This window comes from Micromonospora sp. NPDC049662 (assembly GCF_040675055.1).
GTDB lineage: Bacteria > Actinomycetota > Actinomycetes > Mycobacteriales > Micromonosporaceae > Micromonospora.
The window spans coordinates 54,832-111,390 of record NZ_JBFAOC010000017.1 but is presented as its reverse complement, the minus strand read 5'-3'; the positions used below and the strand labels follow the sequence as shown (position 1 = coordinate 111,390).

Annotated in this window: 54 protein-coding genes (2 of these 54 cut by a window edge); 32 read left to right on the top strand and 22 right to left on the bottom strand. The window is 72.8% G+C overall.

Features of this window, described 5'->3' with window-relative positions:
- Positions 1-250 carry the 5' end (the start) of a transcriptional repressor LexA gene (lexA, locus tag AB0J36_RS15975; RefSeq protein WP_355053253.1) on the bottom strand. Its footprint begins 536 nt before the window's first position, so the window shows 250 of its 786 coding nt (coding positions 1-250); it begins with the start codon at positions 248-250; the stop codon falls past the left edge of the window.
- Between the two features lie 518 nt (positions 251-768).
- Here lexA and nrdR point away from each other — a divergent pair.
- The 3 genes from nrdR to pyrE all read left to right on the top strand — a co-directional run bounded on the left by nrdR (position 769) and on the right by pyrE (position 4,911).
- Positions 769-1,269, top strand: coding sequence for a transcriptional regulator NrdR (gene nrdR, locus AB0J36_RS15970; RefSeq protein ID WP_355053254.1), 501 nt, complete (start codon positions 769-771; stop codon positions 1,267-1,269).
- A 35-nt stretch (positions 1,270-1,304) separates the two neighbouring features.
- Positions 1,305-4,211 (top strand): vitamin B12-dependent ribonucleotide reductase, encoded by a 2,907-nt coding sequence (locus AB0J36_RS15965; RefSeq protein ID WP_357122652.1) that lies wholly within the window; start codon positions 1,305-1,307, stop codon positions 4,209-4,211.
- A 175-nt stretch (positions 4,212-4,386) separates the two neighbouring features.
- Positions 4,387-4,911, top strand: coding sequence for an orotate phosphoribosyltransferase (gene pyrE / locus AB0J36_RS15960; RefSeq protein ID WP_363660802.1), 525 nt, complete (start codon positions 4,387-4,389; stop codon positions 4,909-4,911).
- A 374-nt stretch (positions 4,912-5,285) separates the two neighbouring features.
- Here pyrE and AB0J36_RS15955 read toward each other — a convergent pair whose 3' ends face one another.
- Positions 5,286-6,398 carry an FAD-dependent monooxygenase gene (locus AB0J36_RS15955; RefSeq protein ID WP_357393619.1) on the bottom strand — a complete coding sequence of 371 codons (1,113 nt, stop codon included), beginning with the start codon at positions 6,396-6,398 and terminating at the stop codon, positions 5,286-5,288.
- Between the two features lie 138 nt (positions 6,399-6,536).
- Between AB0J36_RS15955 and AB0J36_RS15950 the strand changes: the two genes are divergently transcribed.
- On the top strand, positions 6,537-7,472 hold the full coding sequence (locus tag AB0J36_RS15950; RefSeq protein WP_357122664.1) for a DUF2332 domain-containing protein: 936 nt from the start codon (positions 6,537-6,539) through the stop codon (positions 7,470-7,472).
- Here AB0J36_RS15950 and AB0J36_RS15945 read toward each other — a convergent pair.
- The gene (locus AB0J36_RS15945) at positions 7,448-8,407 is read right to left on the bottom strand and encodes a MerR family transcriptional regulator (RefSeq protein ID WP_357393617.1); all 960 of its coding nucleotides are present in this window, start codon (positions 8,405-8,407) and stop codon (positions 7,448-7,450) included. The two genes, AB0J36_RS15950 and AB0J36_RS15945, sit on opposite strands and share 25 nt — an antisense overlap.
- Before the next feature lie 50 nt (positions 8,408-8,457).
- Between AB0J36_RS15945 and AB0J36_RS15940 the strand changes: the two genes are divergently transcribed.
- Together AB0J36_RS15940 and AB0J36_RS15935 are read left to right on the top strand one after the other, a co-directional pair.
- Positions 8,458-8,712: a DUF5522 domain-containing protein gene (locus tag AB0J36_RS15940; RefSeq protein ID WP_363660801.1), complete on the top strand. Its 255-nt coding sequence runs from the start codon at positions 8,458-8,460 to the stop codon at positions 8,710-8,712.
- A gap of 88 nt (positions 8,713-8,800) precedes the next feature.
- Complete coding sequence (locus tag AB0J36_RS15935) at positions 8,801-9,346, top strand: hypothetical protein (RefSeq protein ID WP_357122672.1); 546 nt, start codon at positions 8,801-8,803, stop codon at positions 9,344-9,346.
- 15 nt (positions 9,347-9,361) lie between these two features.
- On the opposite strand, the gene AB0J36_RS15930 is transcribed toward AB0J36_RS15935, so the two are convergent.
- Entirely contained in the window at positions 9,362-10,051 is a 690-nt protein-coding gene (locus AB0J36_RS15930) for a metal-dependent transcriptional regulator (protein ID WP_355053263.1), read from the bottom strand.
- A 100-nt stretch (positions 10,052-10,151) separates the two neighbouring features.
- Here AB0J36_RS15930 and AB0J36_RS15925 point away from each other — a divergent pair, with 100 nt between their 5' ends.
- From AB0J36_RS15925 to AB0J36_RS15915, 3 genes are read left to right on the top strand one after another with little or no spacing between them, the layout of a single operon-like run.
- Positions 10,152-11,012 (top strand): sulfurtransferase, encoded by an 861-nt coding sequence (locus tag AB0J36_RS15925; protein WP_357393609.1) that lies wholly within the window; start codon positions 10,152-10,154, stop codon positions 11,010-11,012.
- A gap of 48 nt (positions 11,013-11,060) precedes the next feature.
- Positions 11,061-12,242: an acetoin utilization protein AcuC gene (locus tag AB0J36_RS15920; protein WP_357393607.1), complete on the top strand. Its 1,182-nt coding sequence runs from the start codon at positions 11,061-11,063 to the stop codon at positions 12,240-12,242.
- A 15-nt stretch (positions 12,243-12,257) separates the two neighbouring features.
- Positions 12,258-14,813: a GNAT family N-acetyltransferase gene (locus tag AB0J36_RS15915; protein WP_363660800.1), complete on the top strand. Its 2,556-nt coding sequence runs from the start codon at positions 12,258-12,260 to the stop codon at positions 14,811-14,813.
- Between the two features lie 13 nt (positions 14,814-14,826).
- Here AB0J36_RS15915 and AB0J36_RS15910 read toward each other — a convergent pair whose 3' ends face one another.
- The 4 genes from AB0J36_RS15910 to AB0J36_RS15895 form a co-directional block, all read right to left on the bottom strand.
- Positions 14,827-15,234 carry a VOC family protein gene (locus AB0J36_RS15910; protein ID WP_357123354.1) on the bottom strand — a complete coding sequence of 136 codons (408 nt, stop codon included), beginning with the start codon at positions 15,232-15,234 and terminating at the stop codon, positions 14,827-14,829.
- A gap of 90 nt (positions 15,235-15,324) precedes the next feature.
- Positions 15,325-16,317, bottom strand: coding sequence for an RNA polymerase sigma factor SigB (gene sigB, locus AB0J36_RS15905; protein WP_357122684.1), 993 nt, complete (start codon positions 16,315-16,317; stop codon positions 15,325-15,327).
- A 419-nt stretch (positions 16,318-16,736) separates the two neighbouring features.
- Positions 16,737-17,159 (bottom strand): D-aminoacyl-tRNA deacylase, encoded by a 423-nt coding sequence (gene dtd / locus AB0J36_RS15900; protein WP_357122687.1) that lies wholly within the window; start codon positions 17,157-17,159, stop codon positions 16,737-16,739.
- Between the two features lie 97 nt (positions 17,160-17,256).
- Complete coding sequence (locus tag AB0J36_RS15895) at positions 17,257-18,741, bottom strand: methyltransferase (RefSeq protein ID WP_357122693.1); 1,485 nt, start codon at positions 18,739-18,741, stop codon at positions 17,257-17,259.
- Positions 18,742-18,836: 95 nt separating this feature from the next.
- Here AB0J36_RS15895 and AB0J36_RS15890 point away from each other — a divergent pair, with 95 nt between their 5' ends.
- Positions 18,837-19,421, top strand: coding sequence for an HhH-GPD-type base excision DNA repair protein (locus tag AB0J36_RS15890; RefSeq protein ID WP_357123357.1), 585 nt, complete (start codon positions 18,837-18,839; stop codon positions 19,419-19,421).
- Between the two features lie 3 nt (positions 19,422-19,424).
- On the opposite strand, the gene AB0J36_RS15885 is transcribed toward AB0J36_RS15890, so the two are convergent.
- Together AB0J36_RS15885 and AB0J36_RS15880 are read right to left on the bottom strand one after the other, a co-directional pair.
- Complete coding sequence (locus AB0J36_RS15885; protein ID WP_363660806.1) at positions 19,425-19,736, bottom strand: hypothetical protein; 312 nt, start codon at positions 19,734-19,736, stop codon at positions 19,425-19,427.
- A 14-nt stretch (positions 19,737-19,750) separates the two neighbouring features.
- Complete coding sequence (locus AB0J36_RS15880) at positions 19,751-20,038, bottom strand: hypothetical protein (RefSeq protein WP_282261710.1); 288 nt, start codon at positions 20,036-20,038, stop codon at positions 19,751-19,753.
- A 104-nt stretch (positions 20,039-20,142) separates the two neighbouring features.
- On the opposite strand from AB0J36_RS15880, the gene AB0J36_RS15875 reads away from it, so the two are divergent.
- Entirely contained in the window at positions 20,143-20,502 is a 360-nt protein-coding gene (locus AB0J36_RS15875; protein WP_357123360.1) for a DUF3099 domain-containing protein, read from the top strand.
- A gap of 29 nt (positions 20,503-20,531) precedes the next feature.
- Here the strand turns inward: AB0J36_RS15875 and AB0J36_RS15870 are convergent, their stop codons facing one another.
- Both AB0J36_RS15870 and AB0J36_RS15865 read right to left on the bottom strand, forming a co-directional pair.
- A complete protein-coding gene (locus AB0J36_RS15870; RefSeq protein WP_357122697.1) occupies positions 20,532-21,434 on the bottom strand; it encodes a PfkB family carbohydrate kinase in 903 nt (300 codons plus the stop codon).
- A complete protein-coding gene (locus tag AB0J36_RS15865) occupies positions 21,431-22,366 on the bottom strand; it encodes a pseudouridine-5'-phosphate glycosidase (RefSeq protein ID WP_357122700.1) in 936 nt (311 codons plus the stop codon). Before AB0J36_RS15865 ends, AB0J36_RS15870 begins: the two co-directional genes overlap by 4 nt.
- A gap of 88 nt (positions 22,367-22,454) precedes the next feature.
- On the opposite strand from AB0J36_RS15865, the gene AB0J36_RS15860 reads away from it, so the two are divergent.
- The 3 genes from AB0J36_RS15860 (at position 22,455) to AB0J36_RS15850 (ending at position 25,268) form a co-directional block, all read left to right on the top strand.
- Positions 22,455-22,673: a DUF3039 domain-containing protein gene (locus AB0J36_RS15860; protein WP_007456912.1), complete on the top strand. Its 219-nt coding sequence runs from the start codon at positions 22,455-22,457 to the stop codon at positions 22,671-22,673.
- Positions 22,674-22,713: 40 nt separating this feature from the next.
- The gene (locus AB0J36_RS15855; RefSeq protein ID WP_357122704.1) at positions 22,714-23,355 is read left to right on the top strand and encodes a trimeric intracellular cation channel family protein; all 642 of its coding nucleotides are present in this window, start codon (positions 22,714-22,716) and stop codon (positions 23,353-23,355) included.
- A gap of 179 nt (positions 23,356-23,534) precedes the next feature.
- Complete coding sequence (locus AB0J36_RS15850) at positions 23,535-25,268, top strand: DEAD/DEAH box helicase (RefSeq protein ID WP_357175252.1); 1,734 nt, start codon at positions 23,535-23,537, stop codon at positions 25,266-25,268.
- 557 nt (positions 25,269-25,825) lie between these two features.
- Here the strand turns inward: AB0J36_RS15850 and AB0J36_RS15845 are convergent.
- Entirely contained in the window at positions 25,826-26,059 is a 234-nt protein-coding gene (locus tag AB0J36_RS15845) for a hypothetical protein (protein ID WP_355053276.1), read from the bottom strand.
- Between the two features lie 245 nt (positions 26,060-26,304).
- Positions 26,305-27,903: an RNA polymerase sigma factor gene (locus AB0J36_RS15840; protein ID WP_357122711.1), complete on the bottom strand. Its 1,599-nt coding sequence runs from the start codon at positions 27,901-27,903 to the stop codon at positions 26,305-26,307.
- Positions 27,904-28,192: 289 nt separating this feature from the next.
- On the opposite strand from AB0J36_RS15840, the gene AB0J36_RS15835 reads away from it, so the two are divergent.
- Positions 28,193-29,014 carry an inositol monophosphatase family protein gene (locus tag AB0J36_RS15835; RefSeq protein WP_357122714.1) on the top strand — a complete coding sequence of 274 codons (822 nt, stop codon included), beginning with the start codon at positions 28,193-28,195 and terminating at the stop codon, positions 29,012-29,014.
- A 21-nt stretch (positions 29,015-29,035) separates the two neighbouring features.
- On the opposite strand, the gene AB0J36_RS15830 is transcribed toward AB0J36_RS15835, so the two are convergent.
- Positions 29,036-29,554, bottom strand: coding sequence for a LytR C-terminal domain-containing protein (locus tag AB0J36_RS15830; protein ID WP_357123363.1), 519 nt, complete (start codon positions 29,552-29,554; stop codon positions 29,036-29,038).
- Positions 29,555-29,988: 434 nt separating this feature from the next.
- Between AB0J36_RS15830 and AB0J36_RS15825 the strand changes: the two genes are divergently transcribed.
- Positions 29,989-30,285 (top strand): DUF4193 domain-containing protein, encoded by a 297-nt coding sequence (locus tag AB0J36_RS15825; protein WP_007075406.1) that lies wholly within the window; start codon positions 29,989-29,991, stop codon positions 30,283-30,285.
- A 120-nt stretch (positions 30,286-30,405) separates the two neighbouring features.
- Positions 30,406-31,203, top strand: coding sequence for a hypothetical protein (locus tag AB0J36_RS15820; RefSeq protein ID WP_355053279.1), 798 nt, complete (start codon positions 30,406-30,408; stop codon positions 31,201-31,203).
- Between the two features lie 18 nt (positions 31,204-31,221).
- Here AB0J36_RS15820 and AB0J36_RS15815 read toward each other — a convergent pair whose 3' ends face one another.
- Positions 31,222-31,779: a DUF3093 domain-containing protein gene (locus AB0J36_RS15815; protein WP_357393590.1), complete on the bottom strand. Its 558-nt coding sequence runs from the start codon at positions 31,777-31,779 to the stop codon at positions 31,222-31,224.
- A gap of 91 nt (positions 31,780-31,870) precedes the next feature.
- Here AB0J36_RS15815 and dut point away from each other — a divergent pair, with 91 nt between their 5' ends.
- The 4 genes from dut to AB0J36_RS15795 all read left to right on the top strand — a co-directional run bounded on the left by dut (position 31,871) and on the right by AB0J36_RS15795 (position 34,250).
- Positions 31,871-32,368: a dUTP diphosphatase gene (gene dut, locus AB0J36_RS15810; protein ID WP_357122724.1), complete on the top strand. Its 498-nt coding sequence runs from the start codon at positions 31,871-31,873 to the stop codon at positions 32,366-32,368.
- A 25-nt stretch (positions 32,369-32,393) separates the two neighbouring features.
- Positions 32,394-33,044 carry a DUF3710 domain-containing protein gene (locus AB0J36_RS15805; protein ID WP_357122727.1) on the top strand — a complete coding sequence of 217 codons (651 nt, stop codon included), beginning with the start codon at positions 32,394-32,396 and terminating at the stop codon, positions 33,042-33,044.
- Positions 33,045-33,160: 116 nt separating this feature from the next.
- The gene (locus tag AB0J36_RS15800; protein ID WP_357122730.1) at positions 33,161-33,541 is read left to right on the top strand and encodes an OB-fold nucleic acid binding domain-containing protein; all 381 of its coding nucleotides are present in this window, start codon (positions 33,161-33,163) and stop codon (positions 33,539-33,541) included.
- A gap of 25 nt (positions 33,542-33,566) precedes the next feature.
- Positions 33,567-34,250, top strand: a complete 684-nt coding sequence (locus AB0J36_RS15795; RefSeq protein WP_357122733.1) for a DUF3159 domain-containing protein — start codon at positions 33,567-33,569, stop codon at positions 34,248-34,250.
- 29 nt (positions 34,251-34,279) lie between these two features.
- On the opposite strand, the gene AB0J36_RS15790 is transcribed toward AB0J36_RS15795, so the two are convergent.
- Positions 34,280-34,969, bottom strand: a complete 690-nt coding sequence (locus AB0J36_RS15790) for a TrkA family potassium uptake protein (protein ID WP_355053285.1) — start codon at positions 34,967-34,969, stop codon at positions 34,280-34,282.
- A 3-nt stretch (positions 34,970-34,972) separates the two neighbouring features.
- Entirely contained in the window at positions 34,973-35,638 is a 666-nt protein-coding gene (locus AB0J36_RS15785; RefSeq protein WP_357122736.1) for a TrkA family potassium uptake protein, read from the bottom strand.
- 163 nt (positions 35,639-35,801) lie between these two features.
- Between AB0J36_RS15785 and AB0J36_RS15780 the strand changes: the two genes are divergently transcribed.
- The 3 genes from AB0J36_RS15780 (at position 35,802) to dxs (ending at position 41,199) form a co-directional block, all read left to right on the top strand.
- Positions 35,802-37,871: an APC family permease gene (locus tag AB0J36_RS15780; RefSeq protein WP_357122739.1), complete on the top strand. Its 2,070-nt coding sequence runs from the start codon at positions 35,802-35,804 to the stop codon at positions 37,869-37,871.
- A gap of 106 nt (positions 37,872-37,977) precedes the next feature.
- Entirely contained in the window at positions 37,978-39,168 is a 1,191-nt protein-coding gene (locus tag AB0J36_RS15775) for a TRAM domain-containing protein (protein ID WP_363660805.1), read from the top strand.
- 81 nt (positions 39,169-39,249) lie between these two features.
- Positions 39,250-41,199 (top strand): 1-deoxy-D-xylulose-5-phosphate synthase, encoded by a 1,950-nt coding sequence (dxs, locus tag AB0J36_RS15770; protein WP_357122743.1) that lies wholly within the window; start codon positions 39,250-39,252, stop codon positions 41,197-41,199.
- 240 nt (positions 41,200-41,439) lie between these two features.
- Here the strand turns inward: dxs and AB0J36_RS15765 are convergent, their stop codons facing one another.
- Positions 41,440-42,609, bottom strand: a complete 1,170-nt coding sequence (locus AB0J36_RS15765) for a hypothetical protein (protein WP_357171578.1) — start codon at positions 42,607-42,609, stop codon at positions 41,440-41,442.
- 555 nt (positions 42,610-43,164) lie between these two features.
- Here AB0J36_RS15765 and AB0J36_RS15760 point away from each other — a divergent pair.
- Positions 43,165-44,880, top strand: a complete 1,716-nt coding sequence (locus AB0J36_RS15760; protein WP_363660804.1) for a hypothetical protein — start codon at positions 43,165-43,167, stop codon at positions 44,878-44,880.
- On the top strand, positions 44,880-46,670 hold the full coding sequence (locus AB0J36_RS15755; protein ID WP_363660799.1) for a hypothetical protein: 1,791 nt from the start codon (positions 44,880-44,882) through the stop codon (positions 46,668-46,670). The genes AB0J36_RS15760 and AB0J36_RS15755 overlap by 1 nt, the downstream gene beginning before the upstream one ends.
- Here the strand turns inward: AB0J36_RS15755 and AB0J36_RS15750 are convergent, their stop codons facing one another.
- Positions 46,671-48,521 carry a hypothetical protein gene (locus AB0J36_RS15750; protein ID WP_363660803.1) on the bottom strand — a complete coding sequence of 617 codons (1,851 nt, stop codon included), beginning with the start codon at positions 48,519-48,521 and terminating at the stop codon, positions 46,671-46,673.
- A gap of 122 nt (positions 48,522-48,643) precedes the next feature.
- On the opposite strand from AB0J36_RS15750, the gene AB0J36_RS15745 reads away from it, so the two are divergent.
- From AB0J36_RS15745 to AB0J36_RS15725, 5 genes are all read left to right on the top strand, one after another.
- A complete protein-coding gene (locus AB0J36_RS15745) occupies positions 48,644-49,921 on the top strand; it encodes a PQQ-binding-like beta-propeller repeat protein (protein WP_357122749.1) in 1,278 nt (425 codons plus the stop codon).
- A complete protein-coding gene (locus tag AB0J36_RS15740) occupies positions 49,918-51,201 on the top strand; it encodes a PQQ-binding-like beta-propeller repeat protein (protein ID WP_357393580.1) in 1,284 nt (427 codons plus the stop codon). The genes AB0J36_RS15745 and AB0J36_RS15740 overlap by 4 nt, the downstream gene beginning before the upstream one ends.
- Before the next feature lie 77 nt (positions 51,202-51,278).
- Complete coding sequence (locus AB0J36_RS15735) at positions 51,279-51,947, top strand: response regulator transcription factor (protein WP_355053305.1); 669 nt, start codon at positions 51,279-51,281, stop codon at positions 51,945-51,947.
- The gene (locus tag AB0J36_RS15730; RefSeq protein ID WP_357171251.1) at positions 51,944-53,125 is read left to right on the top strand and encodes a HAMP domain-containing sensor histidine kinase; all 1,182 of its coding nucleotides are present in this window, start codon (positions 51,944-51,946) and stop codon (positions 53,123-53,125) included. Before AB0J36_RS15735 ends, AB0J36_RS15730 begins: the two co-directional genes overlap by 4 nt.
- A 38-nt stretch (positions 53,126-53,163) precedes the next feature.
- A complete protein-coding gene (locus AB0J36_RS15725) occupies positions 53,164-53,562 on the top strand; it encodes a VOC family protein (protein ID WP_357122758.1) in 399 nt (132 codons plus the stop codon).
- 70 nt (positions 53,563-53,632) lie between these two features.
- On the opposite strand, the gene AB0J36_RS15720 is transcribed toward AB0J36_RS15725, so the two are convergent.
- Positions 53,633-55,615 carry a M36 family metallopeptidase gene (locus AB0J36_RS15720; RefSeq protein ID WP_363660798.1) on the bottom strand — a complete coding sequence of 661 codons (1,983 nt, stop codon included), beginning with the start codon at positions 55,613-55,615 and terminating at the stop codon, positions 53,633-53,635.
- A 154-nt stretch (positions 55,616-55,769) separates the two neighbouring features.
- Between AB0J36_RS15720 and AB0J36_RS15715 the strand changes: the two genes are divergently transcribed.
- Positions 55,770-56,273: a levansucrase gene (locus AB0J36_RS15715; protein ID WP_357122764.1), complete on the top strand. Its 504-nt coding sequence runs from the start codon at positions 55,770-55,772 to the stop codon at positions 56,271-56,273.
- 59 nt (positions 56,274-56,332) lie between these two features.
- On the opposite strand, the gene AB0J36_RS15710 is transcribed toward AB0J36_RS15715, so the two are convergent.
- On the bottom strand, positions 56,333-56,559 hold the 3' end of the coding sequence (locus AB0J36_RS15710; RefSeq protein ID WP_363660797.1) for a hypothetical protein. Its footprint extends 673 nt past the window's final position; 227 of the gene's 900 nt are visible here — the last part of the coding sequence; the start codon falls outside the window, past its right edge; the stop codon is at positions 56,333-56,335.

Below are 56,559 nucleotides of genomic sequence, written 5' to 3'. Positions count from 1 at the left end.
CGATCTCCCGGACGCTCGGCGGGTAGCCGTGCCGCTCCACCCAGGTGCGGATGAACTCCAGGATGCGGCGCTGGCGGGCGGTCAGGTCGACCGTCGCCGGGTCGGGGAAGGCGCTGACCACCGGTGTGACCGGGCGCACGGCGGGCTGACCCGTCCGGCTGCGCGCGGCGGTGCGGCGTCGGGTGGCCGGCGGGCCCGCCTCGGTAATCTGCTGCGGGCTCTTCGGCCGGCTGGCCCGGTCCTCGGTCACGTCCGTCCTCCCTGGTCGGCGCTGGGTGCCTCGTCGGCTCGTGGTGCGTGCGGTTGTTCCTGACCGTATAGGTGAGATCGGTCATTTTCAAACATCTGTACGACCTCTCACCGGCGTGTCGGGGTGAAAAACCACTCTCCTCGTACGGATGTTCTGATAAATGGTACGTCGAGTAGCACGCGTGTTCGATTGTTGCCCGATTCCGGTCGCGCTCGGGGTGGGCGGCCGGTAACCCAGGCGGGGTGTCGGCGTTGGTCTCGCGGGGGGTGGACGACGCCGATGGTCCGTGACGCGCCGGACACGCCGGTCAACTTGACCCGGGTTCGTCGGCGACATACCGTCGACCCCTAGATGTAGTAGTGACACGGGCGTAAGTTGCCCACAGGTTGGGTCTGACTACCGACCGCACTCCCGTAGGGTCGATCACAGCGGGCGCCATGAGCGCATGGCACCGTTGCGGCGGCCTGTGCCCGGGTGTGTCCGGTACGACGCGATTGATCATGATTAGGGGGTCCGCGATGCGGTGTCCGTACTGCCGGCACGCCGACTCCCGGGTGGTCGACTCGCGGGAGGCCGACGACGGTCAGCTCATCCGGCGGCGGCGTTCCTGCCCGGAGTGCGGCAAGCGGTTCACCACGGTCGAGGAGGCGGTCCTCGCGGTCGTCAAACGCAGCGGGGTGACCGAGCCGTTCAGCCGCACGAAGATCATCGGCGGGGTGCGCAAGGCGTGCCAGGGCCGGCCGGTGGACGACGACTCACTCGCGCTGCTCGCGCAGCGGGTGGAGGAGACGGTCCGGGCCAAGGGGGCCGCCGAGATCCCCAGCCACGACGTGGGCCTGGCGATCCTGGGTCCGCTGCGCGACCTGGACGAGATCGCCTACCTGCGGTTCGCCAGCGTCTACCGCTCCTTCGACTCGCTCGCCGACTTCGAGCGCGAGATCGAGACGCTGCGGGCTGCGGCGCGAGCCCGGGAGCAGGGTCGGGCCGACGCGGTCGAGGCCGCCGGCCGTACCAACTGAGACTTCACTGTTTTTCCGAGAGATCAGGACGCGCGGTGGGTGACCGCGCAGACGAGGGGGGCGACGGCGTGACAACGAGCCGTTCACGGAACAAGGCAGGCGCGGGGCTGAAGATCGAGCGCGTGTGGACGACGGAGGGGGTCCACCCGTACGACGAGGTCTCGTGGGAGCGCCGGGACGTCGTGATGACGAACTGGCGGGACGGCTCGATCAACTTCGAGCAGCGGGGCGTGGAGTTCCCGGAGTCGTGGAGCGTCAACGCGGCGAACATCGTCACCACGAAGTACTTCCGGGGCGCGGTGGGGACCCCGGAGCGGGAGTGGTCGCTCAAGCAGCTCATCGACCGGGTGGTGAGCACGTACCGCACCGCCGGCGAGGAGTACGGCTACTTCGCCAGCCCGGCCGACGCCGAGATCTTCGCGCACGAGCTGACCTGGATGCTGCTGCACCAGGTGTTCAGCTTCAACTCGCCGGTCTGGTTCAACGTCGGTACGCCGTCGCCGCAGCAGGTCAGCGCCTGCTTCATCCTGGCCGTCGACGACTCGATGGACTCCATCCTCGACTGGTACAAGGAGGAGGGGCTGATCTTCAAGGGCGGCTCCGGCTCCGGCGTCAACCTGTCGCGCATCCGCTCGTCCCGTGAGCTGCTCTCCTCCGGCGGCAACGCCTCCGGCCCGGTCAGCTTCATGCGTGGCGCGGACGCCTCGGCCGGCACCATCAAGTCCGGCGGTGCCACCCGGCGCGCGGCCAAGATGGTCATCCTCGACGTGGACCACCCGGACATCCAGGAGTTCGTGGTCACCAAGGCGCGCGAGGAGGACAAGATCCGCGCGCTGCGCGACGCCGGGTTCGACATGGACCTCGGCGGCTCCGACATCGTCAGCGTGCAGTACCAGAACGCCAACAACTCGGTCCGGGTCTCCGACGAGTTCATGTCGGCGGTCGAGAACGGCAAGGGTTTCGACCTGCGCGGTCGGCTGGACGGCGCGACGATCGAGACCGTCGATGCCAAGAACCTCTTCCGTGCCATCTCCCAGGCCGCCTGGGAGTGCGCCGACCCGGGCCTGCAGTACGACGACACGATCAACGACTGGCACACCTGCCCGGAGACCGGGCGGATCACCGCGTCGAACCCGTGCTCGGAGTACCTGCACCTGGACAACTCCTCGTGCAACCTGGCCTCGCTCAACCTGATGAAGTTCCTCCGCGCCGACGGTGGCTTCGAGGTGGAGAAGTTCGTCAAGTCCGTCGAGTTCGTCATCACCGCGATGGACATCTCGATCTGCTTCGCCGACTTCCCGACGGAGAAGATCGGAGAGACGTCGCGGGCCTACCGGCAGCTCGGCATCGGCTACGCCAACCTCGGCGCCCTGCTGATGGCCACCGGTCTGCCGTACGACTCGGAGCAGGGCCGCTCGGTCGCCGCCGCGATCACGTCCCTGATGACCGGTACCGCGTACCGGCGCTCGGCCGAGCTGGCCGGGGTCGTCGGCGCGTACGACGGCTACGCCCGCAACGCCGAGCCGCACAAGCGGGTCATGCGCAAGCACGCCGCCGCCAATGACGAGATCAAGCCGACCAGCCCGGTGGCCACCGCGATCGTCCGCGAGGCGACCAAGCAGTGGACCCAGGGCAACAAGATCGGTGACAAGAACGGTTGGCGTAACGCGCAGGCCAGCGTCCTCGCCCCGACCGGCACGATCGGCTTCATGATGGACTGCGACACGACCGGCGTAGAGCCGGACCTGGCGCTGGTCAAGTTCAAGAAGTTGGTCGGCGGCGGCTCGATGCAGATCGTCAACCAGACCGTGCCGCGCGCCCTGCGCAGCCTCGGCTACCCCGAGGAGCAGGTCGAGGCGATCGTCGAGCACATCGCCGATCACGGCCACGTGGTGGACGCCCCGGGCCTGAAGCCGGAGCACTACCCGGTCTTCGACTGCGCGATGGGTGAGCGGACCATCGCCCCGATGGGCCACGTGCGGATGATGGCGGCCATCCAGCCGTTCGTCTCCGGCGCCATCTCCAAGACGGTCAACATGCCGGAGGCGGCCACCGTCGAGGACGTTGAGAAGATTTACTTCGAGGGCTGGAAGCTCGGCCTCAAGGCCCTGGCGATCTACCGGGACAACTGCAAGGTCGGCCAGCCGCTGTCGGTGGCCAAGAAGAACAAGGCCACCGAGCCGGCCGCCGTCGAGACCACGACCGCCGCGCCGGCCGCGGTGGAGAAGGTCATCGAGTACCGGCCGGTGCGCAAGCGCCTGCCGAAGAAGCGCCCGTCCGAGACGGTCAGCTTCTCCGTCGGTGGTGCCGAGGGTTACCTGACCGCGTCGTCCTACCCGGACGACGGCCTCGGCGAGGTCTTCCTCAAGATGTCCAAGCAGGGCTCGACCCTGGCCGGCGTGATGGACGCCTTCTCGGTGGCCATCAGCATCGGCCTGCAGTACGGCGTGCCGCTGGAGACGTTCGTCAGCAAGTTCACCAACATGCGCTTCGAGCCGGCCGGCATGACCGACGACCCGGACGTGCGGATGGCGGCCTCGGTGATGGACTACATCTTCCGTCGCCTGGCACTGGACTTCCTGCCCTACGAGCGCCGCGCCGAGCTGGGCATCTTCACCGCCGGTGAGCGGGCCGCCCAGTTGCGGGCCGAGGCCGACGCGGAGGCCGCCGCCGTCACCGGTGCGGACCTCACCGCCATGGCGTCCTCCGCGCCGGTGGAGGCTCCGGCCAAGACCGAGGCCGTCGCCCAGCCGGCCCAGGAGATGGCCGACGTGGCCGCCGCCAAGCCGGTGACGAGCGTGGGTTCCAGCACCGAGCTGCTGGAGGCCGTGATCGGCAAGGCCGCCGACGCGCCGCTCTGCTTCACCTGCGGTACGAAGATGCGCCCGGCCGGTAGCTGCTACGTCTGCGAGGGCTGCGGCTCCACCAGCGGCTGCAGCTGACGTACGCCCCAGCGCTGCCCCGGCCTCCTTGGTGGAGGTCGGGGCAGCGCTGTTTGCGAGGCTCAGTTCCGGTTCGGGAGATGTCCGCGAAGTTGGGCGTTGTCAGCCGAATTCGATCTCCACCGCAGTGGGCACGGAGGTTGGTTGCCGGCCGGGGAGATGCGAGGCTCGCCGCGTGACTTCTCCCCTCGCGCGTCGCGTCTACGAAACGTGTCACCTGACCGGGTCGTTCCGCCTGCGCTCCGGTCAGACGAGCGACGAGTACTTCGACAAGTACCTGTTCGAGGCGCAGCCCGGCCTGTTGCGGGAGGTGGCCGAGGCGATGGTCGCCCTGCTGCCCGAGTGTGACGTGCTGGCAGCGATGGAGATGGGCGGTATCCCGATCGCCACCGTGATGTCCCAGTTGACCGGGCTGCCGACCGCCTTCGTCCGCAAGCAGGCGAAGGAGTACGGCACCGGCAAGGCCGCCGAGGGCGCTCCCGTGGACGGCCGGCGGGTCGTGGTGATCGAGGACGTGGTCACCACCGGCGGCGCCTTGCTCGCGTCGTGTCGGCAGTTACGGGCCAACGGCGCGACAGTCGAGTCGGTGATCTGTGCGATCGACCGCGAGCAGGGCGGGCGGGAGAATCTGGCCGCCGAAGGGTTGCGGTTGCGCGCCGCCCTGACCCGTCGCGATCTGGAACTCGCCCTGCCGGGCTGAGTGGCCTGACAAGCCGGCTGCGTGAGCCAGTTCCTGCTCAGAACACCGGCACGATCATCTGATGCTGACCAGTCGCAGCAGCTCGGCCACGACTGGTCAGCATCAAGGGATCATGCCGAGGGTGCTGCCCGCGCGCCGTCCATCGCGCCCGCCACGGCAGACGGCACGACGCCGACCACCACACCGGTCGCCACTGCGGCGAACGCCCAGCTCGTCCACTGTCTGCGCACTGGCTCCACTCCCCGGATCCGCTGCTGCCGGCCGTGCCTGGCGACCGTCCACCCAGCCTGGTGAGCCGGGCGCGGTGGCGGCTGAACGGGTCGTGGAATCCGGGCGCATGATCGTGGAATGTGTCCCGACCGACCCGACGGGGGTCAGGGCTGGGCGAACAGCGGACCGTAGTTCGAGCGGAACATCTGCTCACCGAGGCGGCGCATCACCAGGTCGCGCAGCGCGGGCGGGAGGCCGGTGGCCTTGTCCCGGCGGTGGGTCTGGCTGAGCACCCAGTTGGTGCGGGGGCGTCGCCGCGCCTCGTACCCCCGTAGCGCCTCGGGGAGGGAGTCGGCGGCGGCCAGCGACGAGGCGAGCACGACCGCGTCCTCCAGCGCCATCGCCGCGCCCTGGGCCATGTTCGGCGAGGTGGCGTGGGCGGCGTCGCCGATCAGCAGCACCGGCCCGCGGGTCCAGGAGTCGAGGACGACCTCCTGGTTCGGGCCGGCGTGCAGGGTGCTGTCGTCGTGGTCGAGGGCCTTGAGCATGGTCGCCGCCGGCTCGGTGAACGACGCGGCCACGTCGTCGCGCCAGCCCGGCCGGTCGGCCACCGGGCCGTCGTTGTAGTAGCAGTACGTGTGCTCGGCGCTGATCGGGATGGTCAGGAACTGCCGGCCCCGCCCCAGCTGCACCGACCAGAACGGCTCGTCGTCGATCCGGGGAGCGACCCAGCGGTACGCGTACTGGCCCAGGTCGCGGGCCGCCTGACCGGCGAAGGCGAGCCGGCGCACCGTCGAGTGCACCCCGTCCGCGCCGATCACCAGGTCGTACCGTCCGGTGCTGCCGTCGTCGAACTCGACGGCGACCCGGTCGCCCTCCGGGTCGAGCGCGACCGGGTGGCGACCCCAGCGGATCGGGGCGTCTCCGACGCCGGCCGCCAGGGCCCGGTGCAGTCGCGCCCTCGGCAGCGACACGCACGGGCCGACGCCCTGCCACAGCGCGGTCACGTCGATGTCGAAGAGGCGACGTCCCTGCTGGTTGGCGCTGCGCTGCCGGGTGATCTCCACGGCGACGTCGGCGACCGGCTCGCGCAGCCCGAGGACGTCGAGCATGCGGGTCGCGTTGCCGGTGAGGTAGATGCCGGTGCCGGAGTCGGTCGGCCCGGGTGCCCGCTCGACCACGTCGACCGTCGCGCCCCACGGACGCAACGCGGCGACCGTCGCCAGCCCGGCGATGCCCCCGCCGACGATGAGTACCCGGACATTGTCACCCCGCACGACGTGTTCCCTTCCGCTGCGCCGGCCGGCTGAGCTGCTGCTCAGCGGTTTGGCCGCGGCAGCACTCTAGAAGGTGGGTGAGCCAGCGCACGGGTCCGGGGGCTGAATTTCCGGCCAATGGGCTGCGACGATCAGGGCATGACAACCGCCGAGGCGTACGTCGAGTTCGCCCGCCGCGAGGCGTACGGGGTCTCACCCACGTACGAGCGGCTGTCGTACGCCGTCGCCGACGACCACGCCCTGCTCGCCCTGCTCGACGGGCTCCCGCCGGCTAAGCGCCAGCCGAACCTGCTGTACGGCGTGGTCCGCTGGCTGGGCGGCCCGGTCGACGACCCGACCGCGTTCCACGACTACGTGCTGGCCCACTGGCCGGCAATCGACACCGAGCTGAAGCGCAGGGCCACCCAGACGAACGAGGCGGGCCGGTGCGCGGTGCTGCTGCCGGTGCTCGCCGCGCTGCCGCAGCCCCTCGCCCTGCTGGAGGTCGGCGCGTCGGCCGGGCTGTGCCTCTATCCCGACCGGTACGCCTACCGGTACGGCGAGCACGAGGTCGGCGACGGCGGGCCCGTCCTGGAGTGCGCGGCCAGCGGGTTGGTGCCGCCTGGGCGCGTACCCCAGGTGGTGTGGCGGGCCGGCCTCGACCTGAACCCGCTCGACGTGCGCGACCCCGACGACGTGTCCTGGTTGGACGCCCTGATCTGGCCGGAGCACGCGCACCGGCGGGCCCGGCTGCGCGCGGCGGCGGCGGTCGCCGCCGCCGACCCGCCGCTGCTGGTCCGGGGCGACCTGGTGGACGACCTGCCGGCACTGGCGGCCCGCGCGCCGGCCGACGCGACGCTCGTGGTCTTCCACACGTCCGTGCTCTATCAGGTGCCCGCCGCGCGCCGGGACGCGTTCGTGCGGCTGGTCGGTGAGCTGCCAGGGCACTGGATCGCGAACGAGGCCCCGGAGGTGCTGCCCCACGAGGGGCTACCCGACTCGCCGAACGCGGCGTTGCACAACGTCCTCGCGCTGGACGGCAAGCCGTTGGCCTGGACCCGGGGCCATGGTCAGGCGATGACCTGGTTCGGCTGAGACCGAGCCTCCACCGGCATCCGGACGCGCAGCGCTCGGACGAACCAGCCCACGGCCGGCGCGACCGCGCCCCCACCCGACCAGCCGTTGATCACCGACAGCAGGTCGAGGTAGCGGTCCCGGCGGGGGTCGTTGGCCAGGACCAGCCGGTCCAGCATCCGTCGGCGCAGGTCGGCGTCGTCGGCGAGGCCGTGCAGGCGGGCGTACCGGCCGGTGACCGCCGCGACCACCGGATCGGCCTCGGGCCCAGCCGGATCGAGACCGGCGGCCAGGGCAGCCGCCACCCCGTCCCGGACCAGGGCGACGGCGTCCGGGCGGGGGAGTCCGGGCACCTCGTTGTCGGCGGCGTGCTGGCGGGCGAGCCGCCGCATGCTCGTCCGGAAGGTCGGGTCGCGGCACAGCTCGGCCAGCTCCAGCCACGCCTGCACCTGCTCGGCCGTGGGGTCGTCGGGCAGCTCCGGCGTCATCGAGACGAGCACACCCGGGTACATCGGCGGATCGCCGGTGCAGACGCTGTCCAGGAAGTCGTCCACCAGGTGCGCCCGTTCGTGGGCGGTGAGCTGGGCCAACCGGCGCAGGTCGTCGACCTCCGCCGGGCCGGCCCCGCGCCGTGCGGCGACGGTCAGCACCGCCTGGCGCAGTCGTAACACGCGGATCTGCGCCGCCAAGGCCTGCGCGTGGGTGGCCGCCACCTCGCGCAGGGGTGCCTCGCGGTCCACCACCCGACGGATGGCGGCCAGGTCGACGCCCAGGTCACGCAACGTCCGGACGAGTTCCAGCCGGGCGACCGCCGCGGCGTCGAACAGGCGGTAGCCGGCGGAGCTCCGGTCGGTCGGCGGGACGATCCCGCTGTCGGCGTAGTAGCGGATGGTCTTGACGCTCAGGCCGGTGCGCCGGGCCAGGTCGCCGATCGTGTACCGCTCGTCACCGCTCATGCCCCCACCCTCGCGTCTCCCCCCGGTGGAGACTCAAGCAGACTGGCCCGGTGAGCGGAGAGCGACGACCCCTGGCCGGCCGGCCGCTCACCGAGCCGCACCCGTCCCGCCTGCCGCCCGAGCACCCCGACCGGGCCCGGATCCTCGCCGCGCACGACGCCGCGCTGGCCGCCGGAGAGGCCGGTTACCCCGATCCGGCGACGGGTCTGTTCGTGCTCAGCGCCGCCTTCCTGGCCCGTCGTGGCACGTGCTGCGGACGGGGTTGCCGGCACTGCCCGTACGTGGACGATCCACCCTCGGAATGAGGACTTCCGCCGGACCCGGACACCCCGTACGGTTTCCGACGGACATCCGGCGGGCCCCTTCCGCCGTCGGTCGGCGAGAGGGTGGAACGTGCGCGGGCGGATCGTGGTCGCCGGGCTGGCGGGCCTGCTGGTGAGCGGCTGTGCCGCCGAGGCCGGGCCGGTGGCGGTGCCACCACCGGCGCCGGTGGCCCTGGACGTGGCGGCGGCCTCGTCGGGCGGGGCGTGCCGGCTGCTGGACTTCGCGGTGATCGAAGAGATCGTCAAGGTGCGCTTCGACGTGGCGGCGGCCAGCGAGCGGAACGACACCCACACCTGCGTGGTCCGGGCCGAGCGCGCGGCGCTGCCGGAGCTGACGCTCAGCGTGTCCGAGACCAGCATCGACAAGACCACCTTCGGCGCGGACGTGGTGCCCGACAAGGCGACGAAGGTCACCGGCCTGGGTCAGCAGGCGTACCGGCGGACGGCCGCCGCGAGCGGCGGGCACGGGCCGGTCGCCGAGGTCGGTTGGCTGGCCACCGACGGCCGACTCGCCACCCTGACCTGGACCGGCGCCCGGGGCGAGCGCACTGCTGCGGACAAGCTGGCCGCTGAGCTGATCGCCGTGGCCAAGAAGGTCGACACTCGGGCGCTGTGACCGCCCGAGTCCCGGTCAGCTGGCGGCGACGAAGACCCGGGAGGCGACCTCGCGGGGCAGCCGTACCCGGTCACCGGAGCGGTCGATCGACACCCCGTCGCGCTCCTGGGCCACGGTCACCGTGGCGCCCGGGTCGACGCCCGCGGCGTGCAGTTGGCGCAGCACGTCGGAGTCGGTCTGCACGCTCTCGCAGATCCGGCGGACCACGACCGGCCCGGACAGCCCGGGGAACGCCAGGTTGCGCTCGCCCTCGCCGGCCTCGCTGGCCGGGGCCCCGGGGGAGCCCAGCTCCTCCAGACCCGGGATCGGGTTGCCGTACGGCGAGCGGGTCGGCCGGTTGAGCAGGTCGTACACCCGCTTCTCGACGGCGTCGCTCATCACGTGCTCCCAGCGGCAGGCCTCCTCGTGGGCCTCCTCGTAGGGCATCCCGATGACGTTGACGAGCAGCAGCTCGGCGAGGCGGTGCTTGCGCATCACGGCCACGGCGGTGCCCCGGCCGAGCGCGGTGAGCGTCAGGTGCCGGTCGCCCTCGACGGTGAGCAGGCCGTCGCGCTCCATCCGGGCCACGGTCTGGCTGACGGTGGGGCCGCTCTGCTTGAGGCGCTCGGCGATCCGGGCGCGCAGCGGCGGCACTCCCTCCTCCTCCAGCTCGAGGATGGTGCGCAGGTACATCTCGGTCGTGTCGACCAGATCGTGAGACTTCATAAGGTAAGCGGCCCTCCGATGCACGATGCTACCCTGCCGCGCGCCGAGCGACCGCTGCCGAATCGCACCGTGCTGACCCGGATGGTGTTGGATGGTCGCCATGTCCGGTACCGAGGAGCTGCTCGTCGAGGTGGACCGGCTCGCCACCGAACTCGACCACGCCGACCCGCCCACCCTGCTCGACGTCCGCTGGCGGCTCACCGGCCCGCCCGGCCACGACGACTACCTGGCCGGCCACCTGCCCGGCGCGGTCTTCGTCGACCTGGACACCGCGCTGTGCGGGCCGCCCGGCGTCGGCGGCCGGCACCCGCTGCCCGACCCGGGCGCGCTGCGGGGGGTGCTGCGGGCCGCCGGCGTCCGTTCCGGTCACCCCGTGGTGGTGTACGACGGCGGCGACGGCCTGGCCGCCGCCCGCGCCTGGTGGACGTTGCGGTGGGTCGGGCACCGGCCGGTGCGCCTGCTGCACGGGGGCTTCCCGGCCTGGGTCGCCGCCGGCCGACCGGTCTCCACCGAAGCGCCCACCCCGCGCCCTGGCGACGTCGAGGTGCGCCCCGGTGCGCTCCCGGTGCTCGACGCCGGGCAGGCCGCCGCCCTGGCCTGCGCGGACGACGCCGTGCTGCTCGACGTGCGCGCGGCGCCGCGCTTCCGGGGCGAGGTCGAACCGATCGATCCGGTCGCCGGTCACGTGCCGGGCGCGGCGAACCTGCCCGCCGGCGAGTACGTGGGCGCCGACGGGCGCTTCCCGGCCGCCGAGGTGCTGCGGGACCGGTTCGCCGCCGTCGGCGTCCAGGGGGCGCGGGAGGTCGGGGCGTACTGCGGTTCCGGTGTCACCGCCGCGCAGGCGGTCCTCGCGCTGCACCTGGCCGGCCGGCCGGACGCCGCGCTGTACGTCGGGTCGTGGAGCAACTGGGTCGCCGACGCGTCCCGGCCGGTCGCCACCGGGCCGACACCAGAGCGCTGACCAGCGCGTGCGACGGGCCGACGACGGTCCTCGTGCGACGATGGGCTCATGTCCGACGACACGGTGGTGGTGTGGGACCCCGCGCTGCTCGCCTACAACCTGGGTGACCATCCGCTCGACCCGGTCCGGGTGGAGCTGACCGTCGCGCTCGCCCAGGAGTTGGGCGTCCTGACCCGACCCGGTGTGCGCGTGGTCAAGCCGGAGCCCGCCGACGACGCCCTGCTGACCCGCGTGCACGACCCGGCCTACCTGGCCGCCGTACGGGCCGCGCCGCGCGACCCGCTGTTCGCCGGGTACGGGCTGGGCACCTCCGACAACCCGATCTTCGAGGGGATGCACGAGTCCAGCGCGTTGATCGCCGGCGCGACGGTTGCCGCCGCGGAGGCGGTCTGGCGGGGGGACGCCCGTCGGGCCGTCAACGTGGCCGGTGGCCTGCACCACGCGATGCCCGCCCGGGCGTCCGGTTTCTGCGTCTACAACGACCCGGCGGTGGCCATCGCCCGGCTGCTCGACCTGGGCGCGGAGCGGATCGCGTACGTCGACGTGGACGTGCACCACGGCGACGGTGTGCAGGACATCTTCTGGGACGACCCGCGGGTGCTCACGGTCAGCCTGCACGAGACGCCGCTGGCGCTCTTTCCCGGTACCGGCTTTCCCGACGAGACCGGCGGGCCGGGGGCCGGGGGCAGCGCGGTGAACATGCCGCTGCCTCCGGGCGTCGACGACGCCGGCTGGCAGCGGGCGTTCCACGCGATCGTGCCGTCGGTGCTGCGCGCGTTCCGCCCGCAGGTGCTCGTCACCCAGTGCGGCGCGGACGGGCACCGGCTGGACCCGCTGGCCGACCTGAACCTGACGGTGGACGGGCAGCGCGCCACCTACCTTGCGCTGCGGTCGCTCGCCGACGAGCTGTGCGAGGGCCGCTGGGTGGCGACCGGCGGTGGCGGGTACGCGCTGGTCGAGGCGGTGCCCCGGGCGTGGACGCACCTGCTGGCCGTGGCGACCGGCGACCCGATCGACCCGGCGACACTCACCCCGCTCGCCTGGCGGGAGTTGGCGGCGGCCCGTCGACCGGGCCGGGAGATCCCGCTGCGGATGACCGACGACGCCGACCCGTCGTACGAGCCGTGGCAGCCGACGGGCGAGCCGAACGCGGTGGACCGGGCCATCGCGGCGACCCGCAAGACCGTCTTCCCGCTGCTCGGGCTCGATCCGTACGATCCGCGGGACTGAGCCGGGCCGTTTCCGGTGACGAATGTGGACCAACCCGCCGACGTGCTGCTCAGCGATGGCAGCACGGTCCAGTTGCGACAGATCGACCCGACGGACGCGCCGGGCGTGGTGGCGATGCACAGCCGGTTCTCCGAGCGCACCCGCTACCTGCGGTACTTCTCGCCGTACCCGCGCATCCCGGAACGCGACCTGATCCGCTTCGTCACGGTCGACCACCACGACCGGGAGGCGTTCGTGGTGCTGGCCGCCGACCAGATCGTCGCGGTTGGCCGGTACGAGCGCCTGGGCCCGCAGGCGCCCGAGGCGGAGGTGGCCTTCGTGGTGGAGGACGCCTTCCAGGGCCGGGGCATCGGCTCGGTGCTGATGGAGCACCTGGCCGACGCCGCCCGGCGCAACGGCATCATGAGCTTCGTCGCCGAGGTGCTGCCGGCCAACGGGACGATGCTGCGGGTCTTCGCCGACTTCGGCTACCAGGTCCAGCGCGCGTACGCCGACGGCGTGGTGCACCTGAGCTTCCCGATCGCCCCGACCGAGGCCACCCTGGAGGTGCAGCGCGGCCGGGAGCACCGCACCGAGGCGCGTTCGATCGCCCGCCTGCTCGCGCCGCGGGGCATCGCCGTCTACGGCGCGAGCGCCACCGGGCAGGGCGTCGGCGCGGCGGTGCTCGGGCACCTGCGCGACGGCGGGTTCACCGGCGCGGTCGTGCCGGTGCATCCGAGCGCGTCCACGGTGGCCGGGCTGCCCGCGTACCCGAGCGCTGTCGACGCCCAGGTGGCGGTGGACCTGGCGGTGGTGGCGGTCCCGCCGGAGGCGGCGACCGCGGTGGTCGCCGACGCGGCCGCCGCCGGCGTGCACGGCCTCGTCGTGATCTCGGCCGGCTTCGCCGAAGCCGGCGGCGAGGGCGCGGCCACCCAGCGGTCGCTGGTCCGCGCGGCCCACGCCGCCGGCATGCGCGTGGTCGGCCCGAACTGTCTGGGCGTGGCCAACACCGATCCGACGGTACGCCTCAACGCCACGCTCGCGCCCGCGCTGCCGCCGGCCGGTCGGGTGGGGATCTTCAGCCAGTCCGGCGCGTTCGGGGTGGCGCTGCTCGCCGAGGCGGACCGGCGTGGCCTCGGCCTGTCCAGCTTCGTCTCCGCCGGCAACCGGGCCGACGTGTCCGGCAACGACCTGTTGCAGTACTGGCAGGACGACCCCGGCACCGACGTGATCATGCTGTACCTGGAGACGTTCGGTAACCCGCGCAAGTTCGCCCGGCTGGCCCGGCGGATCGGTCGCGCCAAACCGGTGGTGGCGCTCGCCTCGCCGGCCCGCCCGCCCGGGGTCGGTGACGCCGCCGGCCCGGACGAGGTGGCGGTGGCCGCGCTCTTCGCCCAGTCCGGGGTGATCCGGGTGGACACGGTGGCGGAACTGCTCGACGTGGGGGTGCTGCTGGCCAACCAGCCCCTGCCCACCGGCGACCGGGTCGGCGTGGTCGGCAACTCGTCGGCGCTGACCGGGTTGGCGGCGAGGGCGTGCGTCGCGCAGGGCCTGACCGTGGCCGACGGCTACCCCCGTGACGTCGGGCCCAGCGCCGGGGCCGCCGAGTTCGCCACCGCCCTCGCCGAGACGGCCGGCGACGACCGGGTGGACGCCCTCGTGGTGGTCTTCGCCCCACCGCTGCCCGGTCAACGCACCGACGTGGACGCCGACGTCACCGCTGCCCTTCCGGCGGCCCTCGCCCTGGGCAAACCGACCGTGGCGACCTTCCTGGTCGGCCGGCTGCCCGCCGGGGTGCCCGCGTACGGCGGCGTGGAGGAATCTGTCCGCGCCCTCGCCCGGGTGCACCGGTACGCGCGGTGGCTGGGCCGCCCGTCCGGCGTGGCACCCGAGCTGCCCCGCATCGACCGGGACGCCGCGCAGGCCGCGCTGCGCGCCGACCCCGTCGACGCGGGGGCGCTGCTGGCCGCGTACGGCATCGGGACCGTGCCGTCGACGCTCGTGGACACGGTCGACGCGGCGGCCGAAGCGGCGGCGAGGGTGGGTCTCCCGGTGGCGCTCAAGGCTGCCGATCCGGGGCTGCGGCACCGGCTCGACCTGGGAGCGGTCCGTCTCGACCTGCGCGACGAGGCCGGCGTCCGCCGCGCGTACACCGAGATGGCCGCCGGCTTCGGCGCGGACGTGCTGGTGCAGCCGATGGTCCCGCCCGGGGTGGCCTGCGTGGTGGAACTGGTGGAAGATCCGGCGTTCGGCCCGGTGGTCGGCTTCGGCCTCGGGGGAGTCGCCACCGACCTGCTCGGGGACCGGGCCTGGCGGGCGGTGCCGCTCACCGACACCGACGCCGCCGAACTGGTGGACGAGCCCCGCGCGGCGCCGCTGTTGCGGGGACACCGGGGCGCCGCGCCGGTGGACCGCGCGGCCCTGGCCGACCTGCTGCTGCGGGTCGGTCAGCTCGCCGACGAGCAGCCCCGGGTACGTTCGGTCACCCTCAATCCGGTGCTCGCCCGCCCGGACGGCATCTCGGTCCTGCACGCCCAGGTACGCGTCGGCGGCGTGGCCGCCCGGCCGGACACCGGCCCCCGCCGCCTGTGAGGGCGCGCGTCGGTCAGGCGCGGCTGGAGATCTGCTGTACGCCCCAGGTGTTGCCGTCCGGGTCGGCGAAGAAGACGAAGCCGACATTGTCCAGCGGGTCGGGCACCGGTCGGGGGTTGACGCCCACCACCTGGATCTCGCTGACCCGCACGCCCCGCTCGACCAGCTCGGCGTGGGCCCGCTTCAGGTCGGGCACGACCAGTTGCAGGCCCCTGAGCGAGCCGGGCGGCATCTCCGGGACGACGCCCTTGCCGACCACGATCGAACAGCCGGAACCGGGCGGGGTCAGCTGCACGATGCGCGCGTCGTCACCGATCACGGTGTCGTGGTCGACGGCGAAACCAAGCTGGTCGGCGTAGAAGCTCTTCGCCCGGTCCACATCCGACACGGGCACGATCACGACTTCCAGCGTCCAGTTCACGGGTGGCCTCTCGTCGGGTCTCCAGTCAACCATCGCGGCAAGGGGGAAGGCCCCGGCGAACCGCCAGGGCCTTCCACAACTTCGGGCGCGTCAGCAGGCGTACGCCTCCAGGCGCTGGGCCCGCTCCGGCGCGCGCAGCTTCAGCAGCGTCCCCTTCTCGATCTGCCGGATACGCTCGCGGGAAAGGCCGAACTCCCGGCCGACCTCGTCCAGGGTGCGCTGCCGGCCGTCGTCCAGCCCGAACCGGAGCCGGATGACCGCCTGCTCCCGCTGCGACAGCGTGGCCAGCACGACACTCACCTCGTTGCGCAACTCGCCCTGCGCGGCCCCCTCGCCCGGGTCGGTACGCGGGTCCACCGCGGCCACGAAGTCACCGAGCGCGCTCTCCCCGTCGTCGCCGACGGCCTGGTCCAGGCTGACCGGCTCCCGGTCGTACGAGATGAGTTCGATGACCTGGAACTCGGGGATCTCCAGCGCCCGGGCGATCTCCGCGACGCCTGGCTCGCGGCCCAGCGTCACCGCCAGCTCGCGGCGGGCCCGGACCATCCGGTTGACCTGCTCGACCATGTGCACCGGGATACGGATGGTGCGGGCCTGGTCGGCCATGGCGCGGGTGATGGCCTGCCGGATCCACCAGGTGGCGTACGTGGAGAACTTGTAGCCCTTGGCGTAGTCGAACTTCTCCACCGCCCGGATCAGACCGAGGTTGCCCTCCTGGATGAGGTCGAGGAAGGCCATCCCGCGTCCGGTGTAGCGCTTGGCGATGCTGACCACCAGCCGCAGGTTCGCCTCCAGCAGGTGGTCCTTGGCCGCGCGGCCCTCGACGACGATCAGCTCCAGGTCGGCCCGCAGTTCGTCCGAGACCGGAGTGCAGGTGGCGAGCTTCTCCTCGGCGAACAGTCCGGCCTCGACCCGCCGGGCCAGCTCGACCTCCTGCGCGGCCGTCAGCAGCTTCGTCCGGCCGATGCCGTTGAGGTACGCCCGGACCAGGTCGGTGGAGATGCCGCGCTCGTCGGTGGCGTCCAGGTCGGTGAGGGCCTCGGTCTCGGTGCTGGTGGCCGGGCGCGTCCGGTGTTCCGTCATCTTCGTCTCCCCGTATCCCACGTCTGTGCCGTGTCTCCGGCCCAGTGGTGCCGGTGTGAGACACAGCTTGGCGGGCGGGACGTGAAACGGGAGTGAGCTGATCGCGGACCCGACAGCAATCCCGCAGGATCGCCACAAAAAACTGTCACCAGCCCGCTTGCCGCCCACCCCCCGGGCCCCCCGACGCTCCCGGTGCCCCGGTGCCCCGGTGCCCCGGTGCCCCGGTGCCCCGGTGCCCCGGTGCCCCGGTGCCCCGGTGCCCCGGCGCCCCGGCGCTCCCGGCGCCCCCGACGCTCCCGGTGATCAAGAGGTTTGCGTCAAGAATCGTGCGGAATTTGACGCGAACCTCTTGATCGACGCGGGGAGGGGGGAAGGGGAGAGGGAGGAGGGGAGGGGGGAAGGGGAGGGGAGGGGAGGGGTTAGAGGTCTAGGAGGATTGTTTTGGGGCCTGTGTTGGTGCTTTCCACGAGCATGTGGGTGCGGAAGCGGCCGGTCTCGACCTTCGCGCCGCGTTGGCGCAGGGCTTCCACCACCGCCATCACCAGGGGTTCGGCCATCTCGGCGGGGGCCGCTGCTGTCCAACTCGGACGGCGGCCCTTGCGGGCGTCGCCGTAGAGGGTGAACTGGCTGACCACCAGGATCGGCGCCCCGACGTCGGCGGCGGACCGCTCGTCGTCCAGGATGCGCAGCTCGTGCACCTTGCGGGCCATCGTCGCGGCGGTCTCGGCGGTGTCGGTGTGCGTCACGCCGAGCAGCACCAGCAGGCCGTCCTCGATCGCACCGACGACCTCGTCGTCCACCGTCACGCTGGCCCGCCCGACCGTCTGCACCACGGCCCGCATCAGCGCACCACCGCCGCCGTCGGCACCAGCGCCGCCGCCGTGGGCACCGCTGCCGCCGCAGGAGTCGGCGGCAGCGTCGCCGCGCCGGTCCGCGGCATCACTCGGTCACCGGCTGGATGAAGCCGCGCTCGACCAGGTGCGCGACGATCGGGCCGGCGGCCTCGGCCATCTCGGCGGGTTCGACGTCGTGGGCGGCCGCGAGCAGGGCGAGCTGGTCGCGGAGCGGTAGGCGGCCGTCCGCCCCGCCGACCAGCGCCAGCACCAACGGGTCGATCTCCTCGGTCCAGCGCAGGCCGTGCGGCATCGCGAGCACCTGCCGGTCGACCGCCCAGCCCTCGTCACCCATGGTGGCCTCCTGGCGGAGCTGGAGACCGTCGGCGGCCCGGTAGCGTTCGGCGAGCAACGCCTCCGTGTCCCGTACCCGCAGGAAGTCCTGGCGGTCGAACCACGCGCCGATCTGGTCGCCCAGCGGCGGCTGGACCCGCTGGCGCAGGTCCTCCACGCGGACCACCGGATCGGCGTGGCCGCCGCGGCGCAGGGACACGATCCCGAAGCCGATCGCCTCGATCTTGTGCTGGTCGAACCAGTCCAGCCAGACGGCCGCCCGTTGCGGGTCGGCGCCCTCACCGACGTCGGTGAGCCACAGGTCGACGTACGCCATCGGATCGGCGACCTCGCGCTGGATCACCCAGGCGTCCAGGCCGGTTCCCGCGAACCAGCCGGCCACCCGCTCGTCCCACTCCTCACCGGCGACGTGCACCCAGTTCGCGAGGTACTGCATGGTGCCGCCCTCGGTGAGCAGGCCGGGGGCGGCGGCGGCGAGCTCGGCGGCGATGGCGTCACCCACCCGACCCGAGTCGCGGTAGACGTGTGTGGTGGTGCCCGGGCCCACCACGAACGGTGGGTTGCTCACCACCAGGTCGAATCGACGGCCGGCCACCGGCGCGACCATGTCGCCGCGCAGCAGCTCCCAGTCCTGGCCGTTGAGGGCGGCGTTGGTCGCCGCGAAGCGCAGGGCCCGCTCGGAGAGGTCCGTGGCAGTCACCGTGTCGGCGTGGGTCGCGAGGTGCAGGGCCTGCACGCCGGAGCCGGTGCCCAGGTCCAACGCGGCGCCGACCGGCCGGCGTACGGTCGCCCCGATCAGGGTGTGGGTGGCCCCGCCGATACCGAGCACGTGTTCGGCGTGCAGGGGTCGACCGGGCCGGGCCGAGGCCGGCACGTCGGCGAGCACCCACCAGTCGTCGCCGTACGGTTCCAGGTCGACGCCCGCGCGCAGGCCCTCGTCGTACCGCTCGACGATCCCGCCGGCCAGCGCCTCGGCGAGCCCCAACGGTGCCAGCGCGGCGGCGACGGCAGTCTCCGGTTCGGTCTGGTCGCAGATGAACAGCCGGATCAGCGTGGCGAGCGGATCGCGGTCCTCGGTTGCGCGCAGCGCGGCCCGGTAGTCGTTGCGCGCGACCGAGGCGGTGGCCTGCGGGCCGAGCCGTTCGGCGATGCCGTTGCTGGTGAACCCGGCCCGGGTCAGCGCGGTCCGCAGGGCGTCGACGCCGGCGGGGGAGAGCAGCATGTCGTGTTCGTCCACGTCGCCATCCTGCCCCGCGTCGCGTCCCGGGTCGGCGGCACCCGCCGACGGACGTCGGAGCGTCGGTGTCCGACCGGGTCGGTGGGCGGGGCACGATGGTGGCCATGACGCTCGTGCTTCCCATCGGCCCCGAGGCCAACCGACTGCTGGAGCGCAGCCCGCTGGCCCTGCTCATCGGCATGACCCTGGACCAGCAGGTGCCGATGGAGAAGGCCTTCTCCTCGCCGTACGTGCTGGCGCAGCGGCTCGGTCACGACCTGGACGCGGCGGAGCTGGCCGGCTACGACACGGACGCGCTGATCGCGCTCTTCGCCACTCCGCCCGCCCTGCACCGGTTCCCCAAGGCGATGGCGACGCGGGTGCAGGAGGTCTGCCGGGTGCTCGTGGAGCGCTACGACGGCGACGCGGCGCTGCTGTGGTCGGGCGTCGCCGACGGGCCGGAGCTGCTGCGGCGCGTCGCCGACCTGCCCGGCTTCGGCAGGCAGAAGGCGCAGATCTTCGTGGCGCTGCTGGGCAAGCGGTTCGGGGTGACCCCGCAGGACTGGCGGACGGCGGCCGGCGGGTACGGCGACCCCGGCGCGTACCGGTCGGTGGCGGACGTCACCGACGCCGACTCGCTGCGCCGGGTGCGGGAGTACAAGCAGCAGATGAAGGCGGCGGCGAAGGCCGATCAGGGCTGACGTTCAGGCGGCGGTGGGGTGCGCCAGGGAGGCCAGCGCGCGCCGGACGTCGGCCAGCGAGACGGTGGCCGAGTCGTCGAGGTCGGCGAGGCCGGCCTCGATCCACTGCCGCATCAGCGTGGTGACCCCGATGCCCCGGGCGTCGGCGGCGGCGCGGACCCGCTCGTAGGTCTCCAGCGGCAGCCGGACCGACCGGCTGACCATCGGCACGTCGGTGTCGGGTGTGGGCAGGTCCACCGCGGGGCTCTCGTCGATCAGCTCGGCGAGCCGGTCGTCGCCGCTGTGGAACTGCTTCGTCGCGTCGTTGCGGTGCATCGTCACGGCCCCCCTCATCGGCGATCTCTCCGCACGGCCTCGTCGTAGCGCTTGGACTCGGCGTCGCTCAGCTCGCGGGCGGAGAGGATGTCCCAGTCGTTGTCGGTGCCATCGGCCTCGGCGAGCAGCACCGCCAGGCGACGGCCCCGGCGGGCGGCGGCGTAGACCACCATCACGTCGTCGCCCAGGTGGCGGATGACCCGTCGCGCGCTGTGCAGCGCCTCCCAGACTTCCCCGGGCGTGACGTCGTAGACCCTCAGGTTGGCCAACGCCTCGTCGGTGAAGCTGAACCTGCTGCCCACGTCGCGCAGCGTACCACGCGCGTAACACGTACCGGGATGACTCGATATTCGCTGATCACGGCTTCGTGGTGACAGGATGGGGCGTAATCCCCTCGAGGAGGTCCCTGGTGAAGCGTCAGGCGTACGAGCCGATTCTGATCACCGATGCCTCGCGCAGCCAGCACGATCAGCTCACGAGCCGTCAGCGCCGCTATGTCCTCATGATGGGCATCCGGGTGGCCTGCATCGTCGCCGGAGCGATCCTGGTCGGCGCGAACGCTCCCCTGCTCTGGCTCTGGCTGCCGCTGTGCGCCCTCGGCATGGTGCTCATCCCGTGGCTAGCCGTGCTCCTGGCGAACGACCGACCGCCCAAGGAGGAGCACCGGCTGTCCAACCGGTTCCACCCGCGGCGGCGGGTCGAGACCCCACCCATGAGCCTCACCGCCGAGGAGCGCCCTCACAAGATCATCGACGTCGAGCCCTGACCCGCCCCGCGGGCCAGGGCTCCGACGTCTCAGGCCGGTGGTCGGGCGCCGACGCTGGAGACGGCCAGCGCCCCCAGTTCGGTCGCGCGGTCCAGGGCCGCGGTCGCGGTGGCCCCGCCGAGCCAGGCGGTCAGCAGCCCGGCCGCGAAGGCGTCGCCGGCCCCGGTGACGTCCACCACCGCCACCCGCCGGGCCGCTGCCACGCTGACCGCTGCCGGGCGGCCCTCGACCCACACCGCCCCCGCCGCGCCACGTTTGACCACCACCCGCCGGGCCGTCGCCGACAACGCCCGCCCCTGCGCCGCCGGGTCCAGACCGCCGGCCAGCACCGTGGCCTCGTCCGCGTTGACCAGGAGCAGGTCGACATCGCGTACCCAACCCAGGAAGGCCCGCGCGCCGACGCGCCGCAGCGGCCCCGCGGAGGCCGCGTCGACGCTGGTGGTGAGCCCGCGCTCGCGGGCGGCGGCCAACGCCCGCAGCCCCGCTGCGCGCGACGCGGCGTCCAACAGGGTGTACGCGGACAGGTGCAGATGCCCCGCGTCGGGCGCCGCCGCGAGGGCCTTGTCGACGTGCTCGGCGCTCAACCGCAGGTTCGCGCCCCGCGACGTGATCATGGTCCGCTCGCCGTCGCCGGTCAGCACGACCACCGTGCCGGTGGGTACGCCCGGCACCCGATCGAGGACGCAGTCCACGCCCGCGCGGGCCAACTCGGCCGCCCGGTCGCGCCCCGCGTCGTCGTCGCCGACCGCGCCGACCAGCGTGACGGCCAACCCCTGGGCGGCCACCCAGGCGGCGGTGTTGGCCGCCTGGCCGCCGCCGCCGAGGCTGATCCCGGCCTCGGTGTCCGTGCCCGCCGCGAGCGGCCCGGTGAGCACCGCGACCACGTCGGTGATCACGTCTCCGACGACGACCACCCGGGTCCCAGGGGTCATGCCGGGACGGCGGAGGCGCGGGCGACCGTGGCGACCGCGATGCGCGCGGCCAGGTCGGCGTTGCGCAGGATGATCCGGATGTTGACCGCGAGGCTCGCGCCCTCGGTGGCCGAGTGGAAGTGCGCCAGCAGGTACGGCGTGACGGCCTTGCCGGTCACCCCGTCCCGCTCCAGCAGGGCCAGGCCGTCGGCGAGAGTCCGGTCGTGCAGCTCGGGGTCGAGCTGCTCGTCGACCGGCAGCGGGTTGGCGACGAGCAGCGCGCCGGTGTGCACGGCGTGCTCGTCCCTGGCGGCCAGTACGGCGGCGACCTGCTCCGGCGAGTCCACCGACCAGTCCAGGTCGAAGCCGGCGTCGGTGAGGTAGAAGCCGGGGAACCGTCGGGTGCGGTAGCCGAGCACGGCGACCCCGAGGGTCTCCAGGCGCTCCAACGTCGCGCCCACGTCGAGGATCGACTTGACTCCGGCGCAGACCACCGTGATCGGCGTCTGGGCCAGGGTGACGAGGTCCGCCGACTCGTCGAAGGTGTGCTCCGCCTCCCGGTGCACCCCGCCCAACCCACCGGTCGCGAACACCCCGATCCCGGCCGCCGCGGCCACCGCGCTGGTCGCGGCCACGGTGGTGGCGCCGTCCGCGCCGGCGGCCGCCGCCACGGCCAGGTCCCGCACCGAGAGCTTCGTCACACCATCGACGGTGGCCAGTCGGGTCAGCTGCGCGTCGTCCAGGCCGACCACCAGATCGCCACGGATCATGCCGATCGTCGCCGGCACCGCCCCGGCGTCCCGGACCGCCTGCTCGATCTCCCGCGCCACCCGCAGGTTCTGCGGGCGGGGCAGGCCGTGCGAGACGATGGTGCTCTCCAGGGCGACGACGGGTCGGCCGTCGCGCAGGGCTGCGGCGACCTCGGTGCCGTAGCTGATGCGAAAGTCAGTCACCCGGGCACCGTACGGGGTCGGACGTCGGCCGGCCTCAAGTGGACCCGGCCGTGATGACCTGCCAAACTTGTCGGTTGGAGGTGCAGACGTGAGCACAGAGGTTCTCGAGCGTCCGGAGCTGAAGGACGCCGACACCGGTCCGGAAATGTTCCACTACGTCCGCAAGGAGAAGATCGCCGAGAGTGCCGTCATGGGCACCTTCGTCGTCGCGCTCTGCGGAGAGACCTTCCCGGTCACCAAGGCGGCCAAGCCGGGCTCCCCGGTCTGCCCCAAGTGCAAGGAGATCTACGACTCGTACCGCGAGTGAACCCCGGCCGGTCCTTCGGCCGGCGACGTAGCCTGCGGCGGTGACCACCTCCACCGCCCTGCTCCTCGCCGACCTGACCGGGGTCGCGGTGTTCGCCGCCTCCGGGGCCTCGGCCGCGGTGGCCAAACGGCTCGACCTCTTCGGCGTCGCGTTCGTCGGCTTCGTGGCCGCGCTCGGCGGCGGCATCTTCCGCGACCTCGTCATCGACGAGGTGCCACCGCTGGCCTTCGCCGACTGGCGGTACGCCGCGACCGCCGCGATCACCGCGGTCGCCGTGTTCTGGCTGCACCCGCAACTTGCCCGGCTGCGCACCACCGTGCTGGTGCTCGACGCGGCGGGCCTCGCGTTGTTCACCGTGACCGGCACACTCAAGGCGCTCGACGCCCGGGTGCCGGCCGTCGGCGCCTGCCTGATCGGCATGCTGACCGCCATCGGCGGCGGGCTCGGCCGCGACCTGCTCACCGCGGAGATCCCCGTGGTGCTGCGCCGGGAGATCTACGCGGTGGCCGCGCTGGTCGGATCGGTCGCGGTCGCTCTGCTCCACCTGACCGGCCAGACCGGCCCGGTGCCGCTCACCGCCGCCGCCGTCGGCGTGTTCGGGTTGCGCCTGGTCGCGCTGCGCCGACGCTGGTCCGCGCCGGTGGCGACCCTGCGTCCACCGCACACCGGCGACCCCTGGTGAGGCCCGTCGCACCGCCGTTGCCAATGTGACCAGCGTGGCGTCGCCTGGGCCTGCGGGCGCGCGCTGGTTATGCTGAGTCGGCCTTCGCGGCAGCTACTGCGCGGAGGCGTTTTCATGGGCGGCGGTACTCGTGGCCCTCGCCCGGTGTCCGCCCTGGTGCGGTCGGAGAGGAGCTTCGCGTGGCAGCCCGGACGCCGGTGCTCGAGACGTTCCCGGCACTGCGAGCCTGGCAGCGCAAGGCCCTGGTGGAGTACCTGCGCCGGCGTACCGACGACTTCACCGCGGTCGCCACCCCGGGCGCCGGCAAGACCACCTTCGCCCTGCGCATCGCCGCCGAACTGCTCGCCGACGGCACCGTCGAGGCGGTCACCGTGGTGGCCCCGACCGAGCACCTGAAGACCCAGTGGGCCGAGGCCGCGGCCCGGGTGGGCATCCAGCTCGACGCCGCGTTCCGTAACGCCGACGTGCACTCCGCCGCCGACTTCCACGGCGCGGTGATCACCTACGCCCAGGTCGGCATGGCCCCGCAGGTGCACCGGCGACGCACGATGACCCGTCGCACCCTGGTCATCCTCGACGAGATCCACCACGCCGGTGACTCCCGCACCTGGGGCGACGGTGTCAAGGCCGCCTTCGAGCCGGCCGTACGCCGGCTCATGCTCACCGGCACGCCGTTCCGCTCCGACGACAACCCCATCCCGTTCGTCGAGTACGAGCGGGGCGGTGACGGGCTGCTGCGCTCCCGCGCCGACTCGGTGTACGGCTACGCCGACGCGCTGCGCGACGGGGTCGTCCGGCCGGTGCTCTTCCTCGCGTACTCGGGGGAGACCCGCTGGCGTACCAACGCCGGGGACGAGCTGGCGGCCCGCCTCGGCGAGCCGATGACCCAGGATCTGGTGGCGCAGGCGTGGCGTACCGCCCTGGACCCGGCGGGGGACTGGATGCCGCAGGTGCTGCGTGCCGCCGACGCCCGGCTCACCGTGCTGCGTAACGCGGGGATGCCCGACGCCGGTGGCCTGATCATCGCCACCGACCAGCAGACCGCACGCTCGTACGCCAAGCTGATCGAGCAGGTGACCGGTGAGAAGGCCGCCGTGGTCCTCTCCGACGACCAGGGCGCGTCCGCGCGGATCGCGACGTTCGCGGCGTCCGACCAGCGGTGGCTGGTCGCGGTGCGGATGGTGTCCGAGGGCGTCGACATCCCCCGGCTCGCCGTCGGCGTCTACGCCACCAGCGCCAGCACCCCGCTGTACTTCGCCCAGGCGATCGGCCGGTTCGTGCGGGCCCGCCGCCCCGGTGAGACCGCCTCGGTGTTCCTGCCCAGCGTGCCGCACCTGCTCGGGCTGGCCAGCGAGATGGAGAACGAGCGGGACCACGTCCTGGGCAAGCCCAAGGAGTCCGACGGCCTCGACGACGACCTGCTGGAACGCGCGCAGCGCGACGACCAGGCCAGCGGGGAGCTGGAGAAGCGGTTCGCCGCGCTCTCGGCCACCGCCGAACTGGACCAGGTGATCTTCGACGGCGCGTCGTTCGGGACCGCCGCGCAGGCCGGCACGCCCGAGGAGGAGGAGTACCTGGGCCTGCCCGGTCTGCTCACCGCCGACCAGGTCTCCCTGTTGCTGACCAAGCGGCAGGCGGACCAACTGGCCGCCCAGCGTCGCCGTACCGCCGAGCGGGCCGCTCAGCCGGCCGCTGCGCCCTCGGCGGCGCCTCCGGTACCCCTGAGTGCCGCCCAGCGTCGTGTGGCGCTCCGGCGCCAACTCAACGCTCTGGTGGCCGCCCGGCACCACCGCACCGGCCAGCCGCACGGCAAGATCCACGCCGAGCTGCGCCGGCTCTGCGGTGGGCCGCCGAGCGCCCAGGCCACCATCGAACAGCTCGAGGAACGCATCGCCACCGTGCAGACCCTCTGACCCCACGCACCCCACGACCCCGGCACGGACGCACGGCGGGCATCCGGCGCCTCCGCAACCCGGGCACCCCCGGGTTGCGGAGGCACCCCGCGCATTCGAGGCACCCCGCGTATTCGACGCACCCCGCCCCCAGGCCCCCGCGCCCTCAGGTGTCGCGTGCCCTCAGGTGTCGCGTGCCCTCAGGTGTCGCGTGCCCCCAGGTGTCGCGTGCCCACCAAGATCGTGCTCGATCACTGATGTAGTGGTGTCACGGTCTGTGAGGCCACTACATCCTGGTTCGAGCACGATCTTGGTCGGCGCGGCGCGGCGCGGCGCGGCGCGGGGCGGGGCGCGCGGCGCGGCGGGGCGCGGGGCGCGCGGCGGCGCGGGGCGCGGGGAGGGCCCGGTGCCCAAGATCTGCGCAACTTCGGGGATGTTGCTGCCTCTCGCGCGTCGGAATCAGCAATATCCCCGAAGTTGCGTGGATATTGGCGGGCGCTGGGCAGGGCTGGGCAGGGAAAAGCCGACCGGAGGCACCCCGTGTGGGGTACCTCCGGTCGGCTATGTCGGTCGCGGACTTAGTTCGCCATCAGATCGGCGCCACGCCAGGTGAACTCGGGGTCCGTCGCGAACCGAACGGTGATCTTCACGAGATCCTCCGCGTACTTGTTCGCGTGGTGCCCACAGAACACCAACTCGCTCCCACCCGAGAGAGAGATACGGAGCTTGCCGGCAGCATTGCAGCGGTCGCACCGTTCATCGGCGGCTGGGGGAGCCACCGTCTCGGGCGGCGGCGTGAGGGTCGGGGTCATCGCCTTCCTCCTCTGGTCGTCACCGATGAACAATCTCTTCGGTCGTTGCTCACCTATCGTGCAACACCCGTGCTGGGCCTTGCCTTCCCTGTGTGCCCGCGGGGGACCGAGGTCACACATGGCAGGGACAGTGTGCCGTGAACCCAGGGTGCCACGTCAACGATCACATTCGTGTATCCGGACGATCACCACCTGGCGTTGCACGCCAGGTGGTCAAAACGACACGTTCGGTTGACGAAACAGGCTCAGTCCAGGTAATCCCGGAGAACCTGTGACCGGGACGGGTGTCGCAGCTTGGACATCGTCTTGGACTCGATTTGGCGGATCCGCTCCCGGGTCACCCCGTAGACCTGCCCGATCTCGTCCAGCGTCCGCGGCTGACCGTCGGTCAGGCCGAAGCGCAGCCGTACGACGCCCGCCTCACGCTCGGAGAGCGTCTGCAGCACCTGCTGGAGCTGGTCCTGCAGGAGCGAGAACGAGACGGCGTCGACGGCGACCACGGCCTCGGAGTCCTCGATGAAGTCACCGAGCTGACTGTCGCCCTCGTCGCCGATGGTCTGGTCCAGCGAGATGGGCTCCCGAGCGTACTGCTGGATCTCCAGCACCTTCTCGGGTGTGATGTCCATCTCCTTGGCCAGTTCCTCCGGAGTGGGCTCGCGGCCCAGGTCCTGGAGCAGCTCACGCTGTATGCGGCCGAGCTTGTTGATGACCTCGACCATGTGCACCGGGATACGGATGGTGCGGGCCTGGTCGGCCATGGCGCGGGTGATGGCCTGCCGGATCCACCAGGTGGCGTACGTGGAGAACTTGTAGCCCTTGGTGTAGTCGAACTTCTCGACCGCCCGGATGAGACCGAGGTTGCCCTCCTGGATGAGGTCGAGGAAGGCCATGCCGCGTCCCGTGTACCGCTTGGCCAGGGACACGACCAGACGGAGGTTCGCCTCGAGCAGGTGGTTCTTGGCGCGCTCGCCGTCGCGGGAGATCCAGCCCAGGTCGCGGACCATCTCCCGGGCGAGCTTCTCCTCGCCCTCGTCGGCCGCGCGCAGCTGCTCGGCGGCGTAGAGCCCGGCCTCGATCCGCTTGGCCAGCTCCACCTCCTGCTCGGCGTTGAGCAGCGGGACCTTGCCGATCTGCTTCAGGTACGCCCGCACGGAGTCGGCGGAGGCGGTCAGCTCGGCGTCGCGCCGAGCCTGCTTGAGCGCCTCGGACTCCTCGTCGTCCCACTCGAAGTCGTTGTCGGTGGCCGACGCGGCGGCGTCGGTCTCGGCGGCCTGGGCCAGCTCGGCCGGCTCCTCGACCACCACGTCCTCGATGGTGGCGGCGAGCTCCTCCGGGTCGATTTCACCCTCGGCGCCCTCGCCCTTGCCGGCTGCCTTGACCGGCTTGGCGCCGGCCGCCGCGGCCACGGTGGCCTTGGTCGCGCGGGTGGACTTGGTCGCCTTGGCCGGGGTGGCTGCCGCGGCGGCGACCCCGGCGGTCTTGCGAGCGGCCACCTTGCGCGGGGCGGGCGTCGCCGCCGCCTCGTCGGAGGCGGGCGCCTGCTTCGGGGCGGGCGCGGCGGCCTTCTTGGTCGTCTTGGCGGTGGTGGCTCGGGACGCCGGGGTCGTCGAGCGAGCTGCGGCGACCCGGCGGCGGGTGCTGGCCGAGCCGTCCACCACCACGGTCACTCCCGCCTCGGAGAGCGCCCGCAGGATCTTCTTGGCCTGGGCCGGAGTCACCTCGGCGGTCTCGACGGTGCGCGCGAGCTGAGCCGACGTGAGCTGACCGCCAGCGCTCTGCGCATGGGCGATCAGGGTGTCGGTGAGCGAGCGAACGTCGGCGCCGGGCTGGCGGGGTTCTGTCACGAATGACCTTCCGGAGGCGAAGAGCGGGCACGGCCGGGTCGTCCGGCACGGCGGGTCAACCGGGCCGGGCGATGTGGTTGAGGAACCCCCGTGTCCCGGGCCGGCCGGTGGTCTCGGCGGCCCGCGGCGCGTGGGTAGGGGTGAATTGTAACGCCGTCTGCGGCGATCATCCTGCGCCGCACGGCGTAACGGCGGCGGGACCGCCGATTCGGCGCAGATGTGGACTTTGTAAGGATGATACTCGCGCACGGTTCGCAACGCCCCGGTCGTGCCGGAAGGGGACCCTGGAATGGACCGTTCGGCACCGTTAACGCGGGAATTGTTGGCGATCGCGATCGAGGTGGCGCGGGACGCCGCGTCGACCGCGTACCGGATGCGGGTCGAGGGAGTTTCCGTGGCGGCGACCAAGAGCACGGTCACCGACGTGGTCACGGCCGCCGACCGGGCCGTCGAGCGCCAGGTCCTCGACGCCCTGCGCCGGCTGCGACCGGGGGACGCGGTCCTCGGCGAGGAGTACGGCACGACGGACACCGGTCCGGTGGCACCGGGCGGGGTGCGGTGGATCGTCGACCCGATCGACGGCACCGTGAACTACCTCTACGGGTTGCCGTACAGCGCGGTGTCGCTGGCCGCCGAGGTGGACGGGACGGTGGTCGCCGGCGTGGTGCGCAACGTGCACACCGGTGAGGAGTGGACCGCCACGGCCGGCGGCGGGGCGTGGCGCGACGGTGTCCGGCTGCGCTGCTCGGGTGAGACCGACCTGGGGCAGGCGCTGGTCGGCACCGGTTTCGGCTACGACGCCGGCCGTCGGGCGCACCAGGCGTCGGTGGTGGCCGGACTGATCGCCTCGGTACGTGACATCCGTCGCCTCGGCGCCGCCGCGCTGGACCTCTGCATGGTCGCGGAGGGGCGGCTGGACGCGTACTTCGAGAAGGGGTTGTCGGCCTGGGACCAGGCCGCCGGAGGCCTGGTCGCCGCCGAGGCGGGCGCCCGGGTGGCCGGCCTGGCCGGGCGCCCGGCGGGCCCGGACCTGGTGATCGCGGCCCCGCCGGCCCTCTTCGCCGGGCTGCACGACCGGCTGGCCGCCCTGGACGCCTCCGGCGGCCCCTAGGTGGGACTGCCGGTCAGGCCGTCACTTCTTGGGGCCGGGGGACGGGCAGGAACCCGGCGGCGCGACCGGCGGGCCCAGGTCGCCGAGGGACTGGTTGACCTCGGTGGTGGTGGCGAGCTGCTGGAAGCCGTTGCCCAGCACCACGTCCACGGTGTCGTCGGTGCGCTTGGGGTCGTAGACCGGATCGGCGTTGTCCAGGAAGTACGCCTTCAGCAGGTGGGCGGAGCTGACACCCTTGGGGCCGAACTTCAGCACGGCCACGTCGTCGATGCCCTTGGGCGCGTTGCCGACCTTCTTGACCTGGAACTTGCGGTTCCGGAAGTCGTCGGCGACGGCGCTCGCCCGGCCCGGCTCGTCGGTCGCGTTCAGGACGTTGATCTTGACGTCCTTGGTCTCGTGCAGGGTGACGTCGGCCAGCGGCCAGCCGTCCGGGCAGCTGCCCGCCGCGCCGGCCTTGCCCTGGCTGTCCCGGACGATCGCGGTGATCACGAACGCCAGCGCCAGGACCCCCAGCAGGCCGACGACGACGAGTGCTCGCACTCGCGCAAAACTCATCTGGGCGCTCCCCGGAGCTGAGGTGGGTGGTGGCGGCCGCCAACGATCGCGCTGACCGCCGGCCGTCGAATACGCCGCTGAGGTTAACGGTTGTCCGGCCGTCGCGTGGAAACAGTCCGACATGCCGGCGCGCCGACCGTGAACCGGGTACTACTACCCCTATCTTCGTGTCGCCTGAATCACATTGGGAACAACTTCGCGTGCGGGGGCGTACATCTCAGCCGCAAGGGCGGTATACATGCCTCGCCCAAGGGGGGGTAAGGTTCCGCGCTCGCAGGGGAGTGGCCCCAGCGGTCCCGACCCGTACGGTCCGCGGGTCGGGTGCCCGACACAAGTGGTTGCCGGCCAGCGGAACCGAAACAGCGTCGTCCGGCGTTACAACCGGAAGCGACAACATCGATATGGGAGAGTGACATCCGATGGCCACCGACTACGACGCCCCGCGTCGCGACGAGGTCGACCTCGGCGAGGACAGCCTGGAAGAGCTCAAGGCCCGGCGCGTCGACTCACAGTCGGGCGCGGTGGACGTCGACGAGGCCGAGGTCGCCGAGAGCTTCGAGCTGCCCGGTGCCGACCTGGCCGACGAGGAGCTCACTGTCAAGGTGCTACCGATGCAGCAGGACGAGTTCCGTTGTGCCCGCTGCTTCCTGGTCCACCATCGCAGCCAGCTGGCGGTCGAGCGCAACGGCGAGCTGATCTGCCGAGAGTGCGTCTGACACGCACGACACCGGCGGCGGCCTCCTGATCGGGGCCGCCGCTACCGGTGTAGGCGTGCGACGCCGGTGGGTACCTGCTTGACTCGTAGCGGGTAGCCACAGCACCGGGAGGTTCCACCCATGAGCGATCGAGGCGACACCACCGACGGCGGCGCGGACGACCTCGGCGCCACCGTCGCGGCGTTGACCGAGGACGACATCGCGCCGGCCCGGCGACGCCAACTACTCACCCGGATGGTGTCCCAGGCCCGCAGCCGGGGCATCTCCGACCTGTTCAAGCCCCGTGCCGCGGTGCGCTGGATGGTCGACACGGTGGCCGAGATAGCCCCGCACGTGCCGGTCCGGGACCTGGCCACCCTGCGTCGGCACTTCCCCGGCCTGGACGACGCCGCCCTGGCCGAGCGACTGATCCGTAACGCCTCCCGCACCACGGCGGGGATCGGCGCGGCCGGCGGGGGAGTCGCCGCCGTCGAGTGGACGGTGGCGCCCACGCTGCTCTCCGCGCCTGTGCTGCTCGCCGCCGAGACCGTCGCCGTCGTGGCGGTGGAGCTGAAACTGATCGGTGAGCTGCACGAGATCCACGGCGTGTCGTTGCCCGACGCCGGCAGTCAGCGGGCGGTGGCCCTGGTGCACTCCTGGGCCACTCAGCGCGGGGTCAACCCGATGGTGCCCGGCGTGGGGGTCGGCGCGGTGCTCGGCACCGCCGCCCGCAAGGAGATGCGGGACATGCTGCTGCGGCGCTTCGGCCGCAACCTCACCACCCTCGGGCCGTTCCTCACGGGCGCGGCGGTGGCCAGCTTCCTGAACCGCCGGGCCACCCGCCAGATGGCCGACCAGCTCCAGGCGGACCTGCGTCGTCGCGGCATCGCCCGGCCGGCGCCACCGCCGGCCCTGCCCGGCCCGCCCACGGGCACCTGAGCGGGCCCTGGGCGCCGTTCAGCCCGGCTCGCCGGCCGTGGTGTCGGCGGGCCTGGTGTCGGCGGGCCTGGTGTCGGCGGGCCTGGCGGCGTCCCGCGCGGCCAGCAGCGCCTCGGCCAACTCGACCGGACGCCGGCTGCTCACCACCCAGAACGGGGTCGGGTCGGCCGGGTCGTCGAGCACCACCTGCACCGCGCCGCTGATCCACGGCCGCTGCACCACGAAGGCGAGCGGGTCCGCGCCCACGCCCAGCACCTCACGACGCCCGGAGGCGTCCAACGGGACCACGTCGGCCACGAAGCGCGCCGGCAGCCGGGCGTCATCCACCCGCAGCTCACCGTCGACGACCGCCACCCCGATCCGGCCCAGCCACCACAGCCCGACGGCGGTGACCGGCAGCAGCACGGCGAAGGGCACCCAGGCGCGGGCGCCGGAACCACCCATCCAGATTTCGACCGCCAGCAGTCCGGCGGCCACCAGGCTGATCAGCCACAGCCACCAGGGCAGGTCCAGCCGTTCGGCGTACGCCGGGCGGGCCGGAACCCCTGGCCGATCGGCGGACGGGGAGGGCGACATGCTCACTCCTGCGAGGGTACGGCGCACGACGGGCCGGCCAACCGGCAGGATGGCAGGGTCACCGGAGACAACCGGACCGAAGAGGGGACCCGTGACCGACGTCGTACCCGTGCCCGTACGGCTGCTCGATGCCGAGCTGCCGATGCCCACGTACGCCCATCCCGGCGATGCCGGGGCCGACCTGGTGGCCGCCGCGGACGTGGAGCTGCCGCCCGGCGGCCGCGCCCTGGTGCCCACCGGCGTGGCCGTCGCCCTGCCGGACGGCTACGTGGGCCTGGTCCATCCCCGGTCCGGCCTGGCGGCCAGGCTCGGCGTGACGGTGCTCAACGCGCCCGGTACGGTCGACGCCGGCTATCGGGGTGAGATCATGGTCAACCTGATCAACCATGATCGGGACACGCCCGCGAAGATCTCTCGCGGGGACCGGATCGCCCAGCTCGTGATCCAGCGCGTGGCACGGGCGCGGTTCGAGCCGGTGGCCGAGCTGCCCGGGTCCACGCGTGGTACCGGCGGGCACGGTTCGACCGGTGGGCACGCTCAGCTGGTGCCGTCGCCGGCCGGCGGGCAGACGGAAGAAGTGGCAGGGTGATCGTGAACAGCGGAGGGTGGGCGCAGTGATCTTCTCCCGAAAGCGGGCCGATGCCGGGCGGCACACCCGCGACGAGCGGGGCACCGAGGTCCTCGACGAGGGCGGCGCGGCGGCGGCGCTGGTGCGCGGGCCGTACGACATCTCCGAGGTTGACGACGAGGTGCAGCGGCTCGACCTGGGCAGCCTGCACATTCCGGCGGTCGCCGAGGTGGAGGTGCGGGTGCAGGCCGACCCGCAGGGCGTGATCCAGCAGGTCGTGCTGGTGCACGGGGACAACGCGTTGCAGCTCGGCGTCTTCGCGGCCCCCCGGTCCGAGGGGATCTGGGACGAGGTGCGCGAGGAGATCCGGCAGTCGCTGCTGCGGGACGGCGCCTCCGCGCAGGAGGTCGACGGCGAGTACGGCACGGAGTTGCACGCCCAGGTACGGACCCCGGACGGCCCGACCAACCTGCGGTTCGTCGGCGTCGACGGGCCGCGCTGGATGGTCCGTGGCGTCTTCCAGGGGCCGGCGGCCACCGATTCGGCCAGCTCGGGCCCGCTCGCCGAGTGCCTGGAAGGCCTGGTGGTCGACCGTGGCCAGGAGGCGAAGCCGGTCCGTGAGCCGTTGCCGCTGCGACTGCCCCGCGAGATGGCCGACCAGGCCGAGGACGCGTCCAGCGAGCCCCGCCAGGTCTGAACGACCGCGTCCCGGCCCGCCGGAACCGACCCCGTCGGCGTACGCTGGCGGGACGGTTCCGGCGTCGCCGGAGCCGGGCTGGTCCCGGCGAGCGTGGAGAGGGTGACGCGGAGGTCATGACGACCGACGAGAGCAAGGTGTCGCTGCGGCGCATCCTGCAACGGTTCACCGCCAGCGAGGCCGAGATCGACGCGCAGGAGCTGCGGCAGGAGAGCGCCGAGTGCGGTGGCGTCCTGGCCCAGCAGTGCTCCCGGGGCCAACTGGTCTCGGTCGCCGGTCGGCTGCGCACCGTGGTCTACACGCCGCGCACCAACCTGCCCACCCTGGAGGCCGACCTGTACGACGGCAGCGACGTCGTCACCCTGGTCTGGCTGGGCCGGCGGCACATCTCCGGGATCGAGCCGGGGCGGCACCTGACCGCTCGTGGCCGGGTGGCGATGCGCGACGACCGCAAGGTCATCTACAACCCGTACTACGAGCTGGACTCGCCGAAGTGACGGCGCCGGGGACGGAAGGCCGGTCATGACGACGGGACAGGACCGGGCGGCACAGCCGGAGACTCCTGCCGAGGACGACGAGGCGCTGCCGACGATCGCCGAGCAGATGGCCGACCAGCTCGGCGGCTGGCGTGGGCTGGTCGAGTCGAGCATCCCGGTGGTCGTCTTCGTGGTCGCCAACATCATCGGTGACCTGCGGCCCGCCGTGATCGCCTCGGTGGCCGTCGCGCTGCTGATCGCCGGGTTGCGGCTGGCCCAGCGCCGGCCGATCCGACATGCGGTCAACGGTCTGTTCGGCGTCGGCATCGGCGCCGCCATCGCGTGGCGTACCGGCGATGAGCGCGACTTCTACCTGCCCGGCATCCTGTACGGCATCGGCTACGGCATCGCCCTGCTGATCTCGGCGGCCGTCCGACAGCCCCTCGTCGGTTGGATCTGGTCGGTGCTGGTCGCCAAGGGCCGTTCCGAGTGGCGGACCGACCCGAAGTTGGTGCGCATCTTCACCCGGCTGACCGTGCTCTGGGGCGTGGTGTGGCTCGCCAAGGTGGGCGTGCAGGCCGGGCTCTACCTGGCCCACCAGGACACCGCGCTGGGCGTGGCCCGGTTGGCGCTGGGCTATCCGCCGTACGCGCTGTTGCTGCTCATCACCGTCTGGACGGTGCGCCGGGTCACCCGGGAGCCGCAGCCCACCCCGCTGCCCGGCGCCTGAGCAGGGCCGGCGCCGGGGCCGGGGCCGGCTCAGCGTGAGCCGCGGGTCCGCTCGACGCTGTCCGGGCCGAGGATGACCGCGCGCACGTCGTCCTCCACCTCGGCCGTACAAACGAAGATCAACTCGTCGCCGGCCTCGATGGGGTCGTCCGGGCTGGGCACCAGGACACGCTTGCCGCGCAGGATCGCCACCAGGGCGGAGTCGCGGGGCAGCGGCACCGCGTGCAGGGGCTGACCGACGTACGGGGCGGTCGGCGGCAGGGTGATCTCGACCAGGTTGGCCTCGCCCTGCCGGAACGTCATGAGCCGGACCAGGTCGCCGACGGTGACCGCCTCCTCGACCAGGGCGGCCATCACCCGGGGCTTGCTCACCGCGACGTCGACGCCCCACTGCTCGGTGAAGAGCCACTCGTTCTCCGCCCGGTTGACCCGGGCGACCACGCGGGGCACCGCGAACTCGGTCTTGGCCAGCAGCGACAGCACCAGGTTGGTCTTGTCGTCGCCGGTGGCGGCGACCACCACGTCACAGCCGGCGACGTTCGCCTCCTCCAGGCTGGCCACCTCGCACGCGTCGGCGAGCACCCACTCGGCGGCGGGCACCCGGTCCGGTCGGAGCATCTTCGGTTGACGCTCGATCAGCATCACCTGGTGGCCGTTCTCGATCAGCTCCTGGGCGATCGAACGGCCCACGTTGCCGGCGCCGGCGATGGCGATCCGCATGGCTCAGTGCCCTCCTTCCGGCGGCGTCGCCGCCACCGCCGTGACCGCGGCCACGATGTCGTCGCTGACCAGCATGAACACCTGGTCACCCTCCTGCACGAGGGTGGACGCGGTGGGCAGCGTTCCGATGCCGAAGCGGATCAGGTAGGCGACCCGCGCACCCGAGGACTGCTCCAGCACGTGCACCGGGTGACCGATCCACTCCCGGTGCACCGGGACCTCGACGATCGACACGGTGCTGGTCGGGTCGCGGAAGATCTCCACGTTGCCCTCGGGCACCAGGTGCCGCAGCATCCGGTCGGCCGTCCAGCGCACCGTCGCCACGGTGGGGATGCCGAGGCGCTCGTACACCTGCGCCCGGCGCTGGTCGTAGATCCGGGCCGCGACCCGGGACACGCCGAAGGTCTCGCGGGCCAGGCGGGCCGAGATGATGTTGGAGTTGTCGCCGCTGGAGACCGCCGCGAAGGCGTCCGCCCGCTCGATGCCGGCCTGGCGCAGCACCTCACCGTCGAAGCCCGCCCCGGTCACCGTGATGCCGGCGAAGTCGGGGCCGAGCCGGCGGAAGGCGTCGGCGTCCTGATCGATCACCGCCACCGAGTGTCCCCGGGACTCCAGGCTGTGGGCGAGGGTCGACCCGACCCGCCCACATCCCATGATCACGACGTGCACGCTGTCCCTCCCAAGGTGCGTACCGTTCCCGCTACCGGTGGCCTTCGAGTGCGAGCCTGCCACGTCCCGGTCGAGAGCGGGGACCGACCGTACCCCGCCGCCGTGCACGGCGATGATCGCCCACCCCCGCGTTCGCACCGTGGTGGTCGTACTCTTGGCGTTCGTGGCCAGTCCCACCTCGCTGCTGAAGCGGCTGCTCCTCGGTCGACCGTTCCGGTCCGACCGCCTGCAGCACACCCTCCTGCCGAAGCGCATCGCGCTGCCCGTGTTCGCCTCCGACGCGCTGTCCAGCGTCGCGTACGCGCCTGACGAGATCCTGCTGACCCTGTCGATCGCCGGGGCGTCGGCGTTCGTGTTCTCCCCGTGGATCGCCTTCGCGGTCGTCGTGGTGATGCTCACGGTGGTGGCCAGCTACCGGCAGAACGTGCACGCCTACCCCTCCGGCGGCGGCGACTACGAGGTGGCCACGGTCAACCTCGGCCCCAAGTTCGGCATCGGCGTGGCCAGCGCCCTGCTGGTCGACTACGTGCTCACGGTGGCCGTGTCCGTCTCCTCGGGGGTGGCCAACCTCGGCTCGGTGGTCCCGTTCGTGGCCACCCACAAGGTCATGATCGCGGTCCTCGCGGTGATCCTGCTGACCGCCGTCAACCTGCGCGGGCTGCGCGAGTCGGGTACCGCCTTCGCCATCCCCACCTACGGCTTCGTGATCGTGATGGGCGGAATGCTGCTCACCGGGCTGTTCCGCGTCTTCGTCCTGGGCGACGACCTCCGCGCGCCCAGCGCCGACCTGGTCATCCAGGCCGAGCACAGCGTGACCGGCTTCGCGCTGATCTTCCTGCTGCTGCGGACGTTCAGCTCGGGCGCGGCCGCGCTCACCGGCGTCGAGGCGATCTCCAACGGCGTCCCCGCGTTCAAGGCGCCGAAGAGCCGCAACGCCGCCACCACACTGCTGCTGCTGGGCGCGATCGCGGTGAGCCTGCTCGTCGGGATCATCTGGCTGGCCCGGCTGACCCACCTGCAGTTCGTCGAGGACCCCGCCCTGCAGATCGTCTCGGGCCCCGAGGGGTACGTGCAGAAGACGGTCACCACCCAGCTCGGCGAGACGGTCTTCGGCGCCGGCTCGATCCTGCTCTACGTGGTGGCCGGGATGACCGCGCTCATCCTCTTCCTGGCCGCGAACACCGCGTTCAACGGCTTTCCGGTGCTCGGCTCGATCCTCGCCCAGGACCGCTACCTGCCCCGCCAGTTCCACACCCGGGGCGACCGGCTGGCCTTCTCCAACGGCATCACGTTCCTCGCCCTCTTCGCGATCGTCCTGATCGTCGGCTTCCAGGCCGAGGTGACCCGGCTCATCCAGCTCTACATCGTCGGGGTGTTCGTCTCGTTCACCGTCTCCCAGGCCGGCATGATCCGGCACTGGAACCGGCGGCTGCGCACCGAGCGGGACCCGGAGGCCCGCAAGCGGATGCACCGCTCCCGGGCCATCAACACGTTCGGTATGGGCCTGACCGGCACGGTGCTGGTGATCGTCCTGATCACCAAGTTCCTGCTCGGCGCGTGGATCGCGATCGCCGCGATGGCGGTGATCTACGCGCTGATGCTGGCCATCCGCCGGCACTACGACCGGGTCGCCGCCGAACTGACCCCGCCGGACGAGAGCCGGGGCGTGCTGCCCGCCCGCAACCACGCGATCGTGCTGGTCAGCAAGCTGCACCAGCCGACGTTGCGGGCCATCGCGTACGCCCGGGCCACCCGCCCGGACACGTTGACCGCGGTGACCGTCAACGTGGACGAGAAGGACACCCGCGACCTGCAGGCCGACTGGGAACGGCGGGAGATGGCGATCCCGCTCACCGTCGTCGACTCGCCGTACCGGGAGATCACCCGGCCGATCCTGGACTTCGTCGCCTCCACCCGCCGTACGTCGCCGCGCGACGTGGTCACCGTCTTCATCCCCGAGTACGTGGTGGGGCGCTGGTGGGAGAACCTGCTGCACAACCAGAGCGCGCTGCGCCTCAAGGGCCGGCTGCTCTTCGAACCGGGGGTCATGGTGGTCAGCGTGCCGTGGCAGCTCGCCTCGACCGCCAGCAAGAACCTGGACCGGCTCGACGCCACGCTCTCCAACACGCCGGCGCGTGGACCCCGGGGCACCGTGCCGGCGGCGGTGGCCGCGCCGCCGCCCGGCGAGGCCACCCCGGCGGGCGGCGAGACGCTGGGAGAGAGCCGTGACTGAGCGCACGACCGCGGGTACGGCTGCGGCCACGGCCCCGGCCTCGGCATCGGCATCGGCCTCGGTTTCGACGGCCGAGCGGGGCCTCGGCGAGGCGGAGCGGGTCGAACTGACCGTCGACGCGGTGGCCCCCGGCGGGCACTGTGTCGCCCGGGTGGACGGGCAGGTGGTGTTCGTCCGCCACGCGCTGCCCGGGGAACGGGTGATCGCCGAGGTCACCGAGGTGCACCGGGGGTTCGTCCGGGCCGACGCCGTGACCGTGCTGGACCCCTCGCCGGACCGGGTGCAGCCGCCCTGCCCGTACGCGAAGCCGGGCGCCTGCGGCGGGTGCGACCTGCAACACGTCGCCCCGGCCGCGCAGTTGGCCTGGAAGACCGCCGTGGTGCGGGAGCAGTTGGCCCGTCTCGGCGGGCTCACCGACGTCGAGCTGGATCGGCTCGGCGTGCAGGTGGAGGCGCTCCCGGGCGGACCGCTCGGCTGGCGTACCCGGGTCCGCTACGCGGTCGACGCCGCCGACCGGGCGGGCCTGCTCAAACACCGCTCGCACGAGGTCGTGCCGATCGACCGTTGCCGCATCGCCCACCCGGCCATCCAGCAGCTTGCGGTGCTCAGTCCGGCCGGTGCGCGCTGGCCGGCAGCGGAGGCGGTGGAGACCGTCGTCAGCGGCGGCGGGGACGTGAGCGTCGCCGAGGTCCGCGACGGGGTCGTCACCCCGGTGAGCGGGCCCACCGAGGTCCGTGAGGTGGCCGCCGGGCGGGACTGGGCGCTGCCCGCGTCCGCGTTCTGGCAGGTGCACCCGGCGGCGGCCGACACGCTGAACACGGCCGTGCTGGAGCTTCTGGACCCCCGACCGGGCGAGGTCGCCTGGGACCTCTACGGGGGCGCCGGGCTGTTCGCCGCCGGGCTGGCCGCCCGCGTCGGCGCGTCCGGTCGGGTGACGTTGGTGGAGGCCTCCGCGCAGGGTGTCGCCGCCGCCCGGGAGAACCTGGCCGACCTGCCCCGCGTCGAGGTCGTGTCGGCGCGGGTGGAGACCGCGCTGGCCCGCCGACGGATCACCGGCCCGGTCGACGTGGTGGTGCTCGACCCGCCGCGCTCCGGCGCCGGCGCCCCGGTGGTGCGCGCCCTGGCCGCCGCCGGTCCACGGGCGGTCGCGTACGTGGCGTGTGATCCGGCCGCCTTCGCCCGGGACGTCCGCACCTTCGCCGAGCTGGGCTGGCGGCTGACGGCGCTGCGCGGCTTCGACCTGTTCCCGATGACCCAGCACGTCGAGTGCGTCGGACTGCTGCTGCCGCCAGCCTGACCAGGTGCTCAGCGGGCTGCTCCGCGGCAAGCGGCTCGGGCCAGGCTGCGGAGTACCGGGCGGCCGATAGACTCTCCGGTCATGAGCGTTGAAGAGGACACGGCCAACCACGGTCGGCTGCTGGAGACGGTCCGAGGTCCGCAGGACGTCAAGCGGATGTCCGGCGAGGAGCTGGATGTGCTCGCCGCCGAGATCCGGGACTTCCTGATCGCCAAGGTCTCCCGCACCGGCGGGCACGTCGGGCCCAACCTCGGCGTGGTCGAGCTGACGCTGGCCATGCACCGCGTCTTCGACTCCCCCCGGGACCGGCTCCTGTTCGACACGGGCCACCAGGCGTACGTGCACAAGATCCTCACCGGGCGGCAGGCCGGCTTCGACAAGCTCCGCCAGCGCGGTGGCCTCTCCGGCTACCCCAGCCAGGCCGAGAGCGAGCACGACCTCATCGAGAACTCGCACGCCTCCACCGCGCTCTCCTACGCCGACGGGCTGGCCAAGGCGTACGCCCTGCGCGGTGAGCAGCGCAGCGTCGTGGCCGTGGTCGGCGACGGCGCGCTCACCGGCGGCATGTGCTGGGAGGCGCTGAACAACATCGCCACCGCCGGCAACTCGCTGGTCATCGTGGTCAACGACAACGGCCGGTCCTACTCGCCCACCATCGGCGGGCTGGCCGACCACCTCTCCTCGCTGCGACTCAACCCGGGCTACGAGAAGGTCCTCGACACGGTCAAGGACGCCCTCGGCTCCACCCCGTTGGTCGGCAAGCCGATGTACGAGGTGCTGCACGCGGTCAAGAAGGGCATCAAGGACGCGGTCGCCCCGCAGGCCATGTTCGAGGACCTGGGCATCAAGTACGTCGGCCCGGTGGACGGGCACGACGTAGCGGCCGTCGAGTCGGCCCTGCGCGCGGCGAAGAACTTCGGCGGCCCGGTGATCGTGCACGCCGTGACCCGCAAGGGGTACGGCTACCGTCCGGCCGAGGAGGACGAGGCGGACTGCCTGCACGGCCCGAGCAGCGCCTTCGACGTGGAGACCGGCACGCTGCTGGCCGCACCCTCGGTGAAGTGGACCCACGTCTTCGCCGACGAGCTGCTGGCCATCGCCGACGATCGGCCCGACGTGGTGGGCATCACCGCCGCCATGGCCGAGCCGACCGGCATCGCCAAGCTGGCCCGCAAGTACCCCGAGCGGGTGTACGACGTGGGCATCGCCGAGCAGCACGCCGCCACCTCGGCGGCCGGCCTGGCGCTCGGTGGCCTGCACCCGGTGGTCGCCGTCTACGCCACGTTCCTCAACCGTGCCTTCGACCAGGTCCTGCTGGACGTGGCGATGCACAAGCTGCCGGTGACCTTCGTGCTGGACCGGGCGGGCATCACCGGCCCGGACGGCCCCAGCCACTACGGCATCTGGGACATGTCGGTCTTCGGGGTGGTGCCCGGTCTGCGGATCGCCGCTCCCCGTGACGCCGTCACCCTCCGCGAGGAGCTGCGCGAGGCGGTCGCCACCGACGACGGCCCGACGGTCCTGCGCTTCCCGACCGGCGCGGTCGCCGCGGACCTTCCGGCGCTGCGCCGGGTCGGCACCGTCGACGTGCTGGCCGAGTCGGCGCGTACCGACGTGCTTCTCGTCGCCGTCGGTTCCTTCGGCCAGATGGGCATGGAGGTCGCCGCCCGGGTCGCCGAGCACGGCTACGGCGTCACCGTGGTCGACCCCCGCTGGGTGCGTCCGGTCCCGGCCGAGCTGGTCGACATGGCCGCCCGCCACCGCCTGGTGGTCACCGTCGAGGACGGCGTCCGCGTCGGCGGTGTCGGCGACGCTATCGGCCAGGCGATGCGCGACGCCGACGTCCGGGTGCCGCTCAAGGACCTGGGCGTACCGGCCGACTGGCACCCGCACGGCACCCGCGCGCAGATCCTCGCCGACCTCGGCCTGACCGCGCAGGACGTGGCCCGTGACGTCACCGGCTGGATCTCCCGCCTGGACGCCACCCCGGACCACCTGACCCCCACCAGCAACACGGCCGCCCAGAACTAGCCCCGGCTCCACCGACGGCGGGTGCCCCCAGGGGCTGCCCGCCGTCGTGCGTCCGCGCCACCCCGGCCGCGTCCCCGCGCGACCTCCCACCCTCCCGCCCTCCCGCCACCCTCTCGCCGCGCGCCGATCTTGCACTTTCGGTTGTCGAAGCGCACCCTTTTGCGCCTTGTGTCGCAGCAGAAAGTGCAAGATCGCCGGGGCGGGCCGGGGCGGGCCGGGCGGGGTGGGGCGGGGTGGGGGTTAGCGGTGGGGGCTTACTGAGCGGTAGTGGGTTTTGTCGGTGTTGGCGAGGCTGTAGGTCTGAGTGTGGGACGGCTCCGGCACGACCACCAGGCCGGGGCGTTCCACCAGCAGCGGGGTGCCCGGCGGCACGGAGAGCGAGCTGTCCCGGGTAGCCCGCCAGCTGAGCACCAGCAGCGGTTGGTTGGGGATCGGAAGCTGGTACGTCTGCAACGGGGTGGCCCGGTCGGCCGGCGACACCACCGGGGCGCTCCCGTCCGCCGGCCGGTAGACGACGGCGGTCATCGTGCCGGCGTCGGTGTCCCAGCTGAGCTGCTGCAACTCGGCCGGCTCGCCGCCGCCGAGCGCCACCTCGCCGAGCGACCGGACCGAGAGCTTCGCCATCGGCCAGGACGTCGGTACGGACTTCGGCGCGTCCCGGTCGCCGATCCGGCGCGGAATGCTGCCGAAGGGGCCCCGCTCGCCGGCCAGCACACAGGTGTCCAGGCCGGTGAGCGCGCGGCGGCCGGCGCCGGACTCGTCCCGTACCAGCGGATAACGCGGGTCGGTCGTGCCGGTGCCCAGATCGAGCAGCCGGTCGGCGGCCCGCCCCCGGGGCAGTGACTCGGTGGCGCGCAGGGTCGCCGTCACGCCGACCGCCGTGCAGGCCGGCACGTCGACCGGCGCGCTGAGGCCGTCGGTGACGGCCAACGCCCGACCCTGCGGCCCGAGCAACTGCTGCACTCGGGCCGAGACCAGGTAGCGCCGACCGCCGGGCGTCTGGACCGGCAGCACGTCGGAGTAGACCAGGTAGCCGGGGTCGGTGTACTCGGTGGCGCGGCTGATCGCGTACCGGCCGCCGTCACCGGTGAGTTGCAGCAGCCAGGACGCGCTCTCGCCCGGCACGTCGGCCGCGACCAGGGCAACCGGGGTCCCGTCGACGCGTCCGGAGAAGAGGATGCCGGACGATGGCAGGTGCGCCCGGTCGTCGTCCGGTGACCGCCAGTCGCGTACCGCCTCGGTGACCGCCGTCGTCGCTGCGGCGTCGCCGGACAGATCGCCCCGGGGCGGCCACACGGCCAGCGTGCCGTCGAGGCTGTCGTACCCCACCCGCAGGTCGCGAGGCGCGCGGTCCGCGACGGGACCGCACGCGGTGCTGACCAACAACGCCGTCAGCAGGGCGGCGAGCATCCTGCCGTGCCGGCGGCCCGGAGTCACCTGATCCGCCCCCGATCGCCTCGCCGTCGCTGTCGGAAAGCGCCATAGTACGAGATGTCCGATGCGACGCCGCCGCTGGCCGGTTCCTCGTCCGCCACAATGGACATCACCGGGGCTTTAGTGCCCTTTTCGCCACTCGGGTAGACTCCGCCGACTGTGACGCCTGCCGAGTCCCGCGCCCTCGCTTCCCGGGCCAGGTCCGTCGGGGCGCCCGGCGACTCCGCCGCCCTGACCGACCGGGTCGACACCGCCCCGGCCCCGGTGACCTCGACCGCGCCCGAAACAACCGCGCCGGCCCAGGCCGTGCCGCACGAGGTCGCGGTGGACCAGGCCGCGCTGGCCCAGGCCGCGCTGGCCCAGGCCGCGCTGGCCCAGGCCGCGCCGGCCCAGGTCGCGCTGGACCAGGTCGTGCCGCACGAGGTCGACCGGGACGAGACCGGGGCGGCGACCACCGCGCCGGACGGGACGGTCCCGGCGTCCGGGCCGAGGCGGAGCCGTTGGGCCCGCTGGACCCGACGGCGGCAACACCTGGCGGTCGGGGCGCTGTTCCTGCTCGCCGCCCTCTGGGTGACCAGCCGGCTCTGGCTGGACCCGGCCGGCCGGGTGGCGTCGCTCTACACCGGTGACCCGGCTCAGGTGCAGTTCTTCCTCGCCCACTCGGTACGGGTGGTGCTGCACGGTGAGTACCCGTTCTACACCGAGCAGTTCAACTACCCCGACGGCGTCAACCTGATGGCCAACACGGCGGTGCTGGCGCTGGGCATCCCGATGGTGCCGGTGACCCTGCTGTTCGGTCCGGCGGTGTCCTTCGTGGTGCTGGTGACGCTCGGCCTCGCCGGCACCGCCATGGCCTGGTATCTCGTGCTCCGCCGCCACCTCGTGCGTACGCCGCTCGCGGCGGCCGTCGGTGGCTGGTTCTGCGGCTTCTCCCCGGCGATGCTCTCGCACGCGAGTTGGCACCCGAACATCATCAGCCAGTTCCTGCTGCCGTTCATCGTCTGGCGGGTCCTGGTGTTGACCCGTTCGCGCCGGCCGGTCCGCGACGGCGCCCTGCTGGCTCTGCTCGTCACCGCGCAGGCGTTCATCAACGAGGAGATCCTGCTCTTCACGGCGCTGGCCTGCGGGATCTTCCTGATCGCTGTGGTGGTCCAGGAGCCGGACCGTTGGCGGGCGGCGTGGCGACCGCTGGCCGCCGGTCTCGCCGCCTGCGCGCTGCTGGCCGGGGCCCTGCTGGCGTACCCCCTGTACGTGCAGTTCGTCGGGCCGATGGCGTACCACGGGCTCAGCGACGCGGTGCAGGACTACGGCAACGACATCGCCGCCTTCTTCGCGCCCGGCTCGGCCACTCTCGGCGGCAACCAGCGGGCCAACGTCAATCTGGCGCCCAACTACTCGGAGGAGAACGCCTTCTTCGGCTGGAGCCTGTCGATGCTCGCCGTCGGCGTCGTGGTCTGGCTGCGTCGGGAGATGCTCGTCCGGGCGCTCGCCGCGACCGGCGCGTTCTTCGCCCTGCTCTCGCTCGGTGAGCAGATCTCCTGGTGGGACCGGGACCTGGTCACCGGGCCGTGGGAGCTGCTGGTGCACCTGCCCCTGCTGGACGCGGTGGTGCCCACCCGGTTCGGTCTGATCACCACGGTGGTCATCGGTCTGCTGCTCGCGATCGCCGTCGAGCGGGCCTGGGCGCTGCGGCCGGCCGACCGACGTACCGTCCGGACGCTCACCGCCGCCGGCCTGGCGTTTGCGCTGCTGCCGATCGCTCCGATGCCGCTGCGGATGGTCTCCCGGCCCCCGGTGCCGGAGTTCATCACCGCCGACCGGTGGCGGGCGTACGTCGGTCCGGACCAGACGCTCGTGCCGATCCCGGTGCCCAGCATGGGCAACACGCACGGCATGCGCTGGGCGGCGGCCACCAACCTCGACTTCAAGATCCCGGGTGGCTACTTCCTCGCCCCCCGCAACGGCAACACCGGTGACCCTGGCCGGTTCGGCGGACGACCCAGCGGAGTGGGCCAACTGCTGGAGGAGGTGGCGACCACCGGTCGTACCTCCAAACTGGACGACCGGCAGCGCCGGCGCTTCACGGACGAGCTGCGGCACTGGCGGGCGGCGATCCTCGTACTCCCGGTCCGTCAGCAGAACGCCGAGCCGTTGCGGCGTACCGTCGAAGAGCTGGTCGGCCCCGGTCGCCAGGAGTTGGACGTCTGGGTGTGGGATGTCCGGACGCTGACCGACCGCTCGGTCTGATGACCACGGGAACGGCGCCGTCGACGACGCCGGCCGATTCCCCGACCGCGCGCCCGCCACGAGCGGCGTGGCTGCCGGACGCGCTGGTGGTCGCGGGCTACCTGGCGCTGGCCGCGGTGCTGACCAGCCGGCAGTGGGGTCATCCTCAGCGGCTCTTCCACCAGGCCGGTGACCAGGTGCTCTTCGAGTGGATGCTGGCCCACGCGGCGCACGCCGTGGTCGCGGGGGAGAACCCGCTCTTCAGCGCCGCCCTGAACGCGCCGTACGGCGTCAACCTGATGGCGAACACGTCGGTGCTCGGCCTGGGCGTGCCGCTGGCCCCGGTCACGCTGCTGTTCGGCTCGCAGGTGGCGTTCTGTGTGGCGGTGGTCGGCTGCCTCGCCGGCACCGCCACGGCCTGGTACGCGCTGCTGCGCCGTCGGCTCGTCTCCGCCCGTTCCGCGGCGGCGCTCGGCGGGCTGGTCTGTGGATTCGCCCCCGGCATGGTCGCCCAGGCCGGCGCGCACCTGCACGTGGCCGCCCAGTTCCTGCTGCCGGCGATCCTCGCCCTGGTGTTCCGGGCGGGCACCGGCCGGTCGGCGGTGTGGCGGCCCGGTGTCGGCCTCGGGCTGCTGTTCGTCTGGCAGGTCTTCATCGGCGAGGAGGTGCTGGTCTTCCTGGCGCTCGCCGCCGGGGTGTTCGCGCTGGGCTACGCCCTGGCCGATCGGGCCGCGGCCCGTCGTCTCGCGCCGGCCCTCCTCGGCCGGCTCGCGGTGGCGGCGGTGGTCGGCGCGGTGCTGCTGGCGTACCCGCTGTGGTTCCAGTTCCACGGCCCGCAGCACTACACCGGGATGGCCTTCGCCGCGCACGGCTTCCAGCTCGACGCGGCGTCGTTCACCGCCTCGGCCCGGCAGACGGTGCTCGGGGACGACTGGCTGCCGGGTCTGCTCTCACCGAACCCGACGGAGGAGAACTCGTTCTTCGGACCCGGGCTGCTGGTCCTCGCCGTCGTGGTTGTGGTCTGGCTGTGGCGACGACCGCTGGTCCGCGCCCTGGCCGGCTGCGGTGTGGTCTTCGCCCTGCTGTCGCTCGGCACCGACCTGCGGGTGGACGGCAGCGCCACCGGGATCCCGGGCCCGTACCGGCTCGTCGCCGGGCTGCCGCTGCTCGACCTGGCGGTGCCGGCCCGGTTCGCGCTGGTCTGCGTGCCGGTGCTCGGCGTCCTGGTGGCGCTCTTCGTGGACCGCGTCGCCGGGGCCCGCCGGACGGCCGTGCCGGGCCTGCCGGTACGGCTGGTGTGGGCGTCGGCGGTGGCCGCCGCGTTGCTGCCGCTGACGCCGACACCGATCCGGGTTGTTCCGGTCCCGCCGGTACCGGCCTTCGTCGCCGAGGGCGGATGGCGGACGCTGGTGCCGCCCGGACGGACCGTGGTGGGCCTGCCTCCGGTCACCGGCGCCGCGCTGAGCCCGGTCATGCTCTGGTCGGCGCGCGCCGGGCTGTCGTTCGACGCCCCCGGCGGGTACTTCATCGGGCCGAGCGGGCCGGACGACCCGGCGGCCCGCTGGGGCGCCCCGGACCGGCCCACCGCCCTGCTGCTGCGCCGGGTCGCCGAGACCGGCCTGACACCGGTGCTGAGCGCGGCCGACCGCCGCCAGGCCGTCGAGGATCTGCGGCACTGGCGAGCGGCGGTCGTGGTACTCGGCCGGCTGCCCAACGGCGACGCCGTCCGGCGGACGGTCGACGACCTGATCGGCGCGGGCCGCCCGGTCGACGGCGGGTGGATGTGGGACGTGCGGCCCCTCGTCGGTTGATCAGCCCACCAGGGCGCGGACGTCCCAGACCCAGACGTCGTCGACCCGCTGCGGCGGCCCGAGCAGCGCGGTGATCAGCTCGCGCAGCACCGCCTCGCGCGGGTGGGCGCCGAGCACCACCACCGACGCCCGCCAGAACCGCAGGTCCTCGACGGCCTGCCGCCGGTTCTCGTCGGTGAGCGGGGGCAGGACTCCCGCGTCCATGGTGGAGTAGATGAGGCTGCTGGTCGGTCGGTTCGGCGCGCCGAAGACACCTTCGCCCAACTCGTTCGGGCCGATGAAGTAGCCGCCCGGAATGGGGAACTCCTGCTCGGTCAGGGCACTCCAGCGCAGCGTCGGCAGACCGTGCACGTTGCTCGGGATCGGCACCGGCACGAGGGTCCGGCCCGCCGGCACGTACGGTCGCCAGCCGCCCGCGGTGATGAAGTGCGGCGGCGGGTCGATCTGCTGCGCGGGCAGCGGCCGGGGGAACAGCGGCAGCAGGGCGACGGCGACCGCCGCGTACCCCAGGGGTCGCAGCCACCGTCGGCGCGGCGCGACCGGCGCGGCGGCCGGCTCCCCGGCGCGCGGGGCCGGCGCGAGGCCCGCGCGGGCCTGCCGGGCCGCCGCGTCGCAGAACAGCGCCAGCAGTACGCCCACCGAGGCGGCGACCACCAGCGCCAGCCGGGTCGGCATCATCATCTCGACCAGCGGCAGATCGTCCGACACGTACGACCACGGGCCGGGGATGTCGGTCTCCACCCCGTCGAAGCGCACCCACGGCCCGATCGAGGCCACGGTGAACACCACGACGAGCACCGCGACGACCCGGGCGGCGAGCGAGCGGCGTACCAGCAGCGCCAGGGCCACCAGCGAGAGCAGTACCAGCGGCCAGCCGAACCAGGTGTTCTGCTCGGTCAGCCCAATCGTCTTCTCGATCGCCGGGTCACCCGCCCAGGTGTCCCTGGCGAAGGAGACGAAGGCGACCAGATCCTCGCCCCAGTTGTGGAAGACGCCACCCTGCAGGCCCCGGTAGGACTGGGGGCCGTCGAACTGGAACCAGATCGGGTACGCCGTGAGCGTCAGGGCCAGCCCACCGGCCACCCCCATCCCGGCCAGGAACGTCCCGGCCATGGCGCGGGTGGCCCGGGGCCGCTGTACCGCGTACGCCAGCACGACGACGAGGCAGGCCAGCGCGGTGAGGAGCAGCATCTCCTCGTTGATGAAGATCTGGTACGCCACCAGCGCGCCGAGCGCCAGCCCGTTGCGCCGCCACCGGCCCGGCTCGCCGAGGCGCAGCACCCGCACCACGATCAGCGGGAGCAGGAAGTTGGAGACGAAGTTGGGTTGGCCGTTGGCGTGGTGGATGATGCCCGGCGCGAAACCGAGGAAGGCCCCGCCCACGAAGGCCGCCGCCCGCGAGCGCACCAGGTGCCGCGAGAGCATCCAGTACGCGGTGCCGGCGGTGGCGGCCAGGGCCCCGCCCAGGTAGAGGGCGTACATCACCTGCGGGCCGAGCAGCATGGTGAGCGGGGCCAGCGGCAGCGTCACCCCGAGCAGCGAGGTGTTGGCCATCATGTTCACCCCGTCCGGGGCGTTCTGCCGGGCCGTGAACAGCGGGTTCTCCAGGTGCCGCAGCGAGTACGCGCCGTGCGCGAACAGCCACTCGAACCAACTGTGGTCGGTGGGCAGGTGCGACGAGACCCGACCGGTCACGTCCCCCCAGTAGTTGAGGCAGACGAAGACGCCCAGCACCACATAGGCTCCGAGGGCCAACAGGTCGGCTCGGGCCGGGCGACGTCGAGGCCGCCGTGTCGGCTCGACCTCGGCCGACGTGGGGTCGGTCACGGAATTCAGCGAGGGGTCTACCACCGGCACAGCCACGACGCGCCATCGTACAGGCGAGGATGCGTCGCTTTTGCCGGGCCGGTACGCCCACGGCCGGTTTGCCGGGCCGCACCCGGTCGGTTGCGCCGGCGATGGAGGGACGGTCCTTGTCGATCATCGAGCTGGGCGAGATCCGGGACGAGCCTCCGTCGCTGCCGCCGGTCCGCCCGCCGCGCGCCGCCGGCCGCCCCCTGCGTACCGTGGCCGTGCTGCTGCTTGCCCTGGTCACCCTCGCTGGCGCGACACCGGTCCGGCACCGTGCCGTCACGTCGGTGCCGACCGCGCCGGGCGCCTCGGCGTACCTCACCGAGGATGGCGTCGTGGTGGTCGACGCGTCCACGCCCACCGGGGACCGGTACCTAAGCGTCTACGACCAGGCCGGGCCGGCGGGCGGAGACGGCGTACGGCGTCGGTGGCGCGCGGCGCTGGAGCGCAGCGGTGACTACGTGACCGTGTGGATCCAACGCGAAATGCTGCTGGCGGTGGGTGTCAGCGTCGCCAGCGGTGTGTTGGAGACCACCGCCTACGACGCGCAGACCGGCCAGCGGCGCTGGCGTCACCCGGGGATCGCCCAGCGGGCGACCGACGGGGGCATGCTCCTCGCCAACGACACGGGCGACGCGCTGGGCACGGTGAGTCGGGTGACGCCCGACACCGGCCGGCTCCTGTGGTCGGTGCCGGTTCCGTTCGGTGGCACCGAATTCCACCGGCAGGGCGGGCAGGTCGACCAGATCGTGTTCGTCCAGCCGACCGGTGAGGTGCAGGTGTACGACGCCGACACCGGGGACCTGCGACACAGCGTCGACACGTTGCCCGGTGATCGCTCGGCGTTCCAGCGGGTGCAGGTCGTGGACGACCTGGTGCTGCTCGTACCACCCGGCAGCACCGAGCTGGTCGCCTTCCGGCTGCCCGCGATGGAGCGGGCCTGGACATCGCCGGTGCCGCTGGTGGCCTGGGCGGTACCGTGCGCGGATCTGCTGTGCGCGGTCCAGCAGACCGGCGGCATCCAGACCATCGAGCCCGCCACCGGCGCGGTCCGCTGGTCGGACCCGGGGCCGGACATGCTGGTGGACGTCCGGCGGGACAGGCTGCTGGTGGCCACGTCCGAGCAGCAGTACGCGGTGCGCGACGCGCGGACCGGACGGGAACGCGCCGAGTTGGGCCGGTGGCAGCTCGTGAACCAGGTACGCAGGGAGGACGCGCTGCTCGGCGTACACCCGACGTCCGACGGTCGGCTCGTCGTGGCCGAGCTGGACCTCACCGCCGGCCGGACGCGGATTCTGGACGTCCTGCCGGAGGTGGCGGGCGGGTGTCAGTCGGCGCGGCCCGTCCTGCTCTGCCGACGGCTCGACGGCTCGACGGCACTCTGGAGGTTGTCCCGGTGAGCGATGCGGTGATCGACCTCGGGGAGCTGCGGGACGGGTCGGACCCCGATCCGCTGCCCCGCCCACCGTGGAGGAGGGGGCGTCGGACCCGCACCGCGCTCGTCGCGCTGCTGGTGCTCGTCGGCCTCGCCGCGTCGACGCCGACCGCCCCGCGTGAGGTGGTGACGCTGCCGGCCGGGCCGGGCGCCGACGCGCTGGTCACTGACGATCTGCTCGTCCTCGTGGAACCGCTGTCCGAGCCGGGACAGCGGCAGGTCCGGGCCACCCGCCTGCCCGGCGGCGAGCTGGCCTGGCGGGCGTCCCTACCGACCGAGGGCCGGTACTGGGGGGTCGCGCAGCAGGGCGAGACGCTGCTGGTCACCGGCCACGAGGTCGGCGCGGACGGGCAGGGGACGCTCACCATCGCGTTGGACCGCCAGACCGGGGCGTACCGGTGGCAGCAGCCCGGCAACGCCACCGGGCTCTCCGACGGCGCTCTGCTGCTGTGGTCGGCGGGCGAGAACGGTGGCGCGCTGCGCGCCGTCGATCCGTGCTGCGGCACGGTGCGCTGGCAGATGTCCGTCGATCCCGGCGTCGACCTGTCGTTCCACGAGGGTGGGTACGGGGTGGACCGTCTGGTGCTGCGCCACCCCGACGGGCCGACCGAGATCCGCGAGGCGGCCACCGGCGTCGTCCTGGCCCGTGCCGACGTCCGCCCGCCCGGCGGTTCGGGCGCCGTGTCCGTGCAGCCGCTGGGCGACCTGCTCGTCACCATCGGTGGCCGTACCGCCATGATCACCGCGTACGGCCTTGACGACCTGCGGCAGCGCTGGAGCGTCCCGTCCGGCGAGGCGATGTTCGCGAGCGACTGCGGTGTCGTCATCTGCGTGCAGACCCGCTCCGGCGGCGTACGGACGATCGACGCCGCGACCGGTGCGCCGCGCTGGAGCGACGACCGCTGGGGATGGGTCTGGCCGTCCGCCGGTCGGCTGCTCGCCAGTTCGGTGGGCAGCTCCCCGCCGGGCGTCGAGAATCTCGTCGTGCTCGACGCGCCGACCGGCCGGGTGCTCGCGGAGCTGGGACGGTGGGAGGTGGCGCAGTACGCCTCCGACGGTCCTCTGATCGGTGTACGCCGACACCCCGGCGGCGGGCTGCTCGTCGCCCGGCTGGACGTCCGTGCCGGCACCGTGCGCACGTTGGACGTGCTGCCGGGGGCGGGCGGGGAGTGTCAGACCCTCACCGGTCAACTGCTCTGCCGGCGGCGGGACGGCGACTTCGGGTTGTGGCGGTTGCCAAGCTGACCACCGGCGGCCCCACGAGGGAGGATTGCTTGCCCGCCGGCACTAGGTTGTCGGTGGTCAGCAGCGAGGAGGCCGGGATGCGGGTACTGGTGGTCGAGGACGAACGCAACCTCGCCGACGCGATCGCGCGCGGGTTACGCAAGCGGGGCATGGCGGTCGACGTGGCGTACGACGGTGACGCCGGCCACGAGGCGGCGTTCGTCACCCGGTACGACGTGGTGGTCCTCGACCGCGACCTGCCCGGCGTGCACGGCGACCAGATCTGCGCCGACCTCGCCGCCTCCGGGGCGCTGACCCGGGTGCTCATGCTGACGGCGAGCGGCACGGTGGCCGACCGGGTGGAGGGGCTGCAACTCGGCGCGGACGACTACCTGCCCAAGCCGTTCGCGTTCGACGAGCTGGTCGCCCGCGTGCAGGCGCTGGGTCGGCGGGCCACCCCGGCCGCGCCGCCGGTGCTCGAACTGGCCGACCTGGTGCTCGACCCGGCCCGCCGGGTCGCCACCCGCGCCGGTGTGCCGGTGGACCTGACGAACAAGGAGTTCGGCGTGCTCAGCGAGCTGCTCAAGGCCCGCGGCGCGGTGGTGTCCAGCGAGGAGCTGCTGGAGCGGGTCTGGGACGCCAACACCGACCCGTTCACCACCATCGTCCGGGTGACCGTCATGACCTTGCGCAAGAAGCTCGGCGATCCGCCGTTGATCGAGACGGTGGTGGGGGCGGGCTACCGCACCGCCGAGGTGCTGCCGTGAGCCGGCCGGCACGGCTGCGGCCCACCCTGCGGCTGCGGTTGACGCTGCTCAACGGCGTACTGCTGGTCGGCGCGGGCGCGATCCTGGTGCTGCTGGCCTGGCTGCTGGTGCGCGACGCGCTGCGGCCCACCGATGAACTGCTGCCCGGCACGACCGTGCTGCTTGCCGACGGCGGCGAGTTGGACGCCGCCCAGTGGCAGCGTCAACTCGTCGACTCCGCCTCCGGGGAGTTGCTGGCCAAGGGCCTGGTCGCGCTGTTGGCGATCAGCGTGGTGGGGGTCGCTGGCGCGTACGCGGTGGCCGGCCGGGCGCTGCGACCCCTGCACCAGGTCACCGCGACCGCCCAGCGGCTCGGTGAGGCGACCCTGGACCAGCGCATCGGCTACTCGGGCGCGGACGACGAGGTGGCCGAGCTGGCGAAGACGTTCGACGCGATGCTGGACCGGATCGCGTCCGCGTTCGAGGCGCAGAAGCGATTCGTGGCGAACGCCTCGCACGAGCTGCGTACCCCGCTCGCCGTCATGCGGACCGAGATCGACGTGACGCTCAGCGACGACGACGCGGACGCCGCCGAGTACCGCCGGATGGCGACCGTGGTGCGGGACGCCTCGGAGCGCGCGAACAGCCTGGTGGACGCGCTGCTGGTGCTGGCCCGCAGCGAGGCCCAGGCCGGGGGTCGGCTGGGCCGGCGCAGCGAGTGCGACCTGGCCACGGGCACCGCCAACGCGCTGTCCGCGATGCGCCGCGAGGTCGACCGGATCGGCCTGCGGGTGCAGACGTCACTGGAGTCCGCCCCGGTGGTCGGCGACCCGGGGCTGCTGGACCGGTTGGCCGGCAACCTGATCGAGAACGCCGTCCGCTACAACCACCTGCACGGCCGGCTGTGGGTACGGACGGGCACCGACGGCGACCGCTCGTGGCTGGTGGTGGGCAACACCGGTTTCGAGGTGGACCAGGCCGACGTGCCGGGGCTGTTCGAGCCGTTCCGGCGCGGCGGCCGGGAACGTACCGGCGCGCGCGGCTCCGGCCTGGGGCTGTCCATCGTCCGCGCGGTCTGTCAGGCGCACGGCGGAACGGTCCGGGTGGTCGCCCAGCCCGGTGGCGGCCTGGAGGTGACCGTCACCCTGCCGGCGGTGGACGCCCCGGCGGTACCGGGCCCGGTGGCCATCAGCGGCTGAGCGACGATTGCGCGACATCACCCTCGTGGAGGACCACTGTGAGTTCGACGATCCACAACATCAGCATCGACTGTGCCGACACGTACGCCCTGGCCGGCTTCTGGTCGAAGGTCTTCGACTGCCCGATGCAGCCGGACGACCTTCCCGGCGACCCGGAGGCGATGCTGCTGCCGCCGGGCGGCCCGGAGGTGCTGTTCATCGCCGTGCCCGAGGGCAAGGCGGTGAAGAACCGGCTGCACCTGGACCTGCAACCCGCCGACCGGACCCGGGCCGAGGAGGTTGAGCGACTGCTCGGCATCGGCGCGACCCTCGTCGACGATCAGACCAGGCCGGACGGCGCCGGCTGGGTGGTGCTCGCCGACCCGGAGGGCAATGAGTTCTGCGTGCTGCGCAGCGCCGCCGAGCGGGCGGCGACCCCGGCGGGGCCGGCGGGCTAGACGCCGTCGGCCTGGTGCCGTACGGCGGGACGCCGCAGTCGCGACGCCCCGCCGTACCCATGCCGGCGCGTCAGCGCCGGGGCACCGAGAAGTCCTCGGTCGGAGTGGTGTCGCTGGCGCCGTCCGTACTCGCGTGCACGCCCATGCCACGCGCGGCGAAGACCCGCCAGATCTCCCGCTGCCCGCGACCGTGGTTCACCACCCGGTCCGCCAGCAGGATCGCGTCGCGCATGTCCAGGTAGGACGGGTCCGACGGCGACAGCTCCATCGCCCGGGTGATCAGCGAGCGGGCCATGCGGCTGCCGATCGCGGCACGCAGGTCCCAGAGCGTCTGTGCCCAGATCTCACCGTCGGCGTGGATCTCCGGCTCGGTGGTCCCCGGCACGGTCGACGAGTTGCGGATCTTGCCGTAGTCGCCGTACGTGTAGCCGCCCGTGCCCGCGGCGGGGTTGCCGGCACACACCGGCTCGGTGCTGTGCACCGGGCAGTCCATCGCCTCGCTACGCACCGAACGACCGCCCAGGATGTAGTCGCCCTCGCGGACGTCACCGTCGACGGCGTCGTCCCGCTCGAGACCGCTGTCGACCAGGTAGTCCAGGCCGTACCAGTCGCTCCACGCCTCGTACATCGCCTGCGCCTGGGCGCTGATGAGGGTCGAGTTGCCGTTGGCGTCGACCACCAGCCGGTCGGACAGTCCGTGGGTGTACTCGTGGTAGAGGATGTCCGCGGTGTCTCCCGAGTTGCCGGCGAGAACGCTTGCCGACTTGACGAACAGGTACATCTGCATGCGCGGCGCCATGCCGTCCGGCGGGGTCGTCATGTTGGCGTTGTTGGCGTGCTTGCTGTCCGGCAGGCCGTTGGCGGTGTCCGCGCCGTCCATCGCCTCGGCGACGACCGCATCGCCGTCGACCGCCTCGAAGTTGCCGGCCGCCCGGGTGAAGCCGATCGGTGCGGCCGCGAGGTGGTCGTGCCAGGTGCCGAGGAAGGAGAAGAGCTGCGCGGCGTTCTGCTCGCGGTTGGTCTGCCAGGAGTACGGCACCGCCGGATTCCACGAGCACTGCCGTTGCGCCGAACACGGGGCGCCGACCTGGTCGGAGAAGTTCGTGAACGGGAAATCGAAGCTGCTCGCGGCGTTCGGCGCGACCTCTTCCGACGCCTGGGCGACGTTGTCGGCGTTCACGTCGGAGTAGACGTGCCCGACGTTGCCCTCCAGCCGGGTCGCGTTCGGCGGCAACCACCTGTTCAGGTCGACCGTGCGCTGGCTTCCGCCGACCGGGGCGCCCGGGTAGTTCTGCCACGTCGTCGCGTGGTGGTTGGCGACCATGCTCCGCTGGAAGAGGACGCTGCCGTCGGCCGCGTCCAGCACGCTGAGGTAGCCCCCGGCCATGTCGATCACCTCCCAGGCCAGTCTCGGGCCGGCCTTCGTGTTGAAGACGACCTGGCGGGCGCGACCGCCGTCGGAGAAGGTCGCGGACGACGTGGTCCGGGAGCGCACGGCCGCGGCCGGCACGCCCGACACGGTGCGTACCGCGGCTCGGTGGGCGGCGACGGCGTCCACGCGCGCCGCGCCGAGCGTGGCGGGCAGCCCGGCCAGCGGCACGCCGTCGACCGCGATCAGGCGGCCGTCCCTGGTGACGTGCGCCTTGAGGCCGTTGCCGACGACGTCGACCCCGTTCACGCGCTGTACGAAGCTCAGATGGTGGGTGCCTTCGATGTCGACGTAGTCCTTGCGCAGCCGCAGGGCGGCGATCTCGGCGGCGGTCAGGCCGACGGCCGAGCGATGGGCCGCCAGATACTCGCGGGCGATCCGCTCGGGAGCGGCAGCGCTCGGCCCGGTCAGGTAACCGTCGAGCCGGGCCAGCCGCCGCAGCGTCGCGGTGTCGCGGTCGATCTCGACGATGCCCTCCGCGCCGAGACTCGCCCGCAGCGAGTTCGCCGCCTCGGCGACCCTGCCGCCGGGGGGAGCGGCCTGCGCGTTGATCGGCAGCAGCGCGGACGCGAGCAGGACGCCCGCCGCCGCGGCGACACCGCGTCGGATGATGGTTGAGCCCACTCTCGTACTCCAATACTTATGCAGGCATCAATGACGCGACAGACGCTAAAGGTCCGTAATGGACAGCCACTTGATCGGCGATCATGGCAGTGGCGGGGTGCGCGCCCGGTGCTGTTAGATGAGCGGCCACAGCAGGGTGAGGGGTGTGTGGCGGATGGACACGACGGCGATGGAGCCGGTGCAGGCGTACCTCACCGCGACCGGTGACCGGCTGCGGGCCGACGGTTGCGAGGTGCGGATCGAGGACTGGGGTGGCACGCCGGTGCTGATCGGCTACCGGGGCGACTTCAGGATGCGGTGGATGGCCACCAAGCTGCACCTGTTCACGATCGCCGCGCCGACGATGCGGGTGACGGCCGACGTCCTGGAGGCGTTCAGCACCTCGGCGATGGATTACGTGCTGGCGCGCAAGGGGCAACTGCGGGGCTTCCAGAACGGGGTGGCGGTGCTCCCCGCCCTGGTCGGCCTTGAGGTCGAGCCGGCAGCCGCGGCGTGGGCCCAGGAGAAGCAGCGGCTGAAGTTCGCCGCGCTGGCCCGTCCGGTGGCCGTGGACGCCCGTACCGGCGTCGCCGCCGCCTTCCGAGGGAGCCCCACGCTCGGCTTCATCTACGCGGCTCACCTACGCGGCAAGCTCGACGCGTACTTCCCGGTCGCCTGACGGCGGTACGGCGGGGCCCCGGTCACCCTCGGGTGGCCGGGGCCCGGTCGTGCGTTCGTTCAGGATCGCTGCTCGATCTGACCCCGGACGCCGACGAACTCCGCCTTGGCCTCTGCGGCGGTCTTGAAGTACATGACCACCAGGCCCACGCTGCCCCGGTCGGCCCAGACGCAGACGCCGAGGGGGACGCTCTCGGCCTTGCCGTCGCCGCAGCGCGCGTCGCCACCCAGCGGCCCCGCCTCGACCGCCGCCATGTTGGTCACCGACAGCTGGCTGGCGAGCCCGG

What these genes read in the sequence shown, in the direction of transcription:
- nrdR (WP_355053254.1), top strand. Translation starts at nt 769, where the DNA reads ATGCGGTGTCCGTACTGCCGGCACGCCGACTCCCGGGTGGTCGACTCG.
- AB0J36_RS15950 (WP_357122664.1), top strand. Translation starts at nt 6,537, where the DNA reads ATGACAACCGCCGAGGCGTACGTCGAGTTCGCCCGCCGCGAGGCGTAC.
- AB0J36_RS15945 (WP_357393617.1), bottom strand. Translation starts at nt 8,407, where the DNA reads ATGAGCGGTGACGAGCGGTACACGATCGGCGACCTGGCCCGGCGCACC.
- AB0J36_RS15930 (WP_355053263.1), bottom strand. Translation starts at nt 10,051, where the DNA reads ATGAAGTCTCACGATCTGGTCGACACGACCGAGATGTACCTGCGCACC.
- AB0J36_RS15925 (WP_357393609.1), top strand. Translation starts at nt 10,152, where the DNA reads ATGTCCGGTACCGAGGAGCTGCTCGTCGAGGTGGACCGGCTCGCCACC.
- AB0J36_RS15920 (WP_357393607.1), top strand. Translation starts at nt 11,061, where the DNA reads ATGTCCGACGACACGGTGGTGGTGTGGGACCCCGCGCTGCTCGCCTAC.
- sigB (WP_357122684.1), bottom strand. Translation starts at nt 16,317, where the DNA reads ATGACGGAACACCGGACGCGCCCGGCCACCAGCACCGAGACCGAGGCC.
- dtd (WP_357122687.1), bottom strand. Translation starts at nt 17,159, where the DNA reads ATGCGGGCCGTGGTGCAGACGGTCGGGCGGGCCAGCGTGACGGTGGAC.
- AB0J36_RS15890 (WP_357123357.1), top strand. Translation starts at nt 18,837, where the DNA reads ATGGTGGCCATGACGCTCGTGCTTCCCATCGGCCCCGAGGCCAACCGA.
- AB0J36_RS15885 (WP_363660806.1), bottom strand. Translation starts at nt 19,736, where the DNA reads ATGCACCGCAACGACGCGACGAAGCAGTTCCACAGCGGCGACGACCGG.
- AB0J36_RS15870 (WP_357122697.1), bottom strand. Translation starts at nt 21,434, where the DNA reads ATGACCCCTGGGACCCGGGTGGTCGTCGTCGGAGACGTGATCACCGAC.
- AB0J36_RS15845 (WP_355053276.1), bottom strand. Translation starts at nt 26,059, where the DNA reads ATGACCCCGACCCTCACGCCGCCGCCCGAGACGGTGGCTCCCCCAGCC.
- AB0J36_RS15835 (WP_357122714.1), top strand. Translation starts at nt 28,193, where the DNA reads ATGGACCGTTCGGCACCGTTAACGCGGGAATTGTTGGCGATCGCGATC.
- AB0J36_RS15825 (WP_007075406.1), top strand. Translation starts at nt 29,989, where the DNA reads ATGGCCACCGACTACGACGCCCCGCGTCGCGACGAGGTCGACCTCGGC.
- AB0J36_RS15820 (WP_355053279.1), top strand. Translation starts at nt 30,406, where the DNA reads ATGAGCGATCGAGGCGACACCACCGACGGCGGCGCGGACGACCTCGGC.
- AB0J36_RS15815 (WP_357393590.1), bottom strand. Translation starts at nt 31,779, where the DNA reads ATGTCGCCCTCCCCGTCCGCCGATCGGCCAGGGGTTCCGGCCCGCCCG.
- AB0J36_RS15800 (WP_357122730.1), top strand. Translation starts at nt 33,161, where the DNA reads ATGACGACCGACGAGAGCAAGGTGTCGCTGCGGCGCATCCTGCAACGG.
- AB0J36_RS15795 (WP_357122733.1), top strand. Translation starts at nt 33,567, where the DNA reads ATGACGACGGGACAGGACCGGGCGGCACAGCCGGAGACTCCTGCCGAG.
- AB0J36_RS15790 (WP_355053285.1), bottom strand. Translation starts at nt 34,969, where the DNA reads ATGCGGATCGCCATCGCCGGCGCCGGCAACGTGGGCCGTTCGATCGCC.
- dxs (WP_357122743.1), top strand. Translation starts at nt 39,250, where the DNA reads ATGAGCGTTGAAGAGGACACGGCCAACCACGGTCGGCTGCTGGAGACG.
- AB0J36_RS15765 (WP_357171578.1), bottom strand. Translation starts at nt 42,609, where the DNA reads ATGCTCGCCGCCCTGCTGACGGCGTTGTTGGTCAGCACCGCGTGCGGT.
- AB0J36_RS15755 (WP_363660799.1), top strand. Translation starts at nt 44,880, where the DNA reads ATGACCACGGGAACGGCGCCGTCGACGACGCCGGCCGATTCCCCGACC.
- AB0J36_RS15735 (WP_355053305.1), top strand. Translation starts at nt 51,279, where the DNA reads ATGCGGGTACTGGTGGTCGAGGACGAACGCAACCTCGCCGACGCGATC.
- AB0J36_RS15715 (WP_357122764.1), top strand. Translation starts at nt 55,770, where the DNA reads ATGGACACGACGGCGATGGAGCCGGTGCAGGCGTACCTCACCGCGACC.